Genomic DNA, 55,983 nt, shown 5'->3' on the forward strand with positions numbered 1-55,983 from the left:
AGGTCCATCTTGGATTTATCGATCAAAAACAGATCAGCGCCAAGGTAGTAGATCACCGCCAGGAGCGCAAAACCGCTCATCCAGGTGAAATAGGCTTCCCACTTAAACCAGTGCAGATTGTCGGGCATCTGTTCAGGCGCAACAGCATATTTCTGCTTATGATAAAAGCCGCCGCCGTGCACCGACCACAACTCGCCTGACATGCCCTTCTTCTTCTCTTTTGATTCTTCCAGGTGATTGTCGAGCCAGACAAAATAGAAGCTGGACCCAATCCAGGCGATGCCGGTGATAAAATGAAGCCAGCGGATGGCGAGGCTCAGCCATGCGGTGATATCGATATCCATCTCTTACTCCTCGGGCCCGCTTAGGCCACACCTTCATAGGACAACACCAAGTCATACGCTGGTGTGGTTAAAAATTCTTCCAGGTCTTCATCCATCACCAGGCGGGTAAAGAGCTGAACGGCGTCCTCAAGCTTCTCGCGGCCGGTGAAACTTTGCGCCTGCAAAGCAGCGACTTCTTCCTCAATCATTGCCTCAAGAAACGCAGCATCGATCAGGCGACCATCATCAAGCTTGGCACCGTGGGTGCGCCACTGCCACAGTTGCGTGCGGGATATCTCTGCGGTTGCGGCATCTTCCATCAGGTGATGAATGGGCACACAGCCCATGCCAGAGAGCCACGCCGAAACATACATCAGCCCAACGCTGATGTTGCCGCGCACGCCAGCCTCGGTGATCGACCCTTCCGGCACGTCGAGAAGGTCGCGCGGCGTGACGTCAACATCCGTGCGCGCATTAAAAAGCTGGTTTGGCCCTGGCATCACCCGGTCAAACACTTCTTTCGCTGTGGGAATAAGGCCGGGGTGGGCAACCCATGTACCGTCGTGCCCGTTGGCGGCCTCACGCTCCTTATCCGCTTTTACTTTGGCGACGGCAGCACTGTTCGCAGCCTCATCCCCCTTGATCGGGATTTGCGCGGCCATCCCGCCCATGGCGTGGGCCCCGCGCCGGTGGCAGGTTTTGATCAGAAGTTGGCTGTAGCTTTTGAGGAAATGCCGGTCCATGCCCACACCCGCGCGGTCTGGTAATACAAAATCACGGCGGCGCGCAAAACGTTTGATGAAGTTGAAGATATAGTCCCAGCGGCCACAGTTGAGGCCAACAATATGATCCTTCAACTCGTAAAGGATTTCGTCCATCTGGAAGGCGGCGGTGATCGTCTCAATCAGGACAGTGACCCTTACCGTGCCGCGCTCAAGGGAGAGATAATCCTCCGCAAACGCAATCACCTCTTCCCAGAGCCGGGCTTCAAGGTGATGTTCCATCTTGGGCAGGTAAAAATAGGGGCCAACACCGCGCTTCAACTGCTCCTGCGCGCTATGGAACAGGAAGAGGGCGAAGTCAAAAAAACCAGCAGAGATCGGCTTGCCATCAAGCGTTACATGCTTCTCTTCCATATGCAGGCCACGGGGGCGGACGAGCAGCACAGCTGGGTTCTCAACGAGCACATAGTGTTTGCCTGTCTCCGGGTTGATGAAACTGATGGTACCATAGGCCGCATCCCGCAGGTTGATCTGGCCGCTGATCATATTTTCCCATGTGGGGGTGGAGCTGTCTTCAAAGTCAGCCATGAAACAATTGGCGCCTGAGTTCAGCGCGTTTATCACCATCTTGCGGTCAACCGGGCCGGTGATCTCGATCCGCCTGTCGAGAAGAGCTTCGGGGGCCGGGCGCACGTGCCATTCGCTTTCGCGTATCTCAGCGGTTTCCGGCAGGAAATCAGGTAGACGGCCCTTGTCGAAAGCGCGCTGCACTTCAGCGCGCGCTGCCATCAACTCCCGCCGCCGCGTGCCAAACCGCGCCTCAACTTCCGCGAGGAATTTAAGCGCACCCTCGCTCAACACCTCATCCGCACCCGCCACATCGGGGGCTGAAATTTTCAATCTATCGCCACTCATATCCCTAGCCTTTTTTCGTATCAGAGCTGCTGCAACAGCTGCGCTGCAACCGCCGCCGCGATAACCTCCGGCTCCTTGCCCTTGATACCCACCACACCGATGGGGCACGTCAGCCGTTTAAGTTGGTCGTCATCCAGCACACCGTCTTTCTTCATCCGGCTTTCAAAGCGGGCGCGTTTGGTGTCTGAGCCAATGAGGCCCACATAGCGCGCATCCCCGCGCCTGAGCGCCGCCGCCGTGATCTCAAAATCAAGCTGATGGCTGTGGGTAAACACAAGGAATAAAGCCCCACTCTCTGCCGCGCCTATCACATCAACGGGGTTTGAGCTATGGTCCTGTGTGACGGTCGCGTCCACATGCTCTGGAAACTCGTGCGGCCGGGCGTCAACCCAAACTACCCTGAACGGCAGCGGCTGGATCGCCGCCATCACCGCTTTGCCAACGTGCCCTGCGCCAAAAACATAAAGCGGATGTCGCGTTTCCGCGCTCGCGGCCCTCGCACGCATGGCCTGACCTTCCGCGCGGCTGACCTTCTCAAGTGACAATACGACCGAGCCGCCACAGCATTGCTCCAGTAATGGGCCAAGCGCATACTTCTGTGTCGTCGCTATCTGGTCATCTTTGGCCAACAGTTTGCGCGCCTGCTCAATGGCCTGAAATTCAAGATTGCCGCCACCAATGGTACCGATGGTACGTTCGGTTTCCACCCACATGGTGGTGCCTGCTTCACGTGGAACAGAGCCCCTTGTCTCCACAATCGTGACCAGAACCCCTTGCGTATCCTGCGGCGTGCCGGGCATCAATTTTTCGCCTGACGTTTTACCGACATGACCGCCTTCAACACTTCTTCGGGCGTTGCCGGGGCATTCAGTGTTGCCCGTGTTTTATAGTCACCCGCCGCAGACACGGCGTCGGCAATGGCGAGGAAAACAGAATTCGCGAGCATGAAAGGTGGCTCACCCACCGCTTTTGACCGGTGGATCGTGGCCTCAACGTTGCGGCCCTTTTTATAAAGCTCGATATTCAGATGCTCTGGCCGGTCGCTACATGCGGGGATTTTATAGGTGGAAGGCGCATGTGTGCGCAGGCGGCCATCCTCGTCATACACGAGCTCTTCCGTTGTCAGCCAACCCATGCCCTGAATGAAACCGCCCTCAATCTGGCCCTTATCAATCGCAGGGTTTAGGGACCGCCCCGTATCATGCAGGATATCCACCCGCTCAACCTTATATTCGCCAGTGAGGGTGTCGATCAACACCTCGGAAACCGCTGCGCCATAGCAGAAGTATAAAAAGGGCCTGCCCTTGTGGCGGCTGCGGTCATAGTGGATTTTTGGTGTTTTATAAAAGCCTGTGGCAGACAGCGAAACCCGCCCGAGATAAGCCTCGCGCGCGAGATCGGCGAACGGTATCTCCTTATTCTCCACATACACATTATTGTTGCGGAAGGTGACGCGATCTTTTGGGCAATCATATTTTTTCGCTGCAAATTCGGTGAGCCGCGCCTTAATCTTGCGCGCCGCATCAAGGGCGGCCATACCGTTCAGGTCTGACCCGGAAGACGCTGCCGTCGCCGATGTATTCGGTACCTTGGCCGTTGTGGTCGCGGTGATCTTGATCCTATCCACATCAATCTGAAACTCTTCCGCCACCACTTGCGCGACCTTCACAAAAAGGCCCTGCCCCATTTCGGTACCGCCGTGGTTCAGGTGCACGCTGCCGTCCGCATAAACATGCACCAGCGCCCCCGCCTGATTGAGGTGCGTAGTCGTGAAACTGATGCCAAATTTCACCAGTGTCAGCGCAATACCCTTTTTGAGGTATGGGCTTTTAGCGTTGAAAGCACGCACACCCGCGCGCCGCCGCTCGTACTCCGCGCTTTCAGCCAGAGCGTCCAGAAGGGCTGGTGCGATATTGTCCTCAACCGTCATGCCAAACGGCGTGGTATTGCGGCTTTCACCGCCATAGAGGTTGACCCGCCGCACCTGGAGCGGGTCCTTGCCCAGATGATGCGCGATCTCATCCATCACACACTCGATCCCCAGCATGCCTTGTGGGCCACCAAAACCCCGGAACGCGGTGTTGGAAACCGTATGGGTTTTGAGCCGGTGGGATTTAATCTCCACATCGCTCAAATAATAACAGTTGTCGGCGTGGAACATGGCCCGGTCATTGATCGCGGGTGAAAGGTCGGTTGACCGGCCACAGCGGGAAGCCATCTCAATCGCCATGCCGGTGATGCGGCCTTCATCATCAAACCCCACGTCATAGTCGTAGCGGAAGTCATGCCGCTTGCCGGTCATGATCATATCATCGTCCCGATCGAGCCTGAGCTTCGCCGGGCGCCCGGTTTTCACCGCGACCAGCGCCGCCATTGCTGCAAACATGGCGGGGTGTGTTTCCTTGCCGCCAAAACCGCCACCCATGCGCCGCACCTCAACGGTCACCGCGTTTGTGGGTGTGCCAAGCACATGAGCCACCAGATGCTGCACTTCACTTGGGTGCTGGGTGGATGAGAAAACATGCACATCGCCATCCTCTTCCGGTTTCGCGAATGCGATCTGACCCTCGAGATAGAAATGGTCCTGCCCCCCGATACGGAAGCTGCCCGTGAGGCGGTTTGGTGAGGCTTCAAGTGCTGCGGTTGCATTCCCCTGCCCCATGGTTTGCATGGGCTCGATCGCGCTACCCGCTTCAAGCGCTGCATCAATGGTGGTGAGCGCAGGCAGCGCTTCATAATCCACCTGCGCAAGCTTCGCGGCCGCCCGCGCGGCCTCAATGCTCGTAGCCGCCACGGCAAAAATTGGCTGGCCGATATATTCAACCAAGCCATCAGCAAACAGAGGATCGTCCCCCGCAAAAGGGCTGACATCATTATGGCCTGGGATATCTTCGGCGGTGATCACGCACACCACACCTTTTGCGGCTTTCACCGCACCCAGGTCCATCGCGGTGATGCGCGCATGCGCATGCTCGGACATCGCCGCATAGATATGAAGCATGTCTTTGGGCTCGGGCATGTCGTCGATATATATGGCGTCGCCCGAGACATGCTTGTGCGCACTGTCGTGCTTCAGCTCTTTATGCACCGCACCTTTGATCTCGGACACGGTTCCTGCCTCTGTTTCCCGCTCAACCATGTGCCACCTCCGGTGCGGCAAGCACCCGTGTACCAACCTCACCTGTCGTCTCGATAAAGGCTTTTCGCAGCAAGTTTTTAGCGATCATCATGCGGTAGTCGGCGCTCGCGCGCATGTCGCTGATGGGGGCATAATCCTGATCAAGCGCATCAAGCGCAGCTTCAAGGCTTTCCTCACACCATGTTTTGCCGGTCAGCGCCACCTCAACTGCACGGGCGCGTTTTGGGGTGGCGGCCAAACCGCCAAATGCTACCCGGGCCTCGCTCACCGCATCCCCATCAAGGGTGATGGAAAACGCCGCGCACACAGCAGAGATATCCTGATCAAAGCGTTTGGATATCTTGTAGGCGCGGAATTGCTGCCCCTCTCGCGGTTTGGGCAAGGATATTCTGGCAACAAATTCACCCGGCATGCGGTCCTGTTTGCCATAGTCGATGAAATAATCTTCAAGCGGCATGGTGCGTTCCATCTCACCCATACGCAGAGTAAGTGTGGCGCCTGCGGCGATAAGCGCAGGCATGCTGTCGCCAATAGGGGAGCCGTTCGCGATATTGCCGCCAATGGTGCCGCTGTTCCTGATCTGAACCGAGCCAATACGCCGGACAAGTTCACCCATATCCGGATAGTGCCTGCCAAGCACCTCCATGGCGTCTGAATAAGTCGCGCCCGCACCAATCTCAACCGATTGGTCGGTAACCTTGATTTCCTTCAGCTCAGCAACGTCACCAATATAGATAACCTGGCTTAGTTCCCTATGGTGTTTGGTTACCCAAAGACCCACATCAGTTCCGCCCGCCAAATAGGTTGCGTCTGGATAAGCTAATGAAATATTGGATAGTTCTTCAATTGTTACGGGCGCGTAATATTCTTTCAAATTACCAGTCAGGCCATCTTTGGCGCTCAGCTTTAACGTCTCATGCCGCTTTAACGCCTTAAGGGCATCCATGCGCTCATGAAGGGCATCTGCATCAATCGGCACGCGCAGTTCCTGCATCCGTTTGGCGGCGTCGATGATCGGGCCATAACCTGTACAGCGGCAAAGATTACCAGCGAGCGTATCATTAATGCGCGCGCGGCTTGGCTGCCCGCCTTCTTCATAAAGCGCGTAAAGGGACATCACAAAACCGGGCGTGCAAAACCCACATTGTGAACCATGGGTATCCACAAGCGCCTGTTGCACCGGGTGCAAAGCCCCGTCTGCCGATTTCAGGCTTTCGGTGGTGATCAGCTCTTTGCCGTCAAGCGTGGGTACAAAAAGGATGCAAGCGTTGACCGCACGGTACCGCAACATGCCGTCCACAAGCTCCCCAAGCACAACCGTGCAAGCGCCGCAGTCGCCCTCCGCACAGCCTTCCTTGGTGCCTGTGCGCGCAAGTTTATAGCGCAGGAAGTTGAGCACCGTTTTGGTCGGGTCCGGGTTCTGAAGCTCGTGATACCGGCCATCAAGCAGGAATCTTACCGTGCCAGACATGGAATATCCTCCTTCAGCATCAACTCAACTCCCCCGGTATGTGCTGTACCCATAAGGGGAGATCAGGAGCGGCACATGATAATGCGCGTGCTCATCAGCGATACCAAACCGGATAGGCACAACATCCAGAAACATGGGGTCGGGCAGCTTGGCTCCACGGTTTTGGAAATAATCACCCGCGGCAAACTCAAGCTCATACCGGCCCGCCTTGAAATCCGCCTCATCAAGAAGTGGCTCGGCCGTGCGCCCGTCACTATTGGTGACAGCATCTCTGATCAAGGAGCGACTGCCGTCACCCCCAAGCAAATAGAGCTTTATTTTTATGCCTTCGCCCGGACACCCGTTTGCAGTGTCCAGCACGTGGGTGGTTAGCCGTCCCATCGTTGCGCCTCGCAGATTGGTTTGAGGATAGTCGAGTGTAGATTGACCGATTAATCAGGATTTGTAAAGAATATCATCGACATAAATGATATATAATTGTTGACAATTTATCCAGATGCGGGACAATTCGGCTAAATCCGGCAACCTCACACCAACCACTCAAAGCCAGAAACTTTGACATTCCAGGTTTGTCGACCATGAGCCCAATAACGACCAGAGTTGACCATGACCATGCGCGCCCAGCAGGCAACCGAGACGGAAAATCTGTCGGCAAAAAGATCGGCAATGACGGAAGATGAAATCTGTCGCCGCATTCGTGACAGCGTGCTTGAGCAGCGCCTCGCCCCCGGCACAAAACTAACGGAAGAGTCGCTGTGCAGTGTGTTCGGTGCAGGCCGCACCACCGTTCGCCGTGCTTTCCTTCTGCTGAGCCGCGATAATATCATTGAGCTGCAGAAAAATAAGGGAGCGGTCGTAGCGTCCCCGAGCCCTCGCGAAGCACGGGAAGTGTTTGAAGCCCGGCGTGCCCTTGAAGCAGCGCTTGTGGAAAAAGCCGTTGAGAAATGTACCGCAGCGGATATCGAAAACCTTCGACAACACCTTGCTTTGGAGGAAGAAGCCCTGCGCCGGGCGGATATCGCACACTGGATCAGGTTAACCGGTGAGTTTCATCTGCATGTGGCGCGCATTGCCCGCAATGAGCCCATGTATCATTTCCTTGAGCAACTGGTGTTCCGCACCTCACTGATCATCACGCTGTACGGCAGACACGGGCGCAGTGCGCCAAGCTGCAAGGGTGATGACCATAGCCAGATCGTGTGTGCACTTGAAGCACGTGACAGTGTGGCCGCCACAAATGTCCTGCTGCATCACCTTGAGGCCATTGAAGCAGGCCTAAGCTTCAGCCCTCGTGATAGCGGGCAAGACCTGCACCAGATATTCCATGGCGCTCAGGCATCCTGACCAGCGCCTCGACTGAGAAACAAGAGAACCGCCATGAGCATGAGCGACTATCCACGTGACCTGAAAGGCTATGGCGCCCAAGTGCCCAATGCCAACTGGCCGGGCGGTGCCCGGATCGCTGTGCAAGTAGTTATGAACTATGAAGAGGGCGGTGAGAACTGCGTGCTGCACGGTGATGCAGGGGCTGAGACTTTCCTGTCCGAGGTCGTGAATGCGCCAACAATTGAAGGCGCCCGCCATATGAGCATGGAATCGATCTATGAGTATGGCAGCCGGGCAGGTGTATGGCGGCTATTGCGGCTCTTTGAAAAATACGACATCCCCGTCACCGTGTTTGCCGTTGCCGATGCGCTGAAACGCTACCCGGAGATGGGCAAGGTTTTTGTGGGTAAAGGGCATGAGGTCTGCTCCCACGGCCTGAAGTGGATCAACTATCAGAATGTGCCGGAAGACGTGGAGCGCGAGCATATAAAAGAGGCCGTTCGCATCATCAAGGATGTCACCGGCGAGGCGCCACTTGGCTGGTATACGGGCCGCACCAGCCCAAACACGCGCCGACTGGTGGCCGAGCATGGTGGTTTCCTTTATGACGCAGACGATTATTCCGACGACCTGCCCTTCTGGTCCCGCGTGGAAAACACGCCGCACCTAGTGATCCCCTACACACTGGATGTAAACGATATGCGCTTCGCGTCCGTACAGGGCTTCAACTCAGGCGACCAGTTTTTCACCTACCTGCGCGACAGCTTCGACGCCCTATATGCAGAAGGGGAAGACACGCCAAAGATGATGTCCATTGGGCTACACTGCAGGCTCATTGGCCGGCCGGGGCGCATTCAGGCGCTTGAACGCTTCTTCGACTATGCCAAAAGCTTTGATCATGTGTGGTTCTGCCGCCGTGTGGATATCGCCCGGCACTGGCGAGAGCATCATCCTTTTGAGGAAGCATGTACATGAGCGCGCTCCTCAAAATCCGCCCAAGCCAGATAGAGAAGGATGTCTTCATGGCCACCTATGGCGGCATTTATGAGCATTCTCCCTGGATCGCAGACGCTGCCTGGCAAAAAAAAGACGGCACCAACCTCGACACGGTTGAGGCCTTACATGGTGCCATGCGCGCCGCTGTTGAGGATGCAGAGGAAGGATCAAAACTCAGGCTCATTTGCGCGCACCCCGACCTTGCCGGGAAAGCTGCGGTGCGAGGCGACCTGACATCTGAATCCCGGTCCGAGCAAAAAGGCGCAGGCCTTGATGCCTGCACACCGGATGAGTTTGCTGAATTCCAGACGCTGAACAAGGCCTACAAGCAGAAGTTCGGCTTCCCTTTCATCATTGCTGTAAAAGGGCATGACCGGCACAGCATCCTTGCCGCTTTTCGGGCCCGCCTGAATAATGACCGCGCCCGCGAGTTTGAAACTGCCCTCAACCAAATTCACAAGATCGCAGGCTTTCGCCTTGCTGATCTGTCGTTATAAGCCAGAAAGAAAAATCCATGTCGGACACATGTTTTAGCCGTCAGTTCGTTAACCTCGCCAACCCCCGCATCGGCGCCAAGGTCACCTTTGCGACCGATGATTTTTTTGCGGACAAGGCCCGGCTGATCGACCCGGCAGACGCCGTGTTTATCCCCGGAAAATATGACGATAACGGCAAATGGATGGACGGTTGGGAAAGCCGCCGCAAACGAGGTACAGGGTATGATCATGCCATCATCCGCCTTGGTGGCCCCGGTTACGTGAAAGGTGTGGATATCGACACCAGCCATTTTACCGGTAACTTCCCGCCTGCGGCCAGTATTGATGGCTGCACCGCGGATAGCGATATCCCAGATCCAACTGTGGAATGGACGGAACTTGTCCCGGCAACAAACCTGAATGGCAACAGCCACCATGTGATCGCCGTGGAAAATGATCAGGCCTGGACCCACCTCAGGCTCAATATATACCCGGACGGTGGTGTGGCGCGCCTCCGTGTATACGGCGTGATGGATAAAAACTGGGCGACCGTGGGGGCAGATGACGTGCTTGACCTGCTCGCTATGGAAAATGGCGGCCGCGCGATCATCGCCAATGACGAACATTTTGGTGTGCTCTCCAACATTACCCTGCCCGGCAAGGGCCTCAACATGGGGGATGGTTGGGAAACACGCAGGCGGCGCGAGCCCGGCAACGACTGGGCAATTCTCGCGCTCGGGCACGTCGGCACCGTTGAAGACATCCTGGTGGACACCGCCTTTTTCAAAGGTAACTTTCCGAGCCATATCTCTATTCAGGGCGCGCTCGTAGAAGGCGGCACGGATACGAGCCTCCCGGTCCAGAGCCAGTTCTGGCCCGAGCTTCTCGACAAACAACCGCTTTCCGCCGATAGCGAGCATCACCTGAAACCGCTCGCAGGCGTGGGACCTATCAGCCATATACGGGTCAATATATACCCCGACGGCGGGATCAGCAGGTTGCGCCTGTTTGGCAAAATTCATCGCTAGCCAGAAACGCCTTTCACCCAAAGACATTTACCGCTGCATTTTTGCTGGCGGAATGCCACAATCTGCCACTAAGCTGCGCCTGTATTCATCTTGGGAGACGTAACGGATGGCACAGCGGTTGATGGTTCTGGTCCTGAGTTTTTTCCTCATTGCAGCGACAGAGGCTGCAGATATGGCGGAGCCCACCGGCAACGAAACCCTCTCCGACGCGTTGGGCGCCCTTGATGCGGGGCGTTTCCGCTATGCAGACCAGATCATCACAAGGCTCCTGGACGCCAGCCCCAAGGATCAGGATCTATATTATTTTGCCGCACGCGCAGCTTTTGGCAGCGGCCAGTATTCCCGCGCCAAAACCCTGATCGATCGCCACAACACCTTCGCAGGCGCCGGTAATTTCCCGGAGGATGCGGGACGCCTTGCAAAGGCTATCACGGCAGCGCTCGCTGCCTTCGCAGCGTCTGAAAAAGCCGCGTTCGAGTATGCGCAAAAGACCCACACAATTTTTGCCTACGCCGCCTTTCGGGACGCCTACCCCACAAGCCAGAATGTGGATGCTGCAGACTTCATGAGCTTTCGCCGCGCGAAAGAAGTGAACGTCGAGATATCCTATCGCCGATATCTGGACTACTGGCCCGAAGGCAAATACCGGCAGGATGCGCATAAAAGTGCAGACCTCGCGGCCTTTCGGGAAGCCCGTCAACAAAACACCCCGGAAAGTTACCGCAGTTATCTGAGCAACTATCCGCGCGGTGTGTTTTGGGAACAAGCCAGCCAGCGGGAAGAAGCGCTGGCTTTCGCAGCTGCCAAGGCAGACGGCTCAGAACGCGCGATCAATAATTTCCTCGCTGTATATCCGCGTGGCAGTTTCAGCGCCGAGGCCAGACGCACGCTCGCCCTCGCAAAAGAAAAAGCCCCGCAGCGTGATCTGGCGGGTAGAACGGTACGCATTCCGTCCGGCTCCTACATCTACCGCCCTCCTGCCTCAAAAGACGTGCGGTCTGTACCCCGTGTTTTTGAAATCTCACAACCCTTCATCGCGATGGTTTATGAGGTGACTTTTGATCAATGGGCCAAATGCGTTGAGGACGGCGCCTGCACAAATACGAACCCTAGCGATGAAGGATGGGGCCGGAAAAATCGCCCTGTCATCAACGTAAACAGGCAAGACATTGATGAATATACCGGCTGGCTGAATGCAAAATGGCGTGAAGCAGGCGGTGTTGGTGTATGGGGCCTGCCGTCGGAGATGGAGTGGGCCTATATGGCGCGCGGCTTGAACAGCCTCGTCTCTGCCCCCCGTGCTGCTTTTGAAAAAGCTGGCCAGACCTGCCCGGACTGCGACGACAAGGCCGGCGCGGATGCCACCTTCCCTGTTGGGCAATTCTCCCCCAACAGTTTTGGGCTTTTCGATATGCTCGGTAATGCCGCCGAATGGACGGACGATTGCTGGAGCGACCAATTTGCTGGTGGTGGCAGCATTGATGATCAATGCACAACCGGCGTGGTGCGCGGGGCTACAAATTCAACCGTGCCTTTGGTGTTTGCGGCACAAGCACGAGAGGCATTTGATTTTGATGTAAGATCAAAAGCGGTGGGCTTCCGCCTGATTTGCCGCCCGTAAACAGCGGCCAGCTAATCTGCAACTGGTGTCAAAACACCCAGCTTACCCTCCGGCGCAGAAGTGCGCGGGCGCACTGCCCGGATTTTTGCGGTTGAGCGCTGCCCGAGCGCATCCACAACCGTTACACCGTAAAAGCCTTCGCCTCTAAGTTGGTATGATGCATTTCGCGCCCAACGACCGGATTGCACCGGCACACCGTCAACGAACCACTGCAATGGCCTCTTGCCGCCTTCCGCTAGCAATGTAAGCGGTGTTGTCTCGCCCGTGATCTCCAACACACTGTCTGGCACCGGGAAGGTAATATTGAGACTGGCGACATGCGCGCCCACTTCAATCAAGCGCTCCGCCCGATCAAAATATTTCAGCCCCGGTGGCAGAGTTTCAAAAGCTGATGTCGCTTGAGCGGTCTGTGCCGCCTGCTCCCACGGGGCGGGGCCGCCTTTTTCCAGATTGTCAAAAACGTCAAACAACAAGGGTGCGGCGCTTGCGGCACCAAAGTGGCCGGGTATAGGTGTGCCGTCAGCCCGCCCGAGCCAAACACCGACTGTATGGTCCCCATCAAAACCAATGGCCCATGCATCCCGGAAGCCATAGCTGGTGCCTGTCTTGTAAGCGATTTGGCGCTGGGTGGCGCTGTTCGGCACCAGCCTGCCCTCGGGCGGAGAGATGTTTGCCAAAATACGCGCAACAGCAAAGCGTGCGGGCGGGCGCATCAAGGCATGGTCAGGCAAATGATCTTCAGCACCCGCCTGCTGCAACTTGAGTGGACGAACAACACCGTCATCCGCAAGTGCTGCATACATGGCGGTGAGGTCCTCAAGGGTCATGCCCAAACCGCCGAGCGCGATCGCAAGACCTGCTTTCTCCGCACCGGGCAAAACGAGGGGTATCTTTTGGTCCCGCAGCCTTTGCGCAAAATTAACGGGGCCTAATCGGTCAAGCACGGCAACGGCTGGCACATTCAGGGATAGCGCCAACGCTTCTGCGATGCTGACCTCACCATAGTGCCGATCCATGAAATTATTGGGTGTGTAACCGCCAAAGTTTCTGGGTTCATCACGAAGCCGGGTTTCAGGTGCCGCCAAACCTTCGTCAAAGGCCATACCGTAGATGAATGGTTTGAGCGTTGAGCCCGGCGACCGCACAGCCCGAACCATATCCACATACCCGAGGCGCCGCCCTTCCCCGATACCCGCAGACCCCACGTAGGCCTTGATGGTGCGCGTTTTATTATCCACCACGAGTATAGCGGCGCTCGCCTGCTCATGAACACCTCGCGCACCTGAAAGCGCAAGGCGCTCGAGGCGCTTCTGAAGGACGAAATCAAGCGTTGTATGTAAAACCATGTCTGTATTTGAACGCGCAAAACGCAGCCGGCTTGCTGCGTGCGCCGCCACAATATCCGGCACATGCCGAACGGACGCCACGGGCACATCTGCGGCCAGCTTGGCCAGATGCGGATCAAGGCCAACGAGAGGGGCAACGCGCTTGAGCACCTTATCCCGCGCGCGGCGGGCATCCGCGCTGTGACGGTCCGGTCTCAACCGGGTAGGAGATTGAGGCAGCGCTACAAGAAGCGCCGCCTCTTCCGGGGTCATATGCTTGGTGTCATGCCCAAAATACGCACTGCTTGCGGCTTTGATGCCCTCAAGGTTACCCCCATAAGGGGCAAGCGTGAGATACATCTCCAGTATCTGTTTTTTACTGAAGCGCCCCTCGAGTTGCCACGCACGAAACATCTCAATAATTTTTGCACCCACAGTTCGTGAGCGAGGCTCCAGAAGTTTAGCCACCTGCATGGTGAGCGTCGACGCACCCGAGACAACCTCACCGCTTGTCACGGCCTGATACATTGCCCGCGCAAGAGCCCTGCCATCCACACCGCCATGGTGGTAGAAGCGTTTGTCCTCAAACGCCAACAACATGGCGATAAAAAGCGGGTCAACCTCGTCAAGGCTTACCTGCTGGCGAAGCCTGCCATCTTCAACCGGAAATACGCGCAGCAGTTCACCGCCACTCGCCCGCACCTCAAGCGACCGGGTTTCGAACCGTGTCATATCCGGCGGGTTCAGCTCATCCAGCACTGCGAGCAAAGCAACGCACCCCAGCACAAACCCCGCCAGGCACGCCGCAGGCCAACGCCCGCTTCCGTTATAGTGCCATGGCATCAGGGGCGAACCTCCATCCGGGTCGCTTCGCCCTGGGCGTGGTACTGGGGCTGGTACATGTCTTCCACAAATGTGCCTGGCAGCACAAACTCACCCGGCGTTATGGCCCTGACGATATAGGCAACACGGAAACGGGACTTGCGCCAGCCGGTGCGTTCACCGAGCTGTACCGCCGCCACAAACCTGTCGTCTCGCGCATCGCTAAAATCAGTGCTCGAGAGCGTTGGCAGAAAATCGAGCGAGTCTACCTCCGTGGTTTCAATCTCAAATCCTGCGGGCAACATGTCCACAATCAAGCTATCGCGCACTGCGTTAACCGTCGCGCGACCCTCAATCAGCACAACCATGCGGTCGTTGCGTTTCGCAGCTTTGGGGTCCACGGGCTTCCCGCTCATATCGAAATAGTTTCGGGCAATCTCGAAGCCGTTTGATACGGCGTCCGGTGCCTTGGTGGGCACACCGCGGATCGCACGAATAAGCCTGAGCTCTGTAGCGCCGTCGTTGGTGATGCTGATCTCACCAGGCGGCACATCCTTGCCGATCTCTCCGGTCCATAAGCCTGATACTGCGCTCACTGCCACGCCGCCCACGCTTGCACGTAACTGGGTTTCACCCGGGCCACTAAAAGCAGCAGCAGCGCGTGATATCCAGGCCATCTCCTGGGTGCTGAGCCAACCTTTTTCTGCCACATCCCGCTCAAGCTGGTCGGCGAGTGCTGCCATGTTGGTTGCGGTTTTTGCCACTTCCGCAATCAGCGCGGCAATGGCTGCCCGGTCCCGCTCAGGTGTGCCGTAGTCGGAGTAATAATGCTCCGCCCTCGGCATACGGCTCGCCTGTTTGAAAAACTGATCCGCACGACCTTCTTCGCCCACAAGACGGAGGCTTGCGGCAACATGCGCGACCGCAAGAGGTGACCTTAGTTTTGACGCGAACTGATCGGCAAAATAACGCACTTCACTTGCTGCAACATCGCCAACACGGGCCAAGACGTATAGAGAATAGGCTGTTGCTTCCAGGTGCCCACGACCGCGATTTCTGACCATGCGCTGAAGGCGATCGAGCGACAGTGAGAGGATTGCATCCGGCACCGTGTAGCCAGCCTGCCCTGCCCGCAACAGGAAGTCGGTTACATAGGCGTCCAGCCAGTCGTTAGAGCCACCATGAACATGCCAGACACCAAAACCACCGTCACTTTGTTGCCGCTCTGTCAACGTAATGATGGCGCGTTCAACCATGCTTTGGGCATCACTCTTTGAGAGTGGCAGGTCATAGATTTTTGCCAGTTCATCATAATAGAGGGCCGGGAAGGCTCTCGATGCCGTCTGCTCGCTGCACCGGTAAGCATAGTCGTGAAGCGACCTCATCAACCGGTCGGCAGCAAGATTTGGACGGGACGCGAGCGTGACATTCTGGCGTGCCGTCAGCTTGAAAAACTCACCCATATCGCTTGGCGAAATGGTTACAGTGTCCCCCGGAGCAACCGCCTTGTTCTCTCGTGACGTGACATAAGGCCACGCGGCTCGAACGGAAATTTCCCAGTTCCGGTTGATATCCTCAAAGCCGTTACCAGACAGCGCGAGAGACAAGGCCGCATCGCCCGGTGTTTGCCCTTCAAGGGTAATGGGGAAATCACGACGGAGACCATCCGCGAGGTTAAATGTTGCCGGTGCACCGGAGAGCGCAACAGCGTCACCCTCCACCTGCAAAGCGCTTGTGATGCTAACCTCGCCACCCGAGAGGTTTTGCACGCTAAGGGTTGCCTGCGCCTTATCGCCCGGCGCCAGAAAACGCGGCAGGATCAGTTCCGCCACCACTGGGGTTCGCACCTTCATTGCCGCTTCACCCAAACCAACCTGATTGAGTCCATAAGCTACCGCCATCAGGCGCAAGCGGCCCGCAAAATCAGGCATGTCGAAACGCACAACTGCGGTGCCGGTTTCATCCAGCTCAACATCCCGCTTGATTAGCGCCACGGTTTTTGTCGTGCGCCGGAGGGCGGCAAAAAGATTGTCAGCCTCATCAGCTTCCGAAATCAGCGCCCGCATGCCGGTTACCACGAGGCCGTCACCGCCTGAGCGCAGCACACCCCGGTTGCCTTCTTCAGTACGGATGAGACGACCGTAAAGGTCCCGAACGTCCATCGCGAAACCGCGTTTGGCGAAATAATAGTCATCCGGGTTTGGTGATTTGAAGCGCGTGATATTGAGGATACCCTCATCAACCGCGGCGATGATCACCTTCATGCGCTCGCCTGGCATACCACCCTTCACTTTGATAGGGAGCTCAACTGGTTTACCCGGCAAGGTAACATCGGGCGCGTTAATCTCAAGGGCATTAACCCGTGCAGCCCGGTCAACTGAAAACCACGCGAGCCCTGTTGCGCGTACTGGCAGTTTGGAGAAGGCGCCAGCCTCGGGCCGGAGTGCCGTCGCAAGCACATATGCGCTGGGCCCCCAGTCCGCTTCCACCTTGAACTCAAACGTGCCGCCATCCTCGCCAAGGTCAATGGTTTTATGGGTGATCAAGCGGTCATTCACCACAGCGATGATGGCCCGGCCTTCAAACGGCGCTTTCACAAAACCTTGCAGCCGGTCACCTGCCTCAAGCGCGGCATTGTCGAGCGTTAGTTCGAGCCCATCTGGCACGGTGGGCGATGAACCCTGGCTCCACCAGCCAACGGTGATGTGCATGCTGGTGGCAGCATTGCCGTCTTCCTCAAAAACATCGAGACGATACCGCCCTGATGGCAGCAAACGCTCAAGCTCGAGGCTTCCATCCTCACCCGTTTCAAACACCTCCTCACCTAGAACTTCATCATAGCTTGTGGTGCGGAAACGCCAGTCACCGTGAAGGCGATACCAGTTATATTGGTGATGCTCCCGCACCCAAACCGCGCGCACCTTATGGCCCGCCAGCGTATCACCACTATCAGACAAAGCGATCACATCAAGTTTCGCGGTCTCACCGTCCTGAAAACCACCATGATTGTCGGCCTTGAGCCCAAGGAGCACAGGGTTTGTTTTCACCTGCACCATGGTGTTTTGGCTTACTGGCCGGCCGCCAACATCAACAATTTCAGCATTCAGGAACGCCCGCAATGGCCGGGTGGTATCAGGCAGGCTGTCCAGCGAAACTGCAACGCGCGCCGCCCCTTTTGCATCGGTAACAAATGACTGCCGCCCCGCCTGTTTGGACGTAAAATCATCACTCACAAGGCCAAAACGATAGTCGTCATAATCGTCAAACGGCGTGTCATCGGCTTGCAGTGTTATGCTGAGTGAACCGCTTAGGTCCGCCGCGGGGGCTCCATAGAGGAGATCCGCCTGCACAATCGCGTCCAACTGCTCACCTTGGCTAACAACATCAGCTGTGGTTTCCAGCTTGGCGGACAGCCGTTCAGGGACAAAATCTTCCACCCGGAAGCGGTAGTTTGCGATGGTTTTTGTCTCATCATCAGCATGAAGAGCCGCCCGCCACAGGCCCGTACGGGCACCGGGTGTTAGCTGATAGTCGTAATCATACCCCCCAAGCGCGTCACCGGTAAGGGGTACCTTCTTTGCCTCTACACCGTCCGGGCGATAGACCACCATGGTAAGCGGAAGCGAGGGCACGGCGCGCGCCTGTGCATCGCGCAGCATTGCAGATAAATGCACCACTTCACCCGGGCGGTAGATACCACGCTCTGAGAAGAGGAAACCGTCAAGTGGCCCTGTGCTTTGCCTGCCGCTTGCGCCGCGATCACTTAGATCCAGTGCCGGGCCGGTCAGGCTGAGGAAGGCGTAATCGCCCTTGTCTGTCTCAGCCACAATGGCGGCCGGGCTCGCGCCACCTTCACCGCGCATAAGGGCAGCCTTGAAACTCACACTCCCGTCGCGCCCAGTCTTTGCTGACTGCAATATACTGTTATCCCGCGCAACCAGCTTGAGGGTAACAGAGCGAAGCGCCTTCGCGCTTTCAAGCGAATGCACAAACACATGCAGGCCGTCATCCCCTGTAAGGGTGGTGAGACCCAGATCGGAGATCAAAAGCCACTGCGCGCTTCTGCTATACCGGTAGCGGTAGGTCTCATCTTCATCAGGCCGGGCGGTTACAAGCGCATAGATACCGGGTTCTGATCGTTCAATCATTTCGCGGATAGGGATAAGCGTGGTGACATCCTTGTTGGGAGTATTCTCAACCGCAACACTACCCTGCCACACAACGCGCCCCATCTCTGCACCCAGTTTATCCTCCGCCCAGGCATAGAGATTATCGTCCTGCAGGCCCGCGTTCAGAAAGGGCACCAAACCCCTATCGGATACACGGTAGAGCTTGAGATTGACGGAGGAGAGGTTGACGGTTTTAAGCGGCACCGTTTCATCCCCAACCCGCGGCAGCACATATGTGCCGGACCCAACAGCAATGCGAGGTTCCCTATCCGGCACCGTGAAGATCCGTTTTTCATCTTTATAAAGCTTGCTGCCTTCTTCACCCTCAAGGCCCTGAAGAAGGGTCGCCGTGTAAGTTTCACCAAACATCAGACCGGACAGGCAAACCCGGTTGCCGGATGCACGAATGGCGATATCCCGCTGTCCCTCAAGCCGCACATAATCTGCTGCGTTACCCGCGTGAGATTTACGAAGGGCTTCAGAAAGGACAAAACAGGCTTGGGGCGTGCGGGCCTCCACGTCCATCGCTACGTCCGTGATCCTGAGCGTTAAACGCGCGATCAATGCGTCCAGATGTTTCTGGCGCTCAGGGCTGGCCTCAAGTGTAAGTGCATATTCCGCAAGTTCACGCGCCTTAGCGGTTTCATCATTCGCGAGCGCCAAGGTCGTCATCGCATCCACAGCAGCAGCACGTGCTGTGTTTGTGGTCGCAAGGCTATAGGCGCGGGACACGGCGGCGCTGCTGTCCTCCAGCCTGTCGGCCTTGAGGAAGCGCTGTGAGGCCATCAGCCATACTTTAGCGTCCTCCGGTGCAAGCACGATTTCAAGCTCGCTCTGGTGCCGGGAACGGAACGCACTGATATTCTCCGGGGGGGCCGGATGGCGCAACACTTCTTCAAGGCTCATCCCTTCAATGCGAGCATCCGCCTGCAGCTTTTCAAGCCGGGCTTTCAGAGCAAAGGCTCGCTCAAGTAAGCGGTCTGCAGCCGCTTCATAACTGAGTATTGGAGGGGTGGGGTCTGGCGAAGGCGCCTGCGCAAAAGCTGTTGAAGAGACAATAAACAACAGAAATAAGGCAAGGTGCTTGCGCATGATATCCCCCATATGATGATGATCAGAGGGTAACTTGACGCAGAATTATGGTCAAACTCGGACAGTTTTGTGATGAGAGGCGTTTTTTACGCGAAGCGGTACCAAATCACCACAGATAGCGGCGCAACTACAACCACCGTGACGAACAGGGCTAATTTTGATTTAGGGAAAAATGGCGCACCCGAGAGGATTCGAACCTCTGGCCTCTGCCTTCGGAGCCATCTTTTTGGGTGTCATCGCCTGTCTTGCGATGTCACCGAATGTCACTATTTTTGTAATTATATCAAATAGTTACTAGAATTCATGGTGTGTCAGTCGGAGCCACCATTGGTCAGGCAAAGACAGCATTTTGCGCTTCCAGCGCGCTATTTTTTAGGACCGCGCCATGAGAACTTCGATAACCAGAAAGCTCCTCGACACGACCAAACCGAAAGCCACGCCCTTCGACATTCGATGCACCAGAATGAAGGGTTTGATTGTCCGCGTCCAGCCCTCCGGCGCAATGACTTTCTATTGCGAGTATGACCGCAACAGGCGCCTCAAGCTCGGCAGGGCCGACCACCTGTCGCTGACCGAGGCCCATGACCGGGTGCGCGACATCATGAAAGAGGTCTATGAGGGTGTGGACCCCAGCGCTGAAAAGCGCAAGCAGCGAGAAGAGCTGACCATCGAAGAATTTATCGACGGCTACTATGAGCCTTGGGCGACATCGCACCTGCGGTCTGGCGAGGCCGTAGTGAAAAGGATCAGGGTGGCCTTCAAGGCACATCTAGGCACTAAGCTTTCCAAGGTCAGCGTGTTCGACATGGAGCGGTTTCGGTCGGCACGGCTCAAGCAGGGTGTGACGGCGACAACGGTAAACCGGGATACGGGCGCCTTGCGGGCGTTATTGTCCCGGGCAGAGGAGTGGGGCTTTCTCGACACCAATCCGCTCGGCAAGCTCAAGAGGCTACGGGTCGAGGATGTAACCCCACCCCGATACCTTCAGGACGATGAGCGCGAGCGGCTGTTTGCGGCCCTTGACGCACGGGAACAGCGCCGGATTGAAGAGCGGGACCGCTACAACCAGTGGCGCCGCGAGCGCAAGCACAATGAGTACCCGGACTTTCGGCGGTATCCCTTCACCGACCATTTGAAGCCAATGATCATTCTATCGCTCAATACCGGCCTGCGCCGGAACGAGCTGTTCACCCTAACCTGGGACAATGTCTATCTGACCCACACCACGCCCTTTCTCACCGTTCGGGCTGCGTTCGCCAAAAGCAAAAAGTCACGGCACGTTCAGCTCAATGCGTTGGCGGTCGAAACCCTGCGACAATGGCGCACAATGTGGGAGCGCAACACCGGCAATTTGGTCTTTGGCGGTCGCACTGGCGGCGAATTCGACAATGTGAGCTCGTCATGGGCCAAACTCTTGAAGGATGCGGGCCTCAATAATTTCCGCTGGCATGACATGCGCCACGACTTTGCGTCCCGCCTCGCGATGGCCGGCGTGAACCTCAATACAATCCGAGAGTTGTTGGGGCACTCAGACTACAAAATGACCCTGCGATACGCCCACTTAAGCCCCAAAGAAGGCTATGATGCAGTGAATATGCTAGTTTAAAATTGAAACTGTACTAATGGTTGTGACATCACTTTCTTTGGCAGTATCGGTATACTTAGAGAACTCGTAGTGGATGACGACAATGGTTATACATCAGTCTGGTTTTTCTCCCATTACCTCTCTAGGTCGCCGATATCCTTTGCATCACTTACAACCGTTTACGAGGAGATTAGCTACTTTCTCGGGCTCCACGGAGAATATATCTGTTCGCATACGATTCCATAGCCACGTCTTTTCCATAGAACCCCAAGTCCCTCCGATACACAGCCTTTTTGCCGATGAAGGCGGCAAAGAGAGGGAGTTTTGTCCAGACAGATATGAACTCTCGAAAGGTCTTCAGCCGTTGCTAGTTTCATTAATTGACGACAATGTCCCGTCCTGGATATCCGAAGATAAGAACAAAAAAAATCATCTCGCGGTTTGTGAGGCGCCGTTTAAAACTGCACAAAAATACGTGATTTATTATGATCTGCACCCGTCGAAATCGCGCGCGGGTATCGATGTGGAGATGAACATCAAAACCGCATACCTGATGTACGTGGATTTTTCCAGAACTGGAAAGCGTGAAAGGATAAATGCTTTGATCAGGCGGTCTTTTCACCAAAAAAAGCGGCTTCCAATATAAAAAGGCCCCATAAAAGGGGCCTTTTTATGGCTGTTGCCGCATGAGTGCCGCTTACCGTGGTATTCAGACCATTAAGGTGGGCATGCAATGGCGACCACGTATGGAAGCCTCACTATCCATTGCTTCTGATAATTTATGGGTTGCGCCCAAAATTGTCAAGCTGTCTTGTTCTGCTCGCAGAATGGGCCAAGGCGGTACATAGTACTCGTATAAGTTTGAGTGCAACATAGGTCAACCAAATATGAGGCCGACTACTGCCTGTCTAACCGCTTATAGTACCTACGCTGGTTGGTGACAGGATCAGTCATGCAGAAACAATCGGCTAGTGCGTCCACGCTTTGAAGAATGCCTAGCAAAGCATAGGCGTTGAAAGGGTTGCCTGCACCTGTCTCATAGTGACTGACATAATTCGCCATGATTGACGGCATGTGATGGTTCTGGAGATCGGTGATTTGTTGGGGTGAGAGAACGCAACGCCCTGCAGCCTGATAGAGCGAAACGGCTGCCGTGATCGCGTCTATGTAGGTGGACAATGTGCGCTTGTCACCACGTGTGGCGTAGTCTGGCGGCACCGGAATTTCCAAACGAGAAATGATCTGGCCGAGCTTATATTCAAGATATTGGCGTACAATCGGCTCGCCAGCATCAACTTGTCCAGCATTAAGGTATTGTTGCGCCTGCGCTTTCAGGCGATCAGCCTGTTGTGCGGCGATCATTAGTCGACCGCGAGGCGGCATGCCTTGCAGCTTCTGGTGATTCCACTCCTTTGTGCCGTTAAGCCGGTCGAAATACTTCTCAAGGCTGGTATCATGGCTAAGGATAATAAATTGAAGCCCGCCGGGCAGCCCATTCGGAGCTCCAAAGCGTAGTTTCGTACGAATCGTATCCATCAGGCTGAACTGATGTCCGGCGTCGAAACTTGAAGTCACATCGTCCAGCACCATGAAGCGTGGCACGCCTTGGTGCCGCGTAGCCGCAGCCATGAAAATGGAAGCTGCAACAGCGTTGCGGTAGCTTTCTGACAGGAGCGCCCGTGCGCTTTGGTTTTGGAGGCCGAAGAAATCGGCTAGTTTCAAGTCCACCTGCTCGGTATTTTGCGCGCGGTTCAAGGTAGGCTGAACATCGGGACCACCGCGCACCAGATTCCCGAAAAGGTCCTGACAACTGGCTTGAATATCTGTGATACGCACATTGGCGAGCGCACCTTCCGCAGTTGCAAACTGTTGGGCCATATTCGTGATAAACGTCTTCCAACGGTTAAGCTTTGCCAGCTTCGTCCGCTTCGCTGCCAGTGCTGGAAGGGTTCTCTCGTATTCCTTCATCTCGTCGCGAAATTGCTTCGCCTGCCCGAGAGTACGGGTGACGGCAACGAGCGAGGGCGGCAAATTGGCTTGTAGCGTCGCGATTTCGACATTGACCGCCGCAAGCACCTCAACCCGTTTCGCTTCGAGCGCCTTTAGGGACTCTTGAGCCTTTTCCAAATCTGCCGTAGCAACGGACGACTGACGTGCAGCCAACGTCAAGATCGACGCAATACGGTCAGCATCCGCAATGTTGAGACGCGCTTGCTCTTCAAGCTGGCGGAGCTTGCTAATGCACCCCGAGCTCTGCACCTGCTGCTTCAGCTCGGTATCAAACTGTTCCGCCTCATCATAGAGGGCGATCTTCGCTTTCAGTTGATCTTGAAGCGACACCTCGCCTGCGTTTTCGCACACTGGGCAGACCTTTGGGTTATGCCAGTCCGCGCTGTTCACGACTGCGAGAGCACTTTTCAGCAGCGCATGCAGACTGGCGGCACCGACTTTGCGCATCGCTTCATCGCGCGCCTTCGCTGCCGCTACCAGCGACTCAATCTCAGAAATTTCCGCCGCCGAGACCTGCAAAGCGTCGAGGGCAGTTACGGCGTTGTTGAGGGTGTCGAGAGACTTCCGTGCCGCACCACCTTCTTCTTGATCGACAATTTTTTCAGCGGCGTCAAAGTCGAGGTCCATCACTGAGGTGCTAGCGAGCAACGGCGCGAAGAGAGCGATGCCTGCCAATCCCGCAGTCACCTGCGCTTTCAACGCGACGGTATCCGTCATCTGGCCACTCGCCAGGCCTGTTACTTCCTGATGTGCGGCGAGAATGCGCTGTTCAATGGCCCTTAATGCTCGGTTTTCGGTAGTGACTTCGGTGTCGAGCGTAGACAATCCAAGATCACTGTTGATGTTCCGGGTGTTCTTGGCTCCATCGAGCGCCTGCCTGAGCTGGGAATACCGGCTCATGCCAACCAACGAGGCGAAGGAGCGCCCACGCTCCAGCGCCGAGCAGTCCACGAGGGATGCGAACCGAGGGTAATCTATCAGCACAAAATCCTCGCAAAGATCGGCGAGGAAGCTGTCTGGATCGGCATGGCCGGAAGGCGATGTCACAACCCTGCCGCCCGCTGCCGTCCGGGTGACGGTGATTGACACATCGGGTGTGCCATCATCGCTCTTAAAAACAAGGGCGACTGTCGCTTGTTGTGCTGGATGGAACTTGTTGACGATGTAGCTGCCGCCCTGTTCGGCGTCCTGCATTCCCTCCAAGCGAGGAACTGTGTCATGCAAGGCGAAATGTAACGCTTCGAAAATCGAACTTTTGCCGACACCATTGGGGGCGTGGACGGAATTGACAGCATCATGCTTGAATTTCAGCACGAGCGGGTCGCCATCGTTATTGATGCCACGAAATCCCTCAATCGCGGCGGACGCGAGAAAATACCGGCTCATGCCTCAGGTCCTTCTGGCAAGTCATCGAGCGCAGCTAGGACAGCTCGGTTAAACTCCTGAACGGCCTGACGGATACGAGTCGCGTCGCCGTCGCGCGCCAGCAGCGCCAGATTGTCGAAAAGGATGCGCGCACAGTCCGCATCAATCCGCTCCGCTTCCGCCCGAAAGCGAGTAAGGTTATCCGAGAATGATAATGTTGGATCGAAGTTCATACTTCCCTCCGTTACAGCGATGTCACAGATACGCGGGCAGCTTTGCCCTCCATTCACTCATGAGGATCAAGGTGCCTTCAACGCTTTCGCCGCTATTGACCAGTTCCAATTCTCCAACCGGCGTTGCGTCGTCCCACTGGAAATGATCCGACAGGAATGAAAGTGCCTCGCGCTTGTAAGCTGTATCGAGATTGTCTAGCTGATCGCCCTTGGTCTCCAGAACTGTGATACGCTTTCCTTCGCCTTCCCGCTGCACGGCAAAGATGAAATCCGGGTAGATTTTCGCCTTTTTCCATCCCTGAATGCCGTATTGCGTCCGCGCGACGTTACGGTGCCACCAGGCCAGTGTTTTTTCGCCGTCGAGATAGACAGCTACGTCCTGCTCGTCATTATTCAGCTCGCTTTCATAGACCGGTGCGAACAGACTCTTTTCTAGGGCGCCGCCCGCGCGGTTCAGAAGCTGGCGCGCATTTTCAGGTTCGGTTGTTTCGACGCTGAAGGGCATCCGCCAATTGCGACCGTCGAGCCGCAACCGGAACTGAATGTGCCCTGCCGCAACTTCAGCCTTGAACAGAGCCTCCGCGCGCGCCGTGCGCGCGGCTTCAAGGCCCTTGCGAAGCTCTTCCACAATCAGGCTGGCCGATGCGCCGAGTTTGGCGTCATCGAAGCCTCGCGCCCGCAATGCCGCCAACATCGCGCCCACAATCTCTCGTCCGACAAAGGGGTTGGGCACAATGTCCGAGATCATCCTGACAGCATGTGCCGGTTCGAAGGCCAATAGTTCTGAGTTAGCTGCGACTGTTTCCCCAACGAACAGCTCATCGCCATCTTCGGTAAGTCTGATCCTTTGAAGCTGACTTTCTGCCGCTTGCGCGTTTTCTGGAATCCGAGCCGCAATGTCCTGCGGATCGAAACCACGCCAATCCAGCGCAGAGAGCACGTCCGTCTCATAGTCAAGCTCTCGCACGTCGCCATGGTCGACCATCATTACCTTGGGAAGGTAAATTTCCGTGGAAGCAAATGCCGTGCGCCGCTCTATTGAGCGAGCTACCTTGCCGGCGCTGCTCGTGTCATCCTGCTTCACATGCAGAACCAGATCGCCAAGGCCGTCCTGTTCGAGGCCGTCTTTGATCGCACCGACGACTGAAGCGGTATCGGCGTGGTGCGTGATGACGTGGCATTCGTCGAGTGCTTCGACGTTCGTCTTGATCGCGCCAGGTTGTCGAAGAATCCGGCCAACAAGCTGCGTCATGGCCTTAAGGTTTGCGCTTGCTGCAAGGCTACAGAGTACATAGGCGAACGGGCAATCCCAGCCTTCTTGCAGCGCTTGCTTGGTGATGATCGCGCGCACCCGGTTTGTGGGCGACAATAGGTCCTGATTTTCCGGGTCGTTGAGGTCATTTTGCTGCGCTGTCTTGATGGCGATTTCGGCTTGATCGAAACCCGCTGTCAGTAGCCAGTCTTTTACATCTTCGGCATGAATATGGCCGCTTTCGCGCTGATCTGCGCCCGTGCGTTCAACCTGTATCAGCATGATCGGGCGAATATAGCGGCCCGTATCGGCGTTCAGTTTTCTGGCTTCAGCGTCTAGCGCGTTGAGCTTGCTAAGTGCCGCATTCAGCGTCGCCTTCCAGTCATTGCCCTGCCGGGGGTCGAGATTAAGCGGCATCTTGATCATGCCTTCACGGTCCAACTCACGCCCTGTCACCTCCACCAACACATTGGCATAGCGGCCTTCGCGCGGGTTGCGACCGCCACGCGGCTGCACATCCTGCGGTGTTGCCGTCAGTTCCAACACGAAACAGGGGTTGAATCCGTATAGCGTGCTGAAGGCAAGATCGGAAACAGCCCTGTGGCCCTCGTCCATCACGACGACAGGGCGAATAATCCGAAGGGCATTGCCCAGGGAATCCTTCACCATTGGGAACAAGCCGGTGTAGGCGGAGAGGTTCGGGGTGCGGTCGATTGCGGCCTGATGCAATTGCTGTTCACCCTCAGGCGGGAAGAAGCCATGCACATCGCCGCGATCTTGAAACATCTTCAACGAATCCTGCGTTTCACGGTTCGCAGATTGCAGCATTAGCAGCATGATGCAGAGATTTGTTTCCACATCTCGCGCATCCAGCCGGTCAGTTTTCTCCATAATCTTCACGCGTCCAGCCGCCGCGCGGTCGAGCGCTTGGCGGTAGGGGTGCTGGCGATCCCTCAGATGCTTCAGCGTCTGGGTATAGATCGCCTCGTTCGGCACGATCCATAGAACGAAACCCGTATTTCGGTCGAGGTAGCGACCCATCACGCGCGACACAGCGGATACGGCGAGCCATGTTTTGCCGCCGCCGGTCGGTACCTTCAGCACGGCATTGGGGACAGGCCGGTCGCAGCCATCCATGCGGGGCGAGAACGGAATGGCGGAGCGAGAAGCGGGCAGTTTCCCTGCCGCTTTCAAGGCTTCCCATGCCTCCTTAGCAAAATCTGGAATGACGAGACCAAGGTCTGGGTCCCGCGCAGCCAGCGCGGCCACCTTGTCAGCACGCGCTTTCTTTTCCTTCACGAGGTCCAGATAAGCGTCGAGCGTCGATAGCACGCGGTCTTGATAGTCGAGCTGGCGAAACACGGCGTCAGCTCCGATCTATGCGGTAAAGTGCGAAGGGAAGCGGCACGAATTCTACAGGAATATTCTGCTCAGCCAGCATCTTCTGGCTCACGAACCGCGCCGGAGCGAACACGAGGTGACGCTTGTCTGAGTCGGACGCGGCGAACGCTTTGGCGCGCGCTAGCGTCAACGCCGCATCCGGCGATTTCAGCCAGTCAAGATCAGGCTTGTAGATCAGCCAAACGTGCTGGCCTTCCGTGGCGCCGAGGTAGAAATCGTCCTCCCGCACCGTGGCGGGGTCAAGCGCATGATTGGTCGCCATGTGGAACAGCGCCGCCCCGAGGCCTGAATAGGACGGCAGGGTTTCACCGCTGAGCACCTTATCCAGTTCAACGGGATCGCCAAGCGTGCAGTAAGTGAAGGTACCGCCAAGCCCTTCGGCGCGCTCCGCCACCGTTTTCTCGCCGGTGACAATTAACTCACCATCTTTCACTTCCTTCTTGATGCGGTCGTATTCATGGCCATGCAGGTTCTCGATAGCCTCGACTTTGTGTACCAAATCACTGCTATTGCTGAGCGTGCGCCAGTTCAATCGTTCTCGCAACATCTCAGTGCGCTGTGTGCCTTGAAAATCATAACCTTTGATGACACGACGAACGCGCTCAGCCGTCAGGCTGTCGGCATAGTCCTCCATCTCGACAAGGATGAAGCGGCGGTTGCCACCGTCGCGCTTGTTGGATTCAAGAACGGCGTGTGCCGTAGTTCCCGATCCAGCAAAACTGTCCAAGAAAATAGCATCGGGGTTGCCGGATAGTTCAACAACTCGCTGTACCAACCTTTTGGGTTTTGGGGTCAAAAAGATATCACTTCCCTCTTCGGAGAAGATAGAAAGGATTTCCTTTTTCGCCTCTTGGGTATGACCAACTTCCGACCAGTGCCAAATGGTTTGAGGAACCCTGCCTTCTCTTACTTCAGAAAGAAAAATCTTGGGAGCTGGAACATTGTTTCCATCTTCACCCCACCAAATCCTTCTATCGGCGTGTAACTCCCAAAGCTTTTCTTCAGAAACGCGCCAGTACGATCCAGGAGGGGGTCCTGAAATAAGCCTGCCACCAGGGCAGGTAATGGAATAGGTTCCTTTACTATAATAATTTCGCGCCGCTAAGTTATTGGGGCGCCACCTACCGCGCGAATCATTATCAAGATTCTTATAGACCTCATCCTGTTCTTCAGTCCTGCGAAGAAGATTAGGTTTCCACTCATTAATGTTCTTTGCATAAATGAGGACATAATCATGATCTGAAGAGAAATACTGGACCGTTGCCTTTGGGGCATAATTTTTGTGCCAGATAACGGTATCAACAAAATTTCCTTCCCCAAATATCTCATCCAGCAACATGCGGGCTCGTTGAACTTCATTCTCGTCCAATGTCACCCACAAAACACCAGACTTTGCCAAAAGTTCGTGCAACAACTTCAGCCTAGGCCACATCATGGCGCACCATTTGTCGTGGCGCAGGCCGTCCTCGATTCCGATAGGGTTAGCTTCCAGCCATTCCCGAACCATCGGCGCATTGACGTTATCGTTATAGCACCAGCCTTCGTTGCCAGTGTTATAGGGCGGGTCGATAAAAATGCAGTCCACCTTGCCCGCATAAAGCGGCAAGAGCGCTTTGAGGGCATGCAGGTTGTCGCCTTGGATGACAAGATTGCCATCAAGCGCTATCGGCCCAATCCCCTTTTCGGCATCGGGAACAAGCGGTCGAAATGGTACCGCTAAATGGTGGTTGTAGACGAATTCCTTGCCTTTGAAACTGATCTCAGTCATCGCGCTCCCTGCCCCTGATTTTTATGTTTTGCAGTTGGGCTGTGAATATGCAGCACCGGTTGCATCGCACTATGCCAACCTGCCGCCCTCATTGAAAGTTTTTTGATTTCATGCACGGCATGGAGACCATATGGACTCCATGTGGAAGTCCGGCTGCGCTTGTCATGCCATGCTACCCGTTGACCGAATCGATCAGCTATCGGAGGTCAACATGACACGCATCATCTATTCCTATCCCGAACTCGCCGAAGCCACGTCGCTAAGCACCCGAACACTCAGACGCATGGTGGATCGGGGAGAGCTTGCGGCGCCGGTCATCATCACCGAGAACCGGGTCGGTTTTCTCGCCTCGGATGTGGAGGAATTTATCAGCAACTTGAAGAAAAGGGTCTATTGATGCAGCCCTTTTCCACGCCTGAAATTCCCCTTCACACATTTGCCTTCTGGTTGACATGCCCGGTTGCGGACCTGTCAACCAAGTCTGTCAACCGGCTTTGTCAGCCGAATAACAGAGGTGAGGGGGCCGCCCTCTTCAAAATTTGGCTTGCTGGACGCCACCAAATTTCAAATTCACCCCACGCAACCTCCTGCTGGACGCCCGGTTTCTTGGGTAAGGGGCTGTCGCCCCTCTTTCAGCCAGTTTCGTTCTGGACGAACGAGCCTCAGCCGAAATTCACCCGCCGCGCGTCGTGCTGCGCTCGACCAACGATGTTGCAAACGTCGGAAAAACCGACATGGGGCCCTGACCCATGCCGCTCTTTCCTTGGTGCAACGCACCGGGCTGGACGCCCGCTTTCAACATCGTTGGTCGAGCCCAGCCCCAGAGGGCTGGATCGACGCGCGGCGGGCGGCCGCGATATGGCCGCTGGGGCAGCCATATCTCTGCAACTGGCTGGGGCCATTTGCCTCGCCCTGGGTGCCCGCTTGGGGCGGGCATTTTTCATGCTGGCTGAACGCCAACCTGAAAAACCGGACCGGCCATTCTGACGCTGGGGCGCCCGAACCGCCTCAATCAGGTTGGGACCTGATTGTCCGTCCGTTTCCTCCGGCCTTGTGGCCTGCGCGCGCTAGGGCGCTTGCCTTCCCCCCTTCTTCATTCGGAGATCATCATGTTCTACCAACTTCAAGACCTCATAGACCGCGCCATCAGCGTTTACGGCAACACCTATCTGGAACCCTTCCTACAGCTTTCTGATACAGCAACGTTTGCGCTCATAGCGGCTCTGACAGCCTTCCTGGTCGCAACCTTGCGTATGTCCAAGCTGTTGCCCGGCAAGTCTGTCGTCTGGGCAAAGGCCATACGCTATTGCTTCGGGCACCTGTTGTTCGGCGGGGCGATGCTCGCGCTGTTCACATTTACAGCTATGTTTTCTGTCGCCCATGCCCAGTTGGCAGAATGGAACCCACAGTTCTGGGCATATGCCTTTCGCACACTGGAGGCCAAATCTGATGTGTTTCTCTATTCCAGTCTGGCCGGTTTGATGCTTGGCACCATGGCATGGTTCTGGATCGGCAGACGGCTGGAGCCCAAGTTGCAACAGTTTGTCGACCGCCGCACCCATCAGGCACATGAAGGCCTGATAGACGTGCGTCAGATAAATAGCCATTTGCCTACGGTTTTGAGCTTCAAACCAGAGACCTTCTTCCAAAAGGCTGGCAAGCAGAATGCGCTCTTCCTGGGAATGGACGAGAATAAGAAGACCGCCCTGATTCCTCGCGCGGCATACGTGAAATCGAACATTCAGCTCGTTGCGCCTCCTGGGCGTGGCAAAGGTGTGTGCGCGGGTGTCGTACTGTCCCAATGTATCCAAAATTTCGACGATGCCGTTGTCGTCATGGACCCGAAGAACGATGAATGGGCACCAAGTGTTCTTGCCCATGCATGTAGGCTTGCCGGTCGGCCCTTTCAGCTTCTGGACTTGCGACAAGGTATGCCTCCCCAATTCAATCCGCTCCAAGGCACATCGAGCCATGAACTTTATGAGTTGCTGGTGGCATCGTTTGGGCTGGGGCGTAAGGGTACGGAGGCCGACTATTACCGGCTTGGAGACCGGCGGATTGCCCGGCGACTGTCAGACACCGCTGAGGAGGGAGACACATTCGTCAGCCTCTATTTCAAGGCAAAAGAGTTGGCCGGGGATGACGGCGACGGTTTCCTGAAACAGTTTGAGGAACTGGCTTCCTTGTCCTGCGCCACCACCAAGCACGGCTTTGAGCTTGAAACGGTCATTAAGAACGGCGGCTGCGTCTACGTGATCGGCAGTATGCGCGATGAAACGGTCATGCAGATGCAACGGCTGGTTTTCGTGCGCATTTTACAGCTCATCGAGGCCCGGAGGCGTGGCGGGCGTCACGTCAGCATCTTTGCCGATGAATGGAAATATCTGGTTTCCGCACCAGTCATCAATGCGCTTGGCACCGTGCGGGACAAAGGGTGCAACATCTTGATCGCACACCAGAGCCTGGGCGACCTGCGCCAAGTCGGTCAAGATCTGGACCCAGAGGCGGCGGCCAATAACGTGATAGATAATACACCCCTGAAATGGATCTACCGGCCTTCATCCTTCGACGTTGCCGAATGGGCCAGCAAGCAAGCCGGGAACATCGTCGTCCAGCAAAAAAGCAGGCTGACCCGTCTCAATGATGAAGGCGCCGAGATCGCGGATTTCGACACGGTAACCCGCGATACGCTTCAGCCCAAATATGACACCAATATCCTTCTGAACCTGCCAGAAGCATGTGCCCTTTGTGTTGGGGCCGGTCCCGCCCGGCTGGCTTTTGCAAGGCCGATACTCGTCAACAGAGTAGAGCCGACCTTATTCGTGGCCGAGCCTGCTCCGGGCCTCACCGAGGCTGGCACTCTCACCGATGACCCTTGGGGTGCGGCATGACACTGCTTCCACCAAATGCCGCTATGGAGCGTGCGCAGGATAAACAACGCAGCCTTCTTCGTTTCCTACGCGACAACAAATGGACGACGCAAGAAAACGTACAATGGTTACTGGGACTACGGTCCCGGCAAGCCGCCCACAAAACGCTGGCACGCCTGGAATCGACCGGCCTGGTCAAAAGGCATCGAATTGATGGCCTGGTCGGTGCCCCGCTGACAATTTGGGGAATAACAGTGCATGGGGTGATGGTTTCTTTCGGGGACGGCGAACCGATTTCCGATGTGCGCGCGTTCGAGCCTTCCAAACTGTCATTGGTACAAATACAGCATCACTTGGGCCTGCAACAAGTTCAAATTCGGATGGCTGCTGCCGGTTGGCATGGATGGCGCCGGGAAGCCGTCAGAAGCAAGAACGGCATTGTTCCTGACGCCATTGTTACACACCCTAACGGCTGGCCAGTGGCGATAGAATATGAGCGGTCTCTAAAGTCCCTCCGTCGCTATCAGGAAATTCTTGTTGGACATCTGGTTGCCCGCAAGCGCGGCCAATATCGAGACATCTACTATTTAACGCCTGATGAGCGCTTCAGGGACCGGCTATTGCGGATGTTTGCCGCGATCAAAACAGTTCGGCATCAAGGAGAAACAGTCAAGATTACACAAGAACTATTGGCTCCCTTCCGCTTTTTCCACCTTGCGTCCCCGTTCGAGCATTTCGAACGCTAGGCTCATTGTGACAGAAATTAAACTCGCCAAATTTGCGCGTGTGCCACCAGGCGCGGCAATGGACAAGTCTTTGTCGAAGGCAGCTCTAAAGGTACTCATTGCGCTGTGTGGCCACGCTGACAGCAACGATCTTTGCCGCCCAACACAGGCTCGGCTTGCACAGGTTTCTAATTTGAGCCGCCAGCATGTGAACAGAGCGCTTCAGGAACTTTGCGGGCGCGGCTGGATAATTCTGGCAGGGCAGCGACGGGGGCGGGGGAAATGGCCATCCAACGTCTATAAAGTCAACTTCTCCAATCCCATTGATGGGCAGGAGGCAAGGCTTACGTGTCACCCCATGGGTGACACAGAATATGTAACCTCTGAGGTGACATTGTCCCGTCGCCCCATAGGCGACACCAACAAATCAATTAATCAAAAAGAAAAAGAACAAAGGAAAAAACCGAATTACCGCCCGAATCCATATCAGACATTAATTCGCACCCTGGAACGGAACGGCTTGAGCGGAGGTGACTTGCTATCCGTTGTTGCAGCAATATCCCCGCCAGCATATGCGGTGTATTCAGAAAAAATTGCTCATGGAGAAGATCCCGAACAAGCTATTTTAGCGCTGTTGAATAACTCTTGAGAGAAACGTCTTGCGAAATATGATGCGCAAGAATTTTGGGGGCATTCAGCTTCCCAGTCACTATTGATTCAATCGAGGATTTCAGCCTTTTCTCACGCCATTTTTCCATTCTTATAGGATCAGTAGCGAGGTCAAAATCGGCTAGCGCTATTGAAAACGGTGTGTCCTTACCCTCTTTAAGCCAATCGTTGGTTATGCCAGAAATTTCTTTATCAAAAAGCTCAGTCAATATACGGCCTTGAGTGTCCGTCACCTTACGTCGCTTGCAGGTGTCAATCATCGCCAGGAATATTGCCAGGCCCAATCGATTATTGATCGTATCTTTTATGGCGCCCTGAGATAGCGCCGCTTTGAAGTACCGCCGTACTGCCGCTACGTCGCGGCACAACAAGAGAGCGCGAATTATTTGAGACGTTTGATGGTCAAATTTCTCAATGGGCTCATAATTTTGAACACACTCTTTCATGGAATCCGGAAGTAGGAAAAAATCCTTTTTCTCTATGACTGGGTGTGTCGCATTGCCCGCCTCAGAACGCTCATCAATTGCCGTATTCGAATCAATGGCCTGGTCATCTGAGGTGCTGTTTGCTTGTTTATCACTTAAGTCAAAAAATACCTTCCTCGCTCGAAATTCTTTGTAAGACCGTCCAACCAGTAATGGAAATGGGTCTTCAAAGATAAACAACAGCCTACGCACTGAACGCCAATGGTCTGCAGGGATGACTTTTGTATGATGCCCTGAACCATCCCAATCATAGCGGGTCTCGATGCCACCAACTGCGGCAAAAGAATCAACAAGTTCAATCAGAGCCTTAACGATCTCGGGATTCTTTGAGCTGCTCACAATGAGGGCAGGCAACTTTGAATTTGCGTAATGAAATCTTTCGGCTTTCCGGTCTACCCAGAATGCAAAGACGAGCATTGCGCCCGCAATTCCATAGCCAATCGGGATTCTCGCCACGCCTTCAAACAGCAGCCTGTAAACTACTGGAAAATCGGTTTGATTGAAAAATTCTAGCTGGAACGGAAACGTAAGCCCAACAACTAAACTTAACAGCAGGGCCACCCACAATCCCATGTTTTCATAGAATACGCGCCGATATGGTTCAAAGAATGAGGCTCTTCGAAGTCTTCTTAAATGTTTCGCTGAGATAAGCTCTGCAGGACTGTTCAAACCCTGCCTGTGCAGCAACTCATTTCTGTAGTCAAAGAATGACATTCGCTTACAGCGATCATTTTTTTCAACCACCCAAATCCCCCATTTTGCGCTTCCAGTGCGCTATTTTTTCAGGAATGGGAGAAAAGCGTCAAGACGCTTATTGAAAATATCTATATTTTTCAGTAAGATAATGGCGCACCCGAAGGGATTCGAACCCCTGGCCTCTGCCTTCGGAGAAACATGTATCATTTGAAAAGACCAGATTTCTGTATGTAAAGGCTATAAATCGCGGGAACAAAAATAGTACATAATATATATCTTAAATTAGATTTCACAGAATTTCTGCGTATCCGTCATTTGATGGTCAGCATAGGGTAGTGATCAACCTAAAGTGTCGAGGTTATCAAGCTTCTAGATTTTGGCCTCAAATTGGTCACTGTATTTACATGAAAATTGCCGTATTTGAGGTCCATATATATGGTCACATTGTCACTAACTGGCTTGCAGTAAGACTTTTTTAATGCAATATGAGCTAAGTTGTGTATAATGAAATTAGCGTAACCCACTGATTGAAAAGTATTTTTTTGAATTCACGATTCGAATCAACAGCTTAGATGGTTACAGCTAAGTAAGCACGGGGAAGCGATATGACTGATCTAGAAGCGGTAAAAAGGGCCTGTGGCCACGACGACTCTAGCAATCAAAGCGACACAGAGTATGATTTTCCCGATTTTGTAAAACGCGATTGGGAAGTGTCTCAGGAAGCAAAAGAACATATGGATTCTGTAGCTGAGCAACAGAGGGTAGCTGAACAGAAGAGCGGTGAGTGGCGCTTCGGGTAAACACAACATTATTGACACGGACATCAAATTCGTAGAAAGCGGTCTTATAGTTAAGGCCGCTTTTTTGTTAGGTAGACATTGATGTCAAATCATAGTTTTAAAATACTTAGTGAAGCCACAACAGTAGAAGAGCTAACGAAAGAGCTTTCCGGTAGTGACATGCCGTTTGAGGTTATTAGGAATACAGCAGCTCAGATCTTAAATTCTGGAGCTAGATTTTTAATACTTGAAAAAAGTTACTTAGATAGAGATTTTTCTGACCTCTATTCGAACTACTATTCACGCCTATTTCAACAGTTTCCCAGAGCGTGTAAGCGATATCATTTCTTTAAGAGGGACCTTACAGACATACTGAGCCGAGGCGATAGTGCCGAAATTATACAAAGCTTGGAAGACACCTCCTCAGCAGGAGACTACATAGGTTTTGTGGTGATTAGGCCCACATTGCATGCTCCTCTTGCGCGAGCTGTACTTAAAATGGCTCCAGGTGCCAACGATGCTGTGGCGCATGTCCTAGTAAAAAGTGGCTACAAAGCGCACCTATTTGGTGCAGAACTTGAAATCGAAGGCATACCATTAACACAACAAGATTCCCGTGTGGGCGCATGTGCTCAAGCTTCAATTTGGATGGCTGCACGGCACTTTACCGAAAAGCATGGCAACGTTTGGGCCTCAATGGCTGACATTACTCGCCATGCAACCAAACAAGCGGATTTAACCACCTCCAATCAGTTACCCGCAGGAGCAAGCTTCCTTAATGGTAACAATATGATACGCGCCATTTCTGCTATTGACCGAAAACCGCTGTCATATACGGCCACCCCAGTACGCGACCCTGCAACAAATACGCTTACATATACCTGGTCATCGCTTGCACCCACTCACGCTGTAATAAATCGATACGTAGATTCCGGTATACCGGTCATTTTAGGGTTTGGAAGCTGGACAGGAGGTAGCGTTGGACATGCGGTATTAGCTGTCGGACATGTACAGAGTAGAATCTCTGAGATGGATTTTCAAAAATCAAATATTGAAAAACCTACACGATCTATTTTTTGTTCTCATTTCTTGATAAATGACGATCAACGCGGTGCTTATCGCTATGTACCTATAGCAGAATCAACCACCCCTGAACTGGAAACACCATTTAATTTAAAAGACCATCTTCAATATATAATCGTACCACTGCCTGATAAGGTTTTTCTGACTGGGGAAGAAGCCGAAACCATTGCTTGGGATACCCTCGAGAATTACTATCTTCCAATGCACAATGATTACGCGGCAAAGGTAGGATTTGGCCCGCTTGCTGAAATTGGGACAGAAATAGCTGGTCGATACAACGACGTCATCGCTCGCACTTACCTTACCTATGGGTGGAAGTATAAAAAGCGGCTTCTTTGCGGCGACACAACAGCAAAGGTAAAAGCAGAAATACTAGATATGCGTCTTCCCAAGTACGTCTGGGTAACCGAGTTTGGCTTTTTCCAAGACCTTAATCATCTAAATGGTGATGAAAGAAGCATCTTTGGACATTTCGTCGCAGATGCGACCACAAGCCGTAATAACCCCTGTAGATTGTTTTTCCATGCGCCTGGCTTTATGGCCATCTGGCAGCAAAATCAGACTGGCCATACTTCTCAGTTTGACCGGGAACTATTCATTCTCGACAGTCATACAAATTACCGCCCAAAAATCAGAGGGCAATAAGTCTAGTTCTCCAAAGCTTGAACGGCGACCATTAGATAGTCTGGACTATGGTGGCCGTAAACTTGCTCGATCATCTTTTCGCTGTCTCCCAGCATACGAGCAACGTTAGCCGTTGGTACTCCCGCTTGCACCAACCACGTTGCGCAAGTCCGGCGAAGGTCGTGGATGGTGCAGTGGTCTATACCACTTCTTTTAAGTGTTTTACCCCAGGATGTTTTTACGTCCTTACAAGGTAGGCCGTTGAACTCGATCACATTATTGGTCACTGCAAGCTCTCGAGCTTCTTCCAGTATTTCCTGTAACGTCTTTGTCGTGGGTACGATCGCGCGGCGTTTGTTGTTATCGGGCCGACCAGGCAGATTATAATTGATCAGTTTGAAATCATCACTCACCCGATCCCATGTAAGGTCAAGAATAGCGCCTTTTCGCGCACCAGTATAAACCGCCAGCATCAAAAACAGCTTCATATGCCGGCTAGTGGCCGCATCCATTAGCTTGGCCACCTCCTCTTTCGAAAGCCACCGGCTTTTGGGACGCGGTCTTGGCGGCACTTCAAGGTGTGGCGCCTTGTCGAGCACGTTTTCGCGTACCGCAAGTGCGAGCGCCGCCCGAAGAGTTTTCAACTGCTTGATTATCGTACCGTCGGAAAGACCATCGTTACGCCGATCGGCGATATACCGGCGCACCACGTCCTTTGTGACGAAACGCGGCTGATAGTGGCCTAACTCTTCACGGACCTTTTTGGTGTGGTATTGGAGAGTATCGTGGGAAGCAACCCGCCCTTTCCTATCTTCGAGGTATCTGTCCAGGATAACGGAAATGATGAACTGGTGTTCAGAAGGGCGGGCTTGATGGGCTTCAAATTGAACAAGCCGTTCTTTGGCTACGCCCTTGTCTCGAGTGCGCGTTGAAAGCTCTCGGCTCCGTCCGTTGTCCGGGTCAGCATAGTGGATATACCACCTTCCATTGTCGTGTTTAACGAGCTTTGCCATTGTTCGTTTAGGTACTCTTCAATCAGTTGTTTGGGAAAGCGGATAGAAGAACCAATCTTGATATGAGGTAATTTTCCTTCCCTCACTTGATTGTAGATATGGACGGTTGAGCATCCGAGTTCTTCTGCGAGCGATTTAACCGTGTGATGTTTTGCTGGTTGAGCCATAGGTAGTATCCTTATCTGCAACGTAAGATGTCATAAGGATAATTACATAATAGAATATTTCAATGATGATTTATTCTATTATGTTCAGTAAAAATTCATGCTACGCACTACTCGGCCTATAACCCGGGTGTTTTGGTCGGGAAAAATGGTATCATGCTGACCGCTTATGCTCTCAGGCTCAAAGCGGATAGGATTAGCTCGATATAGCTTTATCGAAACCCCTTCACCATTCGAGATTACATAATATTTTCGGTCGTGTAGGTCAGTCTCGGTATAGTCAACCACCACCACAGAGCCTTCCTTGAAGACCCTATCCATTGAATTACCGCGAACTTTTAGGCCGAAAATATTGTTGTGCTTATAGTCAACATGAACAGTTTCATCAGCCTCCCCGGTGGGTATGGCGTTCATACCATCCGAAAACTTACCTGCCTGAACATAATCGATTACTGGTATCTCTTTGATATTGGGCTGAACCTTATCGAAACATACACCGTCGGCCAGCAACGCTCCCTGCGGCACACCCAGGACAGGAGCGATTTTAGCCAACCAAACGTCGGATAGCCGAGCTGTGCCAGTTTCAAGCTTGTTGATCTGACCCTGAGTGCAGCCGACTGCTGAGGCAAGATCAGCTTGCCTCCACCCTTTCGCTTCACGGATTTCTTTAATCCTGTTCTCCATAAATCGACTGTTATTCCAAAAAAGAACACTGTCACTGTATAATTCAGAATATTTCACAGCGAAAATCCATTTGACAAATTCCATAATGGAATATTACCATCACACATTCCTCGCTGAAATCGAAGGCCGGGCGTGAAGCTGTGAGAGGTGGGGCGCCCGGTTCCGAGGAATAAAGGAAACAGGCTGCAAGATAGGACCGCCACCATGAACAAGCCGTTAGACAGCGATTCACCTCTAGTTAATCTAGTAGACAGTTGCGAAATCGCCCCTAAAGTTGTCTGTACACCAGCGCAATTGGGGGGAAACAATGACGGAAACGGAATCTGCACTAGCAGACGTGGTTCGGAAGACTATAGAGGACCGATCACAAAGGTATTTAGAACTTGCAAGCAAGACGATGGAACGAGCCAAACCTTATTTGGACGAGGTCGAAAGAAGCCTGTTCAAAATAAATGCGGGCGGCATCGTCACAACGCTCGCTCTGATTGGACAAGCACTAAGCAAAGACGAGACATTGGCCGCTTGGCTAATACTGCCCGCCTTTGGCTTTACCGTATCGCTTTTGGCTTCCGTTCTAATCTACTTTCTCCGCTTCACAGAACATATGAATCAGCACAATCAGCTTGTGGCCTTTGTAAAAACCTTACCAGAGCAGCCTACTGCGGAGCCAAGCATAACCTCGAACTTGTCTCCTTCTATTCAGAAGTCGTTTGTGATTTCAGGGTTAGGCTTCTGTCTGAGTGTTCTCGCACTTGTGACGATCTTTGTCCTGTATGCCGTACCTGTCTGCACTCTCTGGTAAGAGATGGTTGGTTTGATAGGGCTGTAAAGCTCGGTGGAACGAACGATCCTGAAGTTATTGCGGCAGTAGCCGATCTGGAAAGTGGCGACCTATGAGCGCCACCTTTTCTCATGCCCAATTTAGTTTTGCACGCGCGCCTATCGTTAAGCCTGTCGCGGTGCAAGTGGCCGGGCGCTCTCACACCCCCATAACGTCCGGCCACCCCTTTTCCCTGGCCCCGTCCGCTCAGAACCCGCGCCCTGCGGGTTGTGACCGTATGGGATTGGAAACTCCATACGGCGGTGACGAAGCAAGGGCGGCTGATAGTGTGGGCCTATTCCCCGCTATTGGCCGTTCTTCTCAATCTCAACCCCTTGCTTTTGAACCGTTCTAGTTTCCCCAAGCCGCGCGTGGGCGCGGCGCGGAGCAAAGCAAACCCTTGATACAGAGAGGAATAGAACAATGGCTGATGGATTTTTTGAAGCGACAGACCTCGAGCGCACTGGCGGTGTAGTGAAGAAAGGCCTAGTGGGCGAGCTATACACTCGGACCGAAGACCTGCGGGTTGAGATTGAGCCGGAACATGATGGCGTTGACTTCTTCCGTGCGGAAGATGTGAACGACCGCAGCCCCTCACACACCGTTCGCGTGCTGTCCCGCACCGGACGTTTTATTTTCGCTGGCCGTGCCTGGACAAAAAACGAAGGCAAAGGCCCCAAACTCAGCGTTAATATGACTGACCCACGGCTACAATTTAACGTGTGGATGGAAGAAAACTCAGGGGCCTGGCGTGTAACTGGTGGTGGCTTCTCATAATGGTCCGCGCGACCTCACAGTTGCACCAATGCCCAACCTGTGACCGCGTTATTCGCGGTCCAGGTTTCTTTCGTCATGTGGGCGCATGCTTGAAGCAACTAGACCTAGTATACCAGGCAACACATGCACCGGTGAACCGCTACACCATTTCTAACGGTGTGCTCTATCATGCGTCTGGCCGAGATACAGGGGTGCGCGTATAATGGTAAACACCGACTTACATGAAGCCCAAACGGGTCTGAAAGTGGGCTTTCCAATCTTTGCTGTCCATCTTCACCCATTCGCTGTTGAAGATAAGGCTATTTGTTTTTCCAATAATCAAAGAGTAAATTTCCTCTCTGATTTCCGTGAAGTGACGAGAATATACATCGATATAGGCTTCGTCCTCGATGCAGTCAAAGGCCCTGCCAACGTCTTCTTCCAAGTAGCCCAGCTTAATTTTCAAGGCACTGAAATAAAGGCTGGAGACAGGAGCCAATACCGGCAAGCATTTTTCGACCGTTGCCAGCCTAGCTCTGAACAACTCAAAATCAAAAGGTTCTGCGGGACGCCCTCTAACTCCTCTGAAGTGATAGGCGCTAGGAAGGCTAGCCTGCAAACTCCCGAGAGCCTTATGAAGTTTGGTAAGCCTTTCCTGCTTTTGTGTGTCGCTTATGTACCGAATTATTTCCAGTCGGCGTTGGTTCCTATAGTTCACTTCCAATTGGTGGCGAACCATCAATGCTGCCACAACAGCCGCTGTCAACGTAGCGCTAGCGGTAATAAAATATCCACCGTAAGCATAAACCCCTTCCGGAAGAAACGTCAGGACCACAGCGGTGCCTATATTCGACCCCGCAATAAAACCAAGAAACACAAAAACCTGATCTCTAGACAGTGTCATTCTAGCCCCCTGAAGCCTGTTTTTCTCAATGTATGCGGGAGTTTCGCCCCATGCAATTGAGTAAAGTCGATCGTGATCAGATACGAGAAACCATCAACGCATATGTTGCCAGCCGCAAAACGGTTGAAGATTACGCAAAGGAATGGAAGCCCAGGCAGCCCGACCAATGGGCGCTCAAGGCCCCGCCAGTGATTGACCAGGCAACACTTGAGGAAGCTCAAACCGGCCGCCAGCTTTCACCAGAGCAGTTTGAAAAAGCCTGCAAAGACCGGCGCACCCTTGCGCTGCAATCGGAAGGTATCGCCGCCCGCCTTAAGCGCGCGGGCGTGAACGTCTATCAGGATAGCGTTGCTGTCTTGGGTTTGTTCTCAGAGAATTTTGAGGAAAAGACCCAATACAAGAACACTAATTTCATTCCCGAAGTACAAGCCAGGAACACCCATGACATGCTTAAGTCGGTGCAATACTGGCTTGATGTAACGGATAACCAGAAAACCCGCATGTGGGTGTTTTCCGCCGGTTGGGTGCCGCTCTATGAATACCGGGAAGCGCACCAGAAGCTAACGCGCTGGATCAGCAAGTTTTCAAAGCATGACTTGCTCAAGGCCACACAGATTGAGTTTGTTTATTACTCAATCGAAGGCACGATCAAAAAGGAAGCCGGGCAAACCTATGTGAACCTGCACGCCCATGTGCTCCTTAAGGCTGACCGTTACTTGGGAAAAGAAAACTGGAATATCCTGGTTGAGAATGTGCGTGCGCGAGCACCTAAAGGCTATCTGCACGATAGCCCGATCAAGAAGGCCGCGGAAGTGGTCAAATACTGTTTTAAGCCTGGCGAGTTCAATCTTTTGAACGATGACCAGCTTGCCTTCTTCTATACCGCTACTAAAGGCTTGCGCTTCTACACCCCGCTTGGGTCCCTGCGTGACTTCCGCGCCCAGCTCAAAGAGAGCAAATACAAGCTGAAACATATCGAGACAGACAGCGGCCCACAGTGGCGGCTTATCAAGTCTCGAGAGCGCGGCAGACTGGAAGATATCGAAGAAGACAAGAAAGACGACGACATAGGCGGCAGCAAAGGCAGCATGCCTAACGTTATATGTGGCATCACAGCACCCGCGCCCACCTTCACCGAGGTTTATGAGCCCAGCCTGATCATTCGGAACTTTGACGGGAACATTGACGGCCTGTTGTCCCTCAATCCCTGGATTGAACAACGCATGACGGCCATCAAGAAAACAGTATCACGGCAGCAAGAGCGCCTGGCGAGGTTCGAAGAAATGAAAGCTAGGGCGCGAATGCAGGCCCGTTTCCCTTCTATCAGGGACACTACAACGATAACTGTCCCTGAAACTTTATTCGATGAGGCGGATGAGTGGCAGCCGCCACCCGATCTTGCCCCCGAGGCGGGGTGCGCCGGGTGGGCCTGAAGACAACTGACATATTAAAATGTCATAAATTACTCGAGGAATGTGCTACGGTAGTTGCGCAATGCTGTCACAAGTTTCGAAGGTCCGCACATTGACTTGGCTCGAATTTTTCTCGTCCATTGTTGCCTCTCTAGCCTGGCCATTAGCCATCATTGTGGCTCTTGTCATTTTCAAAGATCCAATTTTGCAGGCCATACCACGCCTGCAACGTATAAGGTATAAGGAGCTAGTGGCCGAATTTAACAAGGGGCTTGATAAAATCGAGAGGCAAGCAGAAGCTGCAGGGTTAAAACAGGTTGAGCACACGGAAGACATCGAAGATTTCGAGGAGCATCTTCAGCAGATTGCCCAGGTCTCTACGAATGCTGCTATCGTTGAGGCTTTCCGGCAAATCGAAAAGGCAGCAAAAGCACTCATTAAAGCCAATGGAAGTAGGGTAGATTACAAAGTTGCAGCTCCATATAGAATGATTGAGCGTCTTCTGCGCGAATACAGTTTGTTGGACACACGGGAAGTCAAAATTTTTCACGACCTCCGCATACTCCGCAATAAGATCACTCACAGCGAAAACTTTGAATCAACTGCGTCACAAGCTAACGAATATATCGAGCTCGCTTCCCGTCTGATAAGTAAGCTTGAAAAAGAAGCAGCTAAAATATCGACACCCAATTCTTCCAACCAGTGATGACAAACCGAAGGAGCGAGACACTGCGACTTGGCCAAGACGCTAAGCTTGGTTGCCATTAGAAGTCTGCGAAGAAACTCACTTTCCATTTCATTACAAATAACGTAATATTCGCCTGCATTGCTTTTGATTTTCAGCGAGGAAACTGGAAATTGAAAGGAAACAAATGCACGAGCATGATATCAACGTTCAGACCTTCCTCGGCCCGGTTTCTGCCCAGGTGGATCATAAGCCGCTCAACAGCGACGAACTCGAGGTGAGAATTCACCTCAAAAAACTCCCCAAAATATTCTCTGGCTTTATTCCGGCACAGTTCAAACGCGCACCGATTGTAAAAGTGCTCAAGCGTGCTTTTGTGCGCTCGTGGGGTGAAAAGCTTATTCGCTGGTCCAATGAACCAGTGGAAAGGCGGGATGATGCTTAAAGGAAGCCTGATTATCCCCTTGCCACCTGGCTTTATGGGCGAAGACTATAACGGTGCTAGTAAGCACGCGGCAGGGCTTTATCCCTGCCTTGATGATGCGTGCGGTGAATATGTGCTGATCAAGATCAACAATCGCGGCAAGCCTTACGGCACTTGCTCGGCTAAAGAGATCACCATTTGCGGCTGCAATGGCCGCGCAGAAGGCAGCCAGGCGGCTATCCCGCCACAGACGCTTGAAGCCTATCAGCAACGCCTTGAGGAAGTGACGGCGGTGTTCCCTATGTCGCAGACCTACCGAAGCTATCTGGAGCGCGCCTGGCAAAAATTTAACGAGGGGAGCGAGCATGAGCAATCAAGCCTTAGCCCTTCTGAGCACTAAGCGCCCGCAATTGCCGCCACCTGCCCCCCAGGTGAAAGCACAAGCAAGCACAAGCGCTTATGAGCGCTCACCAGTGCAAACAGAGCCGCCGGAAAGCGCTTCGAGCACTCAGAGCACAGCACACCCGAGCACAAATACCGCTCTCGAGCGCTTGATTGTGGGGCGAGCGCCGGACCCGTCCGCCATTATCCCGCCGGAGCCTGATCCGCCGGTTGTGGCAAACGACAATGAGCCGATCTTCAAGCTTCTCAAGCTCGACAGTGCGAATGATGGCCCAAGCGTCTCTCGCTACGTGGATATTGACCAGGCAACGGGCGTTGTGACGGCTGGTGTGACCAGTGAAGAAAGCTTCATTGAATTTTGGGCGGTTGAAGCCTGGGAAACCGCCTCAAACATCGGGACGCTTTTCGGCAAAGACTTGTCCGCGATTGAGACGGAGGAGGATGAGATTGACCAGGGCCGAAGGGCTGCGAAGCATCTTTATAAACTCGCTCATAAATACCCACGCCTTTTAGGATGGATGCTCAAGGAAAGCACTATTGACGGTGGTGACGTGCTGGTGTGCCTGGCCTTCTTTGGCGGCAAGGGTACAGCACTCGCGAGTGCTTATAGCGAGGGTAAAAAGCACAGAAAGCGCAAATCAAAAGACAAGATCATTGATGGAGAGGCGGTGCGCCTTGATGACTAACTATTGGCGGGCGGGCCTGTTTGGCCGCTCTAAATCCGGTAAATCGACCCTGATGGACCGGATGATCAGAAACCACAACCGCGCCATCGTCTTTGATGCCATTGATGAACGGGCAGCCAATGCGGCGCGTGAAGGGCTCGTTGAGGTTACTCATATTGGCGAGCTGCAAGAACGGGTGCGGGATAGCTATCTTGACGGCTTCCGCTTCTGGTTTCATCCGCACTATGAAGTTGACCTGGTGCAAAGCTTGTCGGACCTCTCAAAGTTCATGCTGGATATCCAAACTCAGTTTGGTGACCATTATGGCACCGACAAACGCCCTTCGCTTTTGCTCGCAGTTGATGAAATGGCCGATTGTTACCCCAACCACACCATGAAGAAGGGGCAAGACGCCTTTTCCAACATGTGCCGGATGGGCAGGCATAAGGGCATTCATTTGATCGGCGCGTCTCAGCGTCCGGCGGAAGTCTCAACCAAGTTCCGGGGCCAGCTCGAGCGGCGGTTTCTGTTTAACCTCACGGAACCGGCGGACCTTCGCGCCATAACGGAAATGGGCGGCACCCAGGGCGCGGACCTGGCGGAAGCGGTGCGGTGTCTCAAGCCGCTCGAATATATCGACTGCCACGTCGGGGAATATCGCCACGGACGGCTCACCTTCTAGCGCTCTCGAGCACTCCCAAGCACAACCAGCACTCAGAAAAGCGCTTACGAGCGCTTTTTTTGGTGAGCACAACCAGCACTCGCCCTTGCGACAATTGCCTTCGACACGCAAACGGAGGGCCGCAAGGTGACCACTGAGTTGACACTAGAGAACATTCTTAGAGCCGCAGTTTTGGCGGTTGTTGTCTATGCACTCACGCAACCTTTTCGGCGCTTCATTGATGAACGACTGGAAAAGGAAATTGCATCGTGAGCGATGACATCAAAATGTTTCTGATCATGCTGGCCGCCGTTATCGCGGCGGGCCTGATCCTCAACTATGGCGACGATTTGCCAGTTCTCGAACAAGCCCACGAAGGCTTTGGCGGTTAACCCCCAGATATAAGGAGCGGCTAACATGCCCGGACTTAAGGAATACCGCGAGAACAAGAACGCCTTCTCTGGCGTGAACGCTGGTTCTCCGGCAACAATCGACCTTCCCTCGGATCGCGGCATGATCATGTCTGCAACGTGGGAATATGCCGAAGATGGCACCCCGGCCAATGAAGCAACCCTGATTGCAGGCGCGCCCAAGTCGGAGCTGATCATTGACGGCCAGGTGTTCAGTGAATACCGCACGGCGGACGTGCTCAAGCTGAACAAGTTTTATGGCTTCGGCTTCAAGCCTGGCCTTCTCTCGCACCATTTTGCGCAGCCCTGGCGGCGCGGTGTTGGCGAAAGCGAAGCCACGGCGCTTGTGGCGTCCGCGCACCGTGAGCCGTCCATGCGTCTTTATATCGAAGAAGGCCGGGTTAACCCGACCCTTCGCCAGCATATCAAGTCTGAAGGCCTGGGCGCTCGGGGTCGCGGTATTGTGGCGGCACAGCCTGCACGCTCTGCTAACCGTGTGATCAAGCACTGGATTGATATTATCCAGGCTAAATCAAGCGGCAGCACGCCAACCCGTTACCGCTATGAAGGCGGCGGCCAACGTATTCGCGGCTTCCACTTTGAAGGCTCCAACATCACGGCCATCCGTATGGAAGTCGATGAGCAAGAGCGCTGGTGGTACAAAAGCCTCGATCACCTCAACATTGACCTTGAGAACAACGGCTTCTTCCCGCAGCCGGACACCTGGCACGTGGTTTTTGAAGCCATGGGCGGCACGGTTGAGAGCGCCTTTGATCCCAACTACGGCGGCATGTCGAACGAGATCGACTTCGAGATTTACACCTCGGATACCGAAAGCGTTCGCATGGTTGTTGAGCGTTACGACACGCCAGCAACCAAATAGGGCGAGAAAGGAACCAACATGTTCGGAGCTATCGCAAACGATTATCTCAAGGCGAACAACCAGACTGCGGTTGCTACCACCAGCAAGGAGGATAGCGGCTCGAGTTTTGGTTCGACCCTTGGGAGCATCTTCAACCGCGCTCTGGACACGGCGGCCACTTTCGGCAGCGGCCTTTTGAGCCTTGAGCTTTTTGAGAAGGCGAACAAGGTCGGGGCCACCAACACCGCAACCAATACCGCGTCCCAAAACAGCGCGGCAAACCAGACGAATTCAGGTAGCGCCAGCGGAAACGGCGGCTTGTTCGGTGGTTTGCCAAGCTGGGCCGGGCCAGCGGCCATTGGCGGCGGGGTCTTGTTGGTCATCCTGCTTGTGCTTGCCATGTCCGGGAAGAAGTAGCTTATGGCGCTCCCTTCCATCGGCCTGGGGGAAGGGGCCAGCTTCAGCTTTGGCGCTGACGGTGGCCCTATCCACTCCCAGGAAACCTTCAACACCGGTTTTGAAACCGGTGCGTTTGGCACCAAAGGGGCCTCTCCCGTCACCACCATTGCACTGGTGGCCGGGACCGTGCTCGCAACAGGTTTTGTTTTATGGGCGCTCTCAAGCTTGAACCGATGATCTCATTTGACCCGCGCGCACAGGCGGAATTGGCGAGCGTGGGGCCACTTGATTTTTATGTCTCGGAGCAATCCAAAAACCTGGCCGCTCTCTTTGCCGTCACCTGGCAAGGCGAGCGGTGCGGCACGGTGTTGTTGCGCCTTGAGAAAACACCGGAAGGCGAGCTGGTCATGGTTGTTGTGGCGGCGGTCGCCCAGACGCCTGAGCCGGTTTTGCTGATGGGCAAAGAGTTGATTGAAGGCATCGCCAGGCAAAACGGCTGCACGAAGATGCGCGTGCATACCGAGCGCCCAGGGCTTGCGGTGCAGTTCATGCGAAGAGGCGCCGAAGCCGTTCTAACGTGGGATATCTCCAATGGGTAAAACGTCAAAAGATACACATAATGAAACCGTGCAGACGGACGCGCGAACGCTCACGGAAACCCATATCAATCAGGAAACAGAAAACCGGATTGAGGATAGCGGCAACACCACAACCGAGACGGAAACCCGCACCGAAGACAGTTTTAATACCTCGCTGACGGATGAAAGCACCGGCCATAGGGCTGGCGGCAACATCACTGTTGAAAGCGAGGCCGTGAGCATTGCCGCGAGCGAAGCCGCGCGCGACGCCTCTATCAAAGCAGCAGAAGAAGGCAGGCGCGCCAATGAGGCCGCCGCCAAAGCGCTCGAGCTTGCCGCCCAGGAAAACAGCAAGGCAGCCCAAAAGGCAGCAGAAGAAGCACGCAAGGCGAGCGAAGCCGCCGCGAAAGCTGCGGAAGAAGCCAGCCGGGAAGCCTCAAAGGCAGCCGTGGAAGCTTCTAAAGCATCATCGGAAGCGTCCCGCGAAGCAGCCCAGGCCGCAAGCCAGGCGTCACAGAAAGCAGCGGAAGAAAGCCGGAAGGCGGCGGAGTCTGCCATTGCAGCAGCGGAAAGCCTGACAGACCGCGCCCTGGACTTTGGCGAAGAAGCCTTGAACGCCAACATCACAGTGACCGAAAGCGCATTCCAGGCAGGCCAGGCCACGCTCAAGGAAACGCTGGATTTTGCCAAATCTGAGAGCACCAACAACCGGAACACACTTTCCGAAAGCTTCAAGTTCCTGGGCGAGAGCTTAGAGGACGCAAACGAGCTGAACACGCTCACACTCTCGGAGGCCTTCAAGTCAACCGTGGGCGGCCTGGCGGCAGAGCAACAGAAAACCCTTCTTTATGGCCTCGGCATTGTTGCCGTTCTCGGTGCCATCATCGCTTATACGGGGAGCAAATAGCATGTCGTTTGCCGTGACAAACGCCGTTGACGTTTTTGTTGATGGCCAGAAATCCATCAAGCTCTCGAGCGCCAATGCGCGCCGTCGGGTGATCAACATCTGGGCCGGTGACAGTGATCTCTGGTTTGGTGACCGTGGTGTCAGAGGCGGCACCATTGGCAACAAAGTTCGCGCTGGTGACCGGGTGGAACTGACCCTCAAGGGTGAGATTTATGTCATTCGCCAGGGCGGCACCGCTGGCCTTTGTTCGTTTAGTGAGGAGCTGGCGACCGATGGCACAGTATGACGGCCTCACAGAAGCGGAACTCGCGGCAGCCCTTGACGGTAAAGCCGACAAGATACACCAGCACGGCCACGGCTCGCTCTCAGGACTGACGGATGATCATCATCCGCAGTATCTAACCGGCCCGCGCGGTGACGCCCGCTACTATCAGAAGGCAGAGATCAACACGACGATCACTTCCCTGACCGCAGCCATTGACGCCAAGGCAGAAGCGGACCACGGCCACACCTTGGCCGGGCTTGTTGATGTGGGCGAAGAAGCCCCGGCGGACGGTCAAAGCCTGGTGTGGCACGCGGGCGTAGGTGAATGGCGCCCGGCCACGCTCTCGGGTGGTGGTGGCGGTGCGACCGATCACGGCGCTTTAACTGGCCTCGCAGATGATGATCACCCGCAGTATCTCGATAATACACGCGGTGACGCGCGCTATTATGTGAAGGCGACCATTGACGCGACCTTCTACACCAAAACCGCCATTGATACCGCCCTGGCAGGCAAAGCAGCAATAGGTCACGGCCATACACTCGCGAGCCTTTCGGACGTGGGCGAACAAGCCCCCGGTGACGGGCAGGCGCTTGTGTGGAACGCGGGCTTTGGTGAATGGCGCCCGGCGACCGTATCAAGTGGCGGGGTAACCGATCACGCGGCCCTTACCGGCCTCGGCAATGATGATCACGCGCTCTATCACACCGATGCGCGCGGTGACGTGCGCTATTACCGCAAGGCAGAAGTTGACGCGGCCCTGGCGAGCAAAGCGCCCGTGATTGCGCGTGTGCGTGTCAGTGCAAACCACACAGCCCAGGCAGAAGAAATTATCGCTGTGGATACCGACACTGGTCCGGTCACCATCTCAGCGCCCGCAGACCCGGCGCCAGGTACTTATTTTTATGTGGGTGACGCGGGCGGTAACGCAGCGGCCAACAACATCACCGTTGATTTTGGCGCAGAAGCCTTCGACGGCGCGGCGCAAAGCTTCATCATCAACGTGAACACCTTCGGCACGGGTTTCCTGTTCGATGGCTCTGAATGGGAGCTTTTCGGCTGATGGCTAAGGCAAGCGACCTTTTTGGCGGTAGTGTCACCAATCACGCAGGGCTTACGGGTCTGGGTGCTGACGATCACCCGCATTATCTCAACACGGCGCGCGGTGATGCCCGGTATTACACCAAAGCTGCCATTGATACGGCGCTTGATGGGAAAGCCAGCACGTCGCACGGTCACAGCCTGGCAAGCCTCACAGATATAACGCTTTCGGCTATTGGCGCAGGCGAGTTCTTAATGTGGGACGGCGCCAAGTTTATCAACCGCACATTCGCGGAAGCGGGCCTCGCAGCTGCCAGCCACGCCCACACCTGGGCCAGCATTACAGGCAAGCCCTCAAGCTTTACGCCCGCAGTACACGGCCACGGCATTGTTGATATTACCGGGCTTCAATCGGCGCTTGATGGCAAAGCAGCCGCAGCCCACGGCCATGTGATTGCGAACATCACCGGTTTGCAAACCGCTCTAGACGGTAAAGCCGCCGCGGGCCATAGCCACACAAAGGCGGATATCGGCCTTGGGAACGTGGACAATACCTCAGACGCCAATAAGCCGATCAGCACGGCCACACAGGCCGCGTTAGACACAAAGGCAGCATCAAGCCACAGTCACGGCATTGTGGACGTGACGGGCCTACAAGCGGCACTGGACGGCAAGGCAGCGTCAAGCCACAGCCACACCTTCGCAAGTTTGGGCAGCAAGCCCACCACATTAGCAGGCTACGGCATTACCGATGCGGCAAGCGCGGGCCATTCCCATGCGTGGAGCGCGATCACCGGTAAGCCTTCAAGCTTTGCGCCTTCTGCTCATGGTCACCCGATCTCGGACGTGACCGGGCTGCAAGCAGCGCTCGACAGCAAGGCTGGATTTAACCGGGTCATTGTAAGCGCGGCGCACACAGCGGTTGCTGAACAGGTTGTTGCCGTGGACACCACCGGCGCGGCCATCACGATCACAGCGCCCGCAAGCCCTAGCGCCAATGATTATTTCTATGTGGCGGACGTGGGCGCGAACGCAGAAACCAACAACATCACCGTCGATTTTGGCGCGGAGAACTTCAACGGGTCCGCGCAAGACTTCCTTATGGATGTGAACGAATTTGGCGCCGGGTTCATCTACACCGGCACAACTTGGAGGCTTTTAAGGTAATGGCTAAAGCAAGTGATCTTATCGGCGGCGGTAGCGCCTTCGCACCCTTCGGTGAAAGTAGGGCAACAGGTACGGGTTGGGTCATTGACCCCGACCTGAATACTACAGGCATTAACGTTTCAACCATCGTCTGCACACCAAGTCACTATAGCGACATCTATTATGTCGGTGGCGACAAGGCCAACATCAACAACAACCTGATTTTCTACACGGGTAAGGCCGATGTGCTGGCGATCTGTGGCCTGCATCTGCCCGCTGGTGTTGGCCTCTATGTTCCCGGTGGTGACGGTGCCATGACCGTCACCTATGACCCGATTTAGGAGCGCACACCATGACCTATCCCAAACTGCAAAATGAGCAATCTTTCAGCTTCAAGACTGGCAACAAGAAAGTGCAGCGTGTTTATGCCCTAGACGGCGCAGGCACCACCAAAACCTATCTGTGGGCCTATGACGCAGTAACGGACGCAACCACGCTGTCAGAAGATGGCGGCGACGCTGTAGCAGTCGCTAGCATCTATGACGGTGACGATATCGCGGCAACCATTGCGGCTATTGTCACCCCGAAGACGCTCTCAAAAGTGGCCTTTATGGACGCGGCTTATCCGCTTCTGGGCTCTGGCCTTACGGGCGTGCAGCGGTATGGCGAAGTGCTGACACAAGCCAAGGCGAGCGCTAGCCCGCTCGTGGTGGCTGCTATGGAGCGCTACACGCACGCGACCGCCTTCGAGCGCGACGACGTGGCAACCTTTCTGGACATTCTGGTTTCAGACCCCGGTGTTGATCTCACCCAAGGTGAGCGTGACGCCATTGTGAACGGCTGGCCGGATGAAACCGGCGCTTAAAATTCTGGCCGGTGTGAGTGCCGGTGCATTGATCTTGATAGGTGCAAAGATGAGAAACATTGATCTTTCTGCCCGCGTGGCATGGGGCGAAGCAAGAAACCAGGGCCTTGAGGGCTTGCAGGCCGTCTTGAATGTGATGGTGAACCGGGCGAACGACCGGCGCTACCCGTCAAGCCTGGCGGGCGTGGCAACGCAGCCCTGGCAGTTCTCGGCCTATAACGACAATGACCCCAACCGGGCCAAGCTCGAGGCTGTCACCGACGACGATCCAACCTTTGCCCAGGCCGTGGAGCTGGCGGCTCAAGCCGTGCGCGGAGCACTACCCGATATCACGCACGGAGCCACCCATTACCACTGGACCGGCATTGCACCGCCTTTCTGGACCAAGGACGCGACGATCACCGCGCGCATTGGCAACCACATTTTTTATAAAGGGGTCGCTTAATGCCTTTCCTTCTTCCATTGCTGGCCGGTGGTGGCCTTGGCGCATGGCTCGGCTCCCAAGCTGACGACGCTATTGAAACCGTCACCGGCGAACGCGGCGGCATTCCCTGGCTGCAAATTGCCCTTCTGCTCGGCATTGCCTACGCGGCCTACAACTGGTTCGGGAAACGCTGATGACTGTTGAGCAAATCCTGATTGTCGCCTTCGGTGTGCCGTCCATCACCTTACTGACGGGCATCTTCTTCCGCATGGGCAAGCTTGAGGCGATCAACACCAGCCTGCAATCCGAGGTCACAAAAATCTGGGCGGAAATTCACCGCATTAAGGAGAAGTTGAAATGAGAGTGCATCGCCGCAAACAACGCCTGGGCGCAAGCAATCCCCAGGCAACACCAAATCCCTTTGTCACCCTGAGCCATGAAGCTCTTGTCGATGCAGGCAAAGCCGCAGGCTTTCCACCCTTCTGCGGCACCTGGCCGCGTGAAACCCTGATCCAAAAACTGATGGAGAATGCACATGCTGTTTAAGAAAAAATCCACAAGCCGCCGCAGGAGCACCACGCGGCGCAAGTCTACCGCCCTCAAGCCTGGCACACGCCGCGTTAAAGGCCGCGTGGTTCCGAAAAAAGGCTACCGGTTCGTGAAGAACGGTGGCGGGCGCGCGATCAAAGCGAGGGGCTAATGGGCCTTCCGTTCATTGATACTATCCTGGACGTTGTCAGGGGTCCGATTGACAAACTGATCCCTGACAAGAACCAGAAGATGCAGCTTGAGCATGAGGTCACTATGGCCGTGCTTGGCTCTGGCCTGTCACAGATGGAGGTGAACAAGGTTGAGGCTGCGCACCGCTCGGTGTTTGTTGCAGGCTGGCGCCCGGCCGTGGGTTGGGTGTGTGCCGCGTCACTAGCCTGGCATTTTGTTCTTTATGACCTGGCTGCCTGGGTGCAGCTAGCCTTCTTTCCGGACACACCGCCGCTACCGGCCCTGAGTGGCACCGGCGAGCTGGTGACGGTGCTGTTTAGCATGCTTGGCCTAGGTGGGCTAAGAAGCTTTGAAAAGTTGAGGGGTGTATCTAAGTAGTTCCGCTACAACAGGAAAACACGTGACCCGCCGGAATGACAGGCCACGTATTTAATTACTCTCTTTTAATTACTCTCTCGATTTTTGCCGTTTCCTAGGGCTTAAAAGCGACCATATTTCTACTATCGTCTTTATAATCCCAAGCAGGATGAGAATTATCGTGAGCATATCAACGCTCAAGACATTGTTCATTTCATTCTCTTTCCGGTGATTGGCCTCTTTGACATAGTTAACCAGGCGCTAACTTTAAAGGTCAAATCAGCTATCTCCCCGAAAAATTACGCCGAAATTCTGCGTAATTTGAGATTAGGGTTTTTAGGCTAACTTATTGAAAAATATGGCGCACCCGAGAGGATTCGAACCTCTGGCCTCTGCCTTCGGAGGGCAGCGCTCTATCCAGCTGAGCTACGGGTGCCTGTGCCATGACAGCATCCGGAAAGACCCGGATTTCGGCGCGGACAGTACACGCGGGTGCCATACCATGCAAGCCAAATTCGGACCATGGCGGCAATAGCACGACACAACCGTTTACATCTTCGACAAAACCTCATGCTAAATCCGTCATGTGTCACACCGGCCACATAAAAAATTCAACAAATCTTAAATAAAATAATATTTTAATTTCAATATGTTAGACGCCATTTCTCGAATTACATAAAATTTTATCCAATTAATTACCTATGATTAAGAGCCCACCCTTTATAAACCAAGCAAATGCTCATGCGGGGTTGAGCGGCTTTGCCAAAACTCTTCACGCAACCGAGCGCCTCACGACAAAAGAATTTTGGATGGACCCCATGTTGAAAACATTGAAGAATTTTGCTGCCCTCGTGTTTGCCGCCACCATTGGCCTCAGCGTAATGAGCGCGCCCGCGCAAGCAAACGATATGAAAAAATGGCAGATTGAAGTTGTTAAATCTGTGGCAAAGAATCAGCGTTACCCACGGTCCGCGATCGCGCGTGAGATTGAAGGTAAAGCAAAAGTTCGTCTGGTTGTTGCCGCTGACGGTTCGATCACCAGCCACGAGATTGTTGAAGCCACGGGCGAAGAAGTTCTAGACAACGAAATTCCAAAACTGGTTGAGAAACTGAACCCACTGCCAGCACTCCCTGGCGGGCAAGCGGAGATGTCTTTCGTGCTGCCGCTTAGCTGGACACTGAACTGATTTTCCTCACCTGATGATGTTCTGAGTACCACCTTATTTGTTACGAGTATGCATGGCCTCGGTGTTATCACCGGGGCCATTTTTATACCTTCACCACCCCCTCAACTTACCACTTTCCATCGTCCAGAAACACCGAATCACCACCCCAAATACTCAGGTGACGAATCGATAAAATTATAAGTAATTTCAACGCTTTGTAATTTTCTTTCGCGCATGCGCTAAACGCGGCCATTTTCCTTATGTTTTTGCGAGCAGATGCACCGGAAAACCTCACTTAAACATCAGTAACCATTGGTTAATCTATTTCGCTCATATGCTGTGCGCAGAGTTAACCCCCGCTTGAGAGTATTGAGATGAAAAAACTTTCTATTGTTGCTGCTGTACTGGCAATGGTTACCATCGGCATGCAAACTTCCCCCGCGTTTGCTGACGATATGAACGACTGGAAAAAAGCTGTTGTTCAGAAACTCGTGAAAACACAGAAATACCCGCGCGCCGCACAAGTTCGCGAGATTGAAGGCAAAGCCAAGATCCGCCTTATCGTTGCAGCCGACGGCGCCATCACAGCGCATGAAATTGTTGAGGCAACCGGCCAGGACGTGCTCGACAACGAAATTCCGAAGCTGGTTGCGAAGCTGAGCCCACTGCCAGCTCTGCCTGCAGGCCAAAGCGACCTGAGCTTCATACTGCCGCTTGAGTGGTCCCTCCGCTAAGCGCAGGTGAAAACCCAATGAAAAAGCCCCGACAGCAATGCCGGGGCTTTTTTCTTCACCTCACGCTGGGTGCTATCAGGCAACCCGGTCAGAAACAGCCCGCCCAAAGGGGATCAGCGTGGTATCACGTGGTTCTTTCATCAACGCCGGATAGTCTGCCGTGTAATGAAGGCCACGGGATTCTTTCCGCAGTTGCGCAGACCGCACAATCAGATCCGCGACCGTCACCAGGTTCCTGAGCTCCAGCAGGTCCGCCGTCACCCGGAAATTGCCGTAATATTCGTGAATTTCGGCGGCCAGCAGATCTACTCTGCGCTTGGCACGCGCGAGACGCTTGTCTGTACGCACAATGCCCACATAGTCCCACATGAAACGACGAAGCTCTTTCCAGTTGTGGGTAACCACGACCTCCTCGTCACTATCAGTGACCTGGCTTTCGTCCCAATCCCGTACGATGGTGGCCGAAGGCAAACCACCAATATTCTCGAGAATATCGTCCGCTGCCGAATTGCCGAGCACCAGACATTCAAGTAGGCTGTTCGACGCCATCCG

At 54.4% G+C, this 55,983-nt stretch carries 57 protein-coding genes and 1 tRNA gene (2 of these 58 cut by a window edge); 39 read left to right on the forward strand and 19 right to left on the reverse strand.

All coding sequences use genetic code 11. The features are described 5' to 3' along the window. The 6 genes in view from ACN0XZ_RS02490 to uraH are tightly spaced (at most 24 nt apart) and all read right to left on the reverse strand, a layout consistent with a single transcriptional unit that may run on beyond the window. Positions 1–344 carry the 5' portion of a urate hydroxylase PuuD gene (locus tag ACN0XZ_RS02490; protein WP_417456129.1) on the reverse strand. The gene continues 847 nt to the left of window position 1, outside the view, so 344 of the gene's 1,191 nt are visible here — the first part of the coding sequence; it begins with the start codon at positions 342–344; its stop codon lies off the left edge, out of view. Positions 345–364: 20 nt separating this feature from the next. After that, positions 365–1,960: a malate synthase A gene (aceB, locus tag ACN0XZ_RS02495; RefSeq protein WP_417456130.1), complete on the reverse strand. Its 1,596-nt coding sequence runs from the start codon at positions 1,958–1,960 to the stop codon at positions 365–367. A 20-nt stretch (positions 1,961–1,980) separates the two neighbouring features. Further along, positions 1,981–2,760 carry a xanthine dehydrogenase accessory protein XdhC gene (gene xdhC, locus ACN0XZ_RS02500; RefSeq protein ID WP_417456131.1) on the reverse strand — a complete coding sequence of 260 codons (780 nt, stop codon included), beginning with the start codon at positions 2,758–2,760 and terminating at the stop codon, positions 1,981–1,983. Next, a complete protein-coding gene (gene xdhB / locus ACN0XZ_RS02505) occupies positions 2,760–5,099 on the reverse strand; it encodes a xanthine dehydrogenase molybdopterin binding subunit (RefSeq protein WP_417456132.1) in 2,340 nt (779 codons plus the stop codon). The genes xdhC and xdhB overlap by 1 nt, the downstream gene beginning before the upstream one ends. Then, positions 5,092–6,570 carry a xanthine dehydrogenase small subunit gene (gene xdhA, locus ACN0XZ_RS02510; RefSeq protein WP_417456133.1) on the reverse strand — a complete coding sequence of 493 codons (1,479 nt, stop codon included), beginning with the start codon at positions 6,568–6,570 and terminating at the stop codon, positions 5,092–5,094. Before xdhA ends, xdhB begins: the two co-directional genes overlap by 8 nt. 24 nt (positions 6,571–6,594) lie before the next feature. Then, positions 6,595–6,951: a hydroxyisourate hydrolase gene (uraH, locus tag ACN0XZ_RS02515; protein WP_417456134.1), complete on the reverse strand. Its 357-nt coding sequence runs from the start codon at positions 6,949–6,951 to the stop codon at positions 6,595–6,597. 225 nt (positions 6,952–7,176) lie between these two features. Here uraH and ACN0XZ_RS02520 point away from each other — a divergent pair, with 225 nt between their 5' ends. The 5 genes from ACN0XZ_RS02520 to ACN0XZ_RS02540 all read left to right on the forward strand — a co-directional run bounded on the left by ACN0XZ_RS02520 (position 7,177) and on the right by ACN0XZ_RS02540 (position 12,017). Further along, complete coding sequence (locus ACN0XZ_RS02520; protein WP_417456135.1) at positions 7,177–7,914, forward strand: GntR family transcriptional regulator; 738 nt, start codon at positions 7,177–7,179, stop codon at positions 7,912–7,914. Positions 7,915–7,947: 33 nt separating this feature from the next. Next, positions 7,948–8,871, forward strand: coding sequence for an allantoinase PuuE (gene puuE, locus ACN0XZ_RS02525; protein ID WP_417456136.1), 924 nt, complete (start codon positions 7,948–7,950; stop codon positions 8,869–8,871). Beyond that, a complete protein-coding gene (gene uraD, locus ACN0XZ_RS02530) occupies positions 8,868–9,389 on the forward strand; it encodes a 2-oxo-4-hydroxy-4-carboxy-5-ureidoimidazoline decarboxylase (RefSeq protein ID WP_417456137.1) in 522 nt (173 codons plus the stop codon). The genes puuE and uraD overlap by 4 nt, the downstream gene beginning before the upstream one ends. A gap of 17 nt (positions 9,390–9,406) precedes the next feature. Then, entirely contained in the window at positions 9,407–10,396 is a 990-nt protein-coding gene (alc, locus tag ACN0XZ_RS02535; RefSeq protein ID WP_417456138.1) for an allantoicase, read from the forward strand. Between the two features lie 106 nt (positions 10,397–10,502). After that, the gene (locus ACN0XZ_RS02540) at positions 10,503–12,017 is read left to right on the forward strand and encodes an SUMF1/EgtB/PvdO family nonheme iron enzyme (protein ID WP_417456139.1); all 1,515 of its coding nucleotides are present in this window, start codon (positions 10,503–10,505) and stop codon (positions 12,015–12,017) included. A gap of 11 nt (positions 12,018–12,028) precedes the next feature. On the opposite strand, the gene pbpC is transcribed toward ACN0XZ_RS02540, so the two are convergent. Next, the gene (gene pbpC, locus ACN0XZ_RS02545) at positions 12,029–14,185 is read right to left on the reverse strand and encodes a penicillin-binding protein 1C (RefSeq protein ID WP_417456140.1); all 2,157 of its coding nucleotides are present in this window, start codon (positions 14,183–14,185) and stop codon (positions 12,029–12,031) included. Further along, a complete protein-coding gene (locus ACN0XZ_RS02550) occupies positions 14,185–19,425 on the reverse strand; it encodes an alpha-2-macroglobulin family protein (RefSeq protein ID WP_417456141.1) in 5,241 nt (1,746 codons plus the stop codon). The genes pbpC and ACN0XZ_RS02550 overlap by 1 nt, the downstream gene beginning before the upstream one ends. A 385-nt stretch (positions 19,426–19,810) precedes the next feature. On the opposite strand from ACN0XZ_RS02550, the gene ACN0XZ_RS02555 reads away from it, so the two are divergent. Next, positions 19,811–21,031: a tyrosine-type recombinase/integrase gene (locus ACN0XZ_RS02555; RefSeq protein WP_417456142.1), complete on the forward strand. Its 1,221-nt coding sequence runs from the start codon at positions 19,811–19,813 to the stop codon at positions 21,029–21,031. A gap of 876 nt (positions 21,032–21,907) precedes the next feature. On the opposite strand, the gene ACN0XZ_RS02560 is transcribed toward ACN0XZ_RS02555, so the two are convergent. From ACN0XZ_RS02560 to ACN0XZ_RS02575, 4 genes are read right to left on the reverse strand one after another with little or no spacing between them, the layout of a single operon-like run. Next, positions 21,908–24,406 (reverse strand): AAA family ATPase, encoded by a 2,499-nt coding sequence (locus ACN0XZ_RS02560; protein WP_417456143.1) that lies wholly within the window; start codon positions 24,404–24,406, stop codon positions 21,908–21,910. Beyond that, positions 24,403–24,618, reverse strand: a complete 216-nt coding sequence (locus ACN0XZ_RS02565; RefSeq protein ID WP_417456144.1) for a hypothetical protein — start codon at positions 24,616–24,618, stop codon at positions 24,403–24,405. Before ACN0XZ_RS02565 ends, ACN0XZ_RS02560 begins: the two co-directional genes overlap by 4 nt. A 22-nt stretch (positions 24,619–24,640) precedes the next feature. Continuing rightward, entirely contained in the window at positions 24,641–27,232 is a 2,592-nt protein-coding gene (locus tag ACN0XZ_RS02570) for a DEAD/DEAH box helicase (RefSeq protein WP_417456145.1), read from the reverse strand. Positions 27,233–27,236: 4 nt separating this feature from the next. Then, positions 27,237–29,039 carry a site-specific DNA-methyltransferase gene (locus ACN0XZ_RS02575; protein ID WP_417456146.1) on the reverse strand — a complete coding sequence of 601 codons (1,803 nt, stop codon included), beginning with the start codon at positions 29,037–29,039 and terminating at the stop codon, positions 27,237–27,239. A 211-nt stretch (positions 29,040–29,250) separates the two neighbouring features. Here ACN0XZ_RS02575 and ACN0XZ_RS02580 point away from each other — a divergent pair, with 211 nt between their 5' ends. The 4 genes from ACN0XZ_RS02580 to ACN0XZ_RS02595 all read left to right on the forward strand — a co-directional run bounded on the left by ACN0XZ_RS02580 (position 29,251) and on the right by ACN0XZ_RS02595 (position 33,283). Next, positions 29,251–29,436: a helix-turn-helix transcriptional regulator gene (locus tag ACN0XZ_RS02580; RefSeq protein ID WP_417456147.1), complete on the forward strand. Its 186-nt coding sequence runs from the start codon at positions 29,251–29,253 to the stop codon at positions 29,434–29,436. Between the two features lie 712 nt (positions 29,437–30,148). Further along, positions 30,149–31,930: a type IV secretory system conjugative DNA transfer family protein gene (locus ACN0XZ_RS02585; RefSeq protein WP_417456148.1), complete on the forward strand. Its 1,782-nt coding sequence runs from the start codon at positions 30,149–30,151 to the stop codon at positions 31,928–31,930. After that, complete coding sequence (gene mobC, locus ACN0XZ_RS02590; protein ID WP_417456149.1) at positions 31,927–32,655, forward strand: MobC family replication-relaxation protein; 729 nt, start codon at positions 31,927–31,929, stop codon at positions 32,653–32,655. Before ACN0XZ_RS02585 ends, mobC begins: the two co-directional genes overlap by 4 nt. Positions 32,656–32,713: 58 nt before the next feature. Beyond that, complete coding sequence (locus ACN0XZ_RS02595) at positions 32,714–33,283, forward strand: helix-turn-helix domain-containing protein (protein ID WP_417456150.1); 570 nt, start codon at positions 32,714–32,716, stop codon at positions 33,281–33,283. Here the strand turns inward: ACN0XZ_RS02595 and ACN0XZ_RS02600 are convergent. Next, positions 33,255–34,532, reverse strand: a complete 1,278-nt coding sequence (locus tag ACN0XZ_RS02600; protein ID WP_417456151.1) for a hypothetical protein — start codon at positions 34,530–34,532, stop codon at positions 33,255–33,257. The two genes, ACN0XZ_RS02595 and ACN0XZ_RS02600, sit on opposite strands and share 29 nt — an antisense overlap. A 557-nt stretch (positions 34,533–35,089) precedes the next feature. Between ACN0XZ_RS02600 and ACN0XZ_RS02605 the strand changes: the two genes are divergently transcribed. Then, the gene (locus tag ACN0XZ_RS02605) at positions 35,090–35,284 is read left to right on the forward strand and encodes a hypothetical protein (RefSeq protein ID WP_417456152.1); all 195 of its coding nucleotides are present in this window, start codon (positions 35,090–35,092) and stop codon (positions 35,282–35,284) included. A gap of 81 nt (positions 35,285–35,365) precedes the next feature. Next, on the forward strand, positions 35,366–36,991 hold the full coding sequence (locus tag ACN0XZ_RS02610) for a hypothetical protein (RefSeq protein ID WP_417456153.1): 1,626 nt from the start codon (positions 35,366–35,368) through the stop codon (positions 36,989–36,991). A 2-nt stretch (positions 36,992–36,993) separates the two neighbouring features. On the opposite strand, the gene ACN0XZ_RS02615 is transcribed toward ACN0XZ_RS02610, so the two are convergent. The 3 genes from ACN0XZ_RS02615 to ACN0XZ_RS02625 all read right to left on the reverse strand — a co-directional run bounded on the left by ACN0XZ_RS02615 (position 36,994) and on the right by ACN0XZ_RS02625 (position 38,915). Further along, positions 36,994–37,983: a tyrosine-type recombinase/integrase gene (locus ACN0XZ_RS02615; protein WP_417456154.1), complete on the reverse strand. Its 990-nt coding sequence runs from the start codon at positions 37,981–37,983 to the stop codon at positions 36,994–36,996. Then, positions 37,875–38,150, reverse strand: a complete 276-nt coding sequence (locus ACN0XZ_RS02620) for a helix-turn-helix domain-containing protein (RefSeq protein ID WP_417456155.1) — start codon at positions 38,148–38,150, stop codon at positions 37,875–37,877. Before ACN0XZ_RS02620 ends, ACN0XZ_RS02615 begins: the two co-directional genes overlap by 109 nt. A gap of 84 nt (positions 38,151–38,234) precedes the next feature. Next, on the reverse strand, positions 38,235–38,915 hold the full coding sequence (locus ACN0XZ_RS02625) for an XRE family transcriptional regulator (RefSeq protein ID WP_417456156.1): 681 nt from the start codon (positions 38,913–38,915) through the stop codon (positions 38,235–38,237). A 223-nt stretch (positions 38,916–39,138) separates the two neighbouring features. Between ACN0XZ_RS02625 and ACN0XZ_RS02630 the strand changes: the two genes are divergently transcribed. After that, positions 39,139–39,633 carry a hypothetical protein gene (locus ACN0XZ_RS02630; RefSeq protein ID WP_417456157.1) on the forward strand — a complete coding sequence of 165 codons (495 nt, stop codon included), beginning with the start codon at positions 39,139–39,141 and terminating at the stop codon, positions 39,631–39,633. A 441-nt stretch (positions 39,634–40,074) separates the two neighbouring features. Continuing rightward, positions 40,075–40,428 (forward strand): hypothetical protein, encoded by a 354-nt coding sequence (locus ACN0XZ_RS02635; protein ID WP_417456158.1) that lies wholly within the window; start codon positions 40,075–40,077, stop codon positions 40,426–40,428. A gap of 217 nt (positions 40,429–40,645) precedes the next feature. On the opposite strand, the gene ACN0XZ_RS02640 is transcribed toward ACN0XZ_RS02635, so the two are convergent. After that, positions 40,646–41,311 (reverse strand): hypothetical protein, encoded by a 666-nt coding sequence (locus tag ACN0XZ_RS02640; RefSeq protein WP_417456159.1) that lies wholly within the window; start codon positions 41,309–41,311, stop codon positions 40,646–40,648. 50 nt (positions 41,312–41,361) lie between these two features. Between ACN0XZ_RS02640 and ACN0XZ_RS02645 the strand changes: the two genes are divergently transcribed. The 23 genes from ACN0XZ_RS02645 to ACN0XZ_RS02755 all read left to right on the forward strand — a co-directional run bounded on the left by ACN0XZ_RS02645 (position 41,362) and on the right by ACN0XZ_RS02755 (position 53,552). Then, positions 41,362–42,744, forward strand: a complete 1,383-nt coding sequence (locus tag ACN0XZ_RS02645; protein WP_417456160.1) for a hypothetical protein — start codon at positions 41,362–41,364, stop codon at positions 42,742–42,744. A gap of 61 nt (positions 42,745–42,805) precedes the next feature. Continuing rightward, on the forward strand, positions 42,806–43,429 hold the full coding sequence (locus tag ACN0XZ_RS02650) for a hypothetical protein (RefSeq protein ID WP_417456161.1): 624 nt from the start codon (positions 42,806–42,808) through the stop codon (positions 43,427–43,429). Between the two features lie 166 nt (positions 43,430–43,595). After that, entirely contained in the window at positions 43,596–43,853 is a 258-nt protein-coding gene (locus ACN0XZ_RS02655) for a hypothetical protein (RefSeq protein WP_417456162.1), read from the forward strand. Continuing rightward, complete coding sequence (locus ACN0XZ_RS02660) at positions 43,843–44,232, forward strand: hypothetical protein (protein WP_417456163.1); 390 nt, start codon at positions 43,843–43,845, stop codon at positions 44,230–44,232. Before ACN0XZ_RS02655 ends, ACN0XZ_RS02660 begins: the two co-directional genes overlap by 11 nt. Continuing rightward, entirely contained in the window at positions 44,198–44,920 is a 723-nt protein-coding gene (locus tag ACN0XZ_RS02665) for a hypothetical protein (protein WP_417456164.1), read from the forward strand. Before ACN0XZ_RS02660 ends, ACN0XZ_RS02665 begins: the two co-directional genes overlap by 35 nt. Continuing rightward, positions 44,913–45,581: a hypothetical protein gene (locus ACN0XZ_RS02670; RefSeq protein ID WP_417456165.1), complete on the forward strand. Its 669-nt coding sequence runs from the start codon at positions 44,913–44,915 to the stop codon at positions 45,579–45,581. The genes ACN0XZ_RS02665 and ACN0XZ_RS02670 overlap by 8 nt, the downstream gene beginning before the upstream one ends. A 248-nt stretch (positions 45,582–45,829) precedes the next feature. Then, positions 45,830–45,952, forward strand: coding sequence for a hypothetical protein (locus ACN0XZ_RS02675; RefSeq protein ID WP_417456166.1), 123 nt, complete (start codon positions 45,830–45,832; stop codon positions 45,950–45,952). A 25-nt stretch (positions 45,953–45,977) separates the two neighbouring features. Further along, positions 45,978–46,853 carry a hypothetical protein gene (locus ACN0XZ_RS02680; protein ID WP_417456167.1) on the forward strand — a complete coding sequence of 292 codons (876 nt, stop codon included), beginning with the start codon at positions 45,978–45,980 and terminating at the stop codon, positions 46,851–46,853. 18 nt (positions 46,854–46,871) lie between these two features. Continuing rightward, positions 46,872–47,249: a hypothetical protein gene (locus ACN0XZ_RS02685; protein ID WP_417456168.1), complete on the forward strand. Its 378-nt coding sequence runs from the start codon at positions 46,872–46,874 to the stop codon at positions 47,247–47,249. Between the two features lie 3 nt (positions 47,250–47,252). Continuing rightward, entirely contained in the window at positions 47,253–47,468 is a 216-nt protein-coding gene (locus ACN0XZ_RS02690) for a hypothetical protein (protein ID WP_417456169.1), read from the forward strand. Continuing rightward, positions 47,441–47,830, forward strand: a complete 390-nt coding sequence (locus ACN0XZ_RS02695) for a hypothetical protein (protein WP_417456170.1) — start codon at positions 47,441–47,443, stop codon at positions 47,828–47,830. The genes ACN0XZ_RS02690 and ACN0XZ_RS02695 overlap by 28 nt, the downstream gene beginning before the upstream one ends. Beyond that, positions 47,823–48,716, forward strand: coding sequence for a hypothetical protein (locus tag ACN0XZ_RS02700; protein ID WP_417456171.1), 894 nt, complete (start codon positions 47,823–47,825; stop codon positions 48,714–48,716). Before ACN0XZ_RS02695 ends, ACN0XZ_RS02700 begins: the two co-directional genes overlap by 8 nt. 1 nt (position 48,717) lies before the next feature. Next, the gene (locus ACN0XZ_RS02705) at positions 48,718–49,002 is read left to right on the forward strand and encodes a hypothetical protein (protein WP_417456172.1); all 285 of its coding nucleotides are present in this window, start codon (positions 48,718–48,720) and stop codon (positions 49,000–49,002) included. Then, positions 48,989–50,041, forward strand: coding sequence for a hypothetical protein (locus ACN0XZ_RS02710; RefSeq protein WP_417456173.1), 1,053 nt, complete (start codon positions 48,989–48,991; stop codon positions 50,039–50,041). Before ACN0XZ_RS02705 ends, ACN0XZ_RS02710 begins: the two co-directional genes overlap by 14 nt. After that, a complete protein-coding gene (locus tag ACN0XZ_RS02715; RefSeq protein ID WP_417456174.1) occupies positions 50,041–51,186 on the forward strand; it encodes a hypothetical protein in 1,146 nt (381 codons plus the stop codon). The genes ACN0XZ_RS02710 and ACN0XZ_RS02715 overlap by 1 nt, the downstream gene beginning before the upstream one ends. Then, positions 51,186–51,506, forward strand: a complete 321-nt coding sequence (locus ACN0XZ_RS02720; protein ID WP_417456175.1) for a hypothetical protein — start codon at positions 51,186–51,188, stop codon at positions 51,504–51,506. The genes ACN0XZ_RS02715 and ACN0XZ_RS02720 overlap by 1 nt, the downstream gene beginning before the upstream one ends. Before the next feature lie 11 nt (positions 51,507–51,517). After that, positions 51,518–52,030, forward strand: a complete 513-nt coding sequence (locus tag ACN0XZ_RS02725; protein ID WP_417456176.1) for a hypothetical protein — start codon at positions 51,518–51,520, stop codon at positions 52,028–52,030. A gap of 49 nt (positions 52,031–52,079) precedes the next feature. Next, complete coding sequence (locus ACN0XZ_RS02730; RefSeq protein WP_417456177.1) at positions 52,080–52,475, forward strand: cell wall hydrolase; 396 nt, start codon at positions 52,080–52,082, stop codon at positions 52,473–52,475. After that, entirely contained in the window at positions 52,475–52,648 is a 174-nt protein-coding gene (locus ACN0XZ_RS02735; RefSeq protein WP_417456178.1) for a hypothetical protein, read from the forward strand. Before ACN0XZ_RS02730 ends, ACN0XZ_RS02735 begins: the two co-directional genes overlap by 1 nt. Then, positions 52,648–52,815, forward strand: a complete 168-nt coding sequence (locus tag ACN0XZ_RS02740) for a hypothetical protein (protein ID WP_417456179.1) — start codon at positions 52,648–52,650, stop codon at positions 52,813–52,815. The genes ACN0XZ_RS02735 and ACN0XZ_RS02740 overlap by 1 nt, the downstream gene beginning before the upstream one ends. Then, positions 52,812–53,000, forward strand: a complete 189-nt coding sequence (locus ACN0XZ_RS02745; protein WP_417456180.1) for a hypothetical protein — start codon at positions 52,812–52,814, stop codon at positions 52,998–53,000. Before ACN0XZ_RS02740 ends, ACN0XZ_RS02745 begins: the two co-directional genes overlap by 4 nt. Next, positions 52,990–53,154, forward strand: a complete 165-nt coding sequence (locus ACN0XZ_RS02750; protein WP_417456181.1) for a hypothetical protein — start codon at positions 52,990–52,992, stop codon at positions 53,152–53,154. The genes ACN0XZ_RS02745 and ACN0XZ_RS02750 overlap by 11 nt, the downstream gene beginning before the upstream one ends. Then, on the forward strand, positions 53,154–53,552 hold the full coding sequence (locus tag ACN0XZ_RS02755) for a 3TM-type holin (RefSeq protein ID WP_417456182.1): 399 nt from the start codon (positions 53,154–53,156) through the stop codon (positions 53,550–53,552). Before ACN0XZ_RS02750 ends, ACN0XZ_RS02755 begins: the two co-directional genes overlap by 1 nt. 338 nt (positions 53,553–53,890) lie before the next feature. Here ACN0XZ_RS02755 and ACN0XZ_RS02760 read toward each other — a convergent pair. Beyond that, positions 53,891–53,967 (reverse strand) — tRNA-Arg (locus ACN0XZ_RS02760). Positions 53,968–54,349: 382 nt separating this feature from the next. On the opposite strand from ACN0XZ_RS02760, the gene ACN0XZ_RS02765 reads away from it, so the two are divergent. Further along, positions 54,350–54,718, forward strand: a complete 369-nt coding sequence (locus tag ACN0XZ_RS02765; protein WP_417456183.1) for an energy transducer TonB — start codon at positions 54,350–54,352, stop codon at positions 54,716–54,718. A gap of 353 nt (positions 54,719–55,071) precedes the next feature. Continuing rightward, positions 55,072–55,431: an energy transducer TonB gene (locus ACN0XZ_RS02770; RefSeq protein ID WP_417456184.1), complete on the forward strand. Its 360-nt coding sequence runs from the start codon at positions 55,072–55,074 to the stop codon at positions 55,429–55,431. Positions 55,432–55,506: 75 nt separating this feature from the next. Here the strand turns inward: ACN0XZ_RS02770 and nadB are convergent, their stop codons facing one another. Next, positions 55,507–55,983 carry the 3' end of an L-aspartate oxidase gene (gene nadB / locus ACN0XZ_RS02775; RefSeq protein WP_417456185.1) on the reverse strand. Its footprint extends 1,152 nt past the window's final position, so 477 of the gene's 1,629 nt are visible here — the last part of the coding sequence; its start codon lies off the right edge, out of view; its stop codon occupies positions 55,507–55,509.

This window comes from Kordiimonas sp. (genome assembly GCF_048264555.1).
Classification (GTDB): Bacteria; Pseudomonadota; Alphaproteobacteria; order Sphingomonadales; family Kordiimonadaceae; genus Kordiimonas.

Bases quoted from the DNA above. Each gene is read 5' to 3' on its own strand.
- ACN0XZ_RS02630 (WP_417456157.1), top strand. From the start codon at position 39,139: ATGACGGAAACGGAATCTGCACTAGCAGACGTGGTTCGGAAGACTATA.
- ACN0XZ_RS02605 (WP_417456152.1), top strand. From the start codon at position 35,090: ATGACTGATCTAGAAGCGGTAAAAAGGGCCTGTGGCCACGACGACTCT.
- ACN0XZ_RS02610 (WP_417456153.1), top strand. From the start codon at position 35,366: ATGTCAAATCATAGTTTTAAAATACTTAGTGAAGCCACAACAGTAGAA.
- ACN0XZ_RS02705 (WP_417456172.1), top strand. From the start codon at position 48,718: ATGTCGTTTGCCGTGACAAACGCCGTTGACGTTTTTGTTGATGGCCAG.
- ACN0XZ_RS02670 (WP_417456165.1), top strand. From the start codon at position 44,913: ATGACTAACTATTGGCGGGCGGGCCTGTTTGGCCGCTCTAAATCCGGT.
- mobC (WP_417456149.1), top strand. From the start codon at position 31,927: ATGACACTGCTTCCACCAAATGCCGCTATGGAGCGTGCGCAGGATAAA.
- puuE (WP_417456136.1), top strand. From the start codon at position 7,948: ATGAGCATGAGCGACTATCCACGTGACCTGAAAGGCTATGGCGCCCAA.
- ACN0XZ_RS02740 (WP_417456179.1), top strand. From the start codon at position 52,648: ATGACTGTTGAGCAAATCCTGATTGTCGCCTTCGGTGTGCCGTCCATC.
- pbpC (WP_417456140.1), bottom strand. From the start codon at position 14,185: ATGCCATGGCACTATAACGGAAGCGGGCGTTGGCCTGCGGCGTGCCTG.
- ACN0XZ_RS02695 (WP_417456170.1), top strand. From the start codon at position 47,441: ATGGGCGCTCTCAAGCTTGAACCGATGATCTCATTTGACCCGCGCGCA.
- ACN0XZ_RS02615 (WP_417456154.1), bottom strand. From the start codon at position 37,983: ATGGCAAAGCTCGTTAAACACGACAATGGAAGGTGGTATATCCACTAT.
- uraD (WP_417456137.1), top strand. From the start codon at position 8,868: ATGAGCGCGCTCCTCAAAATCCGCCCAAGCCAGATAGAGAAGGATGTC.
- ACN0XZ_RS02585 (WP_417456148.1), top strand. From the start codon at position 30,149: ATGTTCTACCAACTTCAAGACCTCATAGACCGCGCCATCAGCGTTTAC.
- ACN0XZ_RS02565 (WP_417456144.1), bottom strand. From the start codon at position 24,618: ATGAACTTCGATCCAACATTATCATTCTCGGATAACCTTACTCGCTTT.
- ACN0XZ_RS02580 (WP_417456147.1), top strand. From the start codon at position 29,251: ATGACACGCATCATCTATTCCTATCCCGAACTCGCCGAAGCCACGTCG.
- ACN0XZ_RS02690 (WP_417456169.1), top strand. From the start codon at position 47,253: ATGGCGCTCCCTTCCATCGGCCTGGGGGAAGGGGCCAGCTTCAGCTTT.
- ACN0XZ_RS02725 (WP_417456176.1), top strand. From the start codon at position 51,518: ATGACCTATCCCAAACTGCAAAATGAGCAATCTTTCAGCTTCAAGACT.
- uraH (WP_417456134.1), bottom strand. From the start codon at position 6,951: ATGGGACGGCTAACCACCCACGTGCTGGACACTGCAAACGGGTGTCCG.
- ACN0XZ_RS02550 (WP_417456141.1), bottom strand. From the start codon at position 19,425: ATGCGCAAGCACCTTGCCTTATTTCTGTTGTTTATTGTCTCTTCAACA.
- ACN0XZ_RS02650 (WP_417456161.1), top strand. From the start codon at position 42,806: ATGCTGTCACAAGTTTCGAAGGTCCGCACATTGACTTGGCTCGAATTT.
- ACN0XZ_RS02710 (WP_417456173.1), top strand. From the start codon at position 48,989: ATGGCACAGTATGACGGCCTCACAGAAGCGGAACTCGCGGCAGCCCTT.
- ACN0XZ_RS02640 (WP_417456159.1), bottom strand. From the start codon at position 41,311: ATGACACTGTCTAGAGATCAGGTTTTTGTGTTTCTTGGTTTTATTGCG.
- ACN0XZ_RS02735 (WP_417456178.1), top strand. From the start codon at position 52,475: ATGCCTTTCCTTCTTCCATTGCTGGCCGGTGGTGGCCTTGGCGCATGG.
- ACN0XZ_RS02645 (WP_417456160.1), top strand. From the start codon at position 41,362: ATGCAATTGAGTAAAGTCGATCGTGATCAGATACGAGAAACCATCAAC.
- ACN0XZ_RS02700 (WP_417456171.1), top strand. From the start codon at position 47,823: ATGGGTAAAACGTCAAAAGATACACATAATGAAACCGTGCAGACGGAC.
- alc (WP_417456138.1), top strand. From the start codon at position 9,407: ATGTCGGACACATGTTTTAGCCGTCAGTTCGTTAACCTCGCCAACCCC.
- ACN0XZ_RS02750 (WP_417456181.1), top strand. From the start codon at position 52,990: ATGCTGTTTAAGAAAAAATCCACAAGCCGCCGCAGGAGCACCACGCGG.
- ACN0XZ_RS02715 (WP_417456174.1), top strand. From the start codon at position 50,041: ATGGCTAAGGCAAGCGACCTTTTTGGCGGTAGTGTCACCAATCACGCA.
- ACN0XZ_RS02540 (WP_417456139.1), top strand. From the start codon at position 10,503: ATGGCACAGCGGTTGATGGTTCTGGTCCTGAGTTTTTTCCTCATTGCA.
- ACN0XZ_RS02625 (WP_417456156.1), bottom strand. From the start codon at position 38,915: ATGGAATTTGTCAAATGGATTTTCGCTGTGAAATATTCTGAATTATAC.
- ACN0XZ_RS02770 (WP_417456184.1), top strand. From the start codon at position 55,072: ATGAAAAAACTTTCTATTGTTGCTGCTGTACTGGCAATGGTTACCATC.
- ACN0XZ_RS02655 (WP_417456162.1), top strand. From the start codon at position 43,596: ATGCACGAGCATGATATCAACGTTCAGACCTTCCTCGGCCCGGTTTCT.
- ACN0XZ_RS02765 (WP_417456183.1), top strand. From the start codon at position 54,350: ATGTTGAAAACATTGAAGAATTTTGCTGCCCTCGTGTTTGCCGCCACC.
- ACN0XZ_RS02620 (WP_417456155.1), bottom strand. From the start codon at position 38,150: ATGGCTCAACCAGCAAAACATCACACGGTTAAATCGCTCGCAGAAGAA.
- xdhC (WP_417456131.1), bottom strand. From the start codon at position 2,760: ATGCCCGGCACGCCGCAGGATACGCAAGGGGTTCTGGTCACGATTGTG.
- ACN0XZ_RS02575 (WP_417456146.1), bottom strand. From the start codon at position 29,039: ATGACTGAGATCAGTTTCAAAGGCAAGGAATTCGTCTACAACCACCAT.
- ACN0XZ_RS02755 (WP_417456182.1), top strand. From the start codon at position 53,154: ATGGGCCTTCCGTTCATTGATACTATCCTGGACGTTGTCAGGGGTCCG.
- xdhB (WP_417456132.1), bottom strand. From the start codon at position 5,099: ATGGTTGAGCGGGAAACAGAGGCAGGAACCGTGTCCGAGATCAAAGGT.
- ACN0XZ_RS02555 (WP_417456142.1), top strand. From the start codon at position 19,811: ATGAGAACTTCGATAACCAGAAAGCTCCTCGACACGACCAAACCGAAA.
- ACN0XZ_RS02745 (WP_417456180.1), top strand. From the start codon at position 52,812: ATGAGAGTGCATCGCCGCAAACAACGCCTGGGCGCAAGCAATCCCCAG.
- ACN0XZ_RS02665 (WP_417456164.1), top strand. From the start codon at position 44,198: ATGAGCAATCAAGCCTTAGCCCTTCTGAGCACTAAGCGCCCGCAATTG.
- ACN0XZ_RS02635 (WP_417456158.1), top strand. From the start codon at position 40,075: ATGGCTGATGGATTTTTTGAAGCGACAGACCTCGAGCGCACTGGCGGT.
- ACN0XZ_RS02595 (WP_417456150.1), top strand. From the start codon at position 32,714: ATGGACAAGTCTTTGTCGAAGGCAGCTCTAAAGGTACTCATTGCGCTG.
- ACN0XZ_RS02660 (WP_417456163.1), top strand. From the start codon at position 43,843: ATGATGCTTAAAGGAAGCCTGATTATCCCCTTGCCACCTGGCTTTATG.
- ACN0XZ_RS02560 (WP_417456143.1), bottom strand. From the start codon at position 24,406: ATGAGCCGGTATTTTCTCGCGTCCGCCGCGATTGAGGGATTTCGTGGC.
- aceB (WP_417456130.1), bottom strand. From the start codon at position 1,960: ATGAGTGGCGATAGATTGAAAATTTCAGCCCCCGATGTGGCGGGTGCG.
- ACN0XZ_RS02730 (WP_417456177.1), top strand. From the start codon at position 52,080: ATGAGAAACATTGATCTTTCTGCCCGCGTGGCATGGGGCGAAGCAAGA.
- ACN0XZ_RS02520 (WP_417456135.1), top strand. From the start codon at position 7,177: ATGACCATGCGCGCCCAGCAGGCAACCGAGACGGAAAATCTGTCGGCA.
- ACN0XZ_RS02720 (WP_417456175.1), top strand. From the start codon at position 51,186: ATGGCTAAAGCAAGTGATCTTATCGGCGGCGGTAGCGCCTTCGCACCC.
- ACN0XZ_RS02680 (WP_417456167.1), top strand. From the start codon at position 45,978: ATGCCCGGACTTAAGGAATACCGCGAGAACAAGAACGCCTTCTCTGGC.
- ACN0XZ_RS02685 (WP_417456168.1), top strand. From the start codon at position 46,872: ATGTTCGGAGCTATCGCAAACGATTATCTCAAGGCGAACAACCAGACT.
- xdhA (WP_417456133.1), bottom strand. From the start codon at position 6,570: ATGTCTGGCACGGTAAGATTCCTGCTTGATGGCCGGTATCACGAGCTT.